Here is a 55,494-nt window from a genome sequence, read left to right as displayed (position 1 = left end):
CTGCGCGGACCAGATGCACGAGCAGCACGACGAGCCACACGGCGATAGCCGTCGCGAGCGCCGTCGATCGCGCCTCTGCGCCCATGTACGTCACCCGGGGAAGTACCGCGAAGACGAGGGCTGCGATCCAGGCGACCCTGGCCCCGGTCAGCATCCGGGCGAGGACGAACGTTCCCGCCGTTGCGACACCGATCGCAATCGCGCTCGGGAGCCTGGTGGAGAACTCGGACGCACCGAAGAGGTCGATCCAGAAGTGCAGCATCAGGTAATAGGTGCCATGAACGGCATCGATCGTGCCGAGCATCCGGAACAGGGAGGGCAACGAACGCTCCGCGGACATCACGCTCGCGGCTTCATCGCCCCAATAGGACGGGTTCCAGGCCGCCGCGGCGGAGATCAACAGGCCGAGAACACCGACGTACAGCGGGGCCAGCTGCCGGTGGGTGGGCCAGGATCGCCGCTGCGGGCGCAGCTCTGGATCATGGGTCGCGGGCAGATAAGTCACCCCATTACGTTATGCCACCCGGTCGGGGGTTTCCCGACGACCCGGTGTCGGGCGCCTGCGAAGGCTCTCAGTTTGGCGCTGTCGTCAGGCCCGCGGGCCCTGTCCGGTGCGGGTGCTTCGCGGCAGGCGGATGTCGATGGCCAGGCCCGTCCCCGTGTTGCGCAGGCTGATGGTTCCCTTCGCCCGCGTCACGATGGCGTGCACGATCGCGAGGCCGAGCCCCGACCCGATCGAGCCGCTCGCGCGGGACTGTTCCGGCCGGGAGAACCGGTCGAAGGCCACCGGGATGAACGATTCCGGCATGCCGGGCCCCGTGTCCACGACGCTCAGCATGGCACCCTCTGCGAGGCTGCGGAGCGTGACGGTCACGGCGCCGCGGCCGCCCATGGCGTTGATGGCGTTCGAGATGAGATTGTCGATGAGCTGCCCGACGTTGGTCACCGAGATCGCATAGCGGCCGGTCGGGTCCTCGCCCTCGATCTCGTAGTCGACGTCGAGATCCTCCCCGTTGCGAACCACCCTTGCGCGGTCGACCGAGGCCGAGATCTCGGCGATCAGGTTCTCCCAGCCGCACTCCGGCGGGGCCTGCTGGCTCTCGAGCTTGGACAGTTCCAGCAGGTTCGTCGCGAGCCGGGAGAGGCGGTCCACGGTGCGGGAGGCGTCGTCGATGTCCGCCTCGAGGGCCGGAGCGTCGCCGGAATTGAGATGCGCGAGCTCGAGCTGCGCCTTGAGCACGGCGAGGGGAGTGCGCAACTCGTGGCTCGCATCCGACACCACCTGCTTCTCCCTGTCGAGACTGCGGCGCAGCCGGGAGATGAAGTCATTGAGCGTGACCGCGAGGCGGCTGACCTCGTCCCTGCCCGCCGGGACGAGCAGTTGCGCGGACGACCCGGTCGTGCTCAGGCTCTCCGCCTCCTTGCGCAGCCGGTTCACCGGGCGGAGGGCCGCGCCGGTGAGCAGCCACGAGGCGAGGCCGAATCCCACGGTCAGCAGCACGGTGCCCATGATGAGCACCCGGCCCAGTTCGTCGAGCAGCAAGCCGAGTGCCTCCTCGTTCCGCGCCGTGATGACGACCCAGTTGCCCTGGTTGGTCACGGCCGTCGTCGCGGCGACAAGGTACCTGGCGTTGCCCGCGTCGATCGTCTGCGGCGTCTCGCCGATCGTCGCGAGCTCACTCACGCGTTTCCGCAGCGCCATCGGCAGCGAGGACTTGGAGATCTGGCCGTCCGGACCGACGATCGCGATGAGCTGGCCCTCGCTCGGGCCGTCGATGGGTTCGGTCGGGTTGCGGATCAGGTCCGTCACGATCGGGGCAGCGTCGCTGTGCAGCAGTGTCGTCGTCGTCTCGATCAGGATCGCCTGGACCTCGCCGCGGAAGAACACCGCTGCACCGCTGAACAGGACAGCGGCGATCACGAGACTGCCGACGGTGATGCGGGCCCGGATCGACAGCCCTGGCAACCTCATGGACGTGCTCCGCTCACTCGACGAGTTCCACGGCATACCCGGAGCCGCGTACGGTCACGATCCGCATCCCGGCCGCCGCAGAGTCGATCTTGCGCCGCAGGTAGCTGATGTACTGGTCGACGATGTTCGGGTCGATGTGTTCGGTGCCGTTCCAGATCTCTTCGAGGATCGTCGTGCGGTCGACGGTCGTCCCCGCCCGGCTGCACAGCAGGCGGAGCAGCGCGACTTCCTTGGGGCTCATCGAGACGGACCGGCCGGCCACGGTCACCTTGAGGTCCCGGGAATCGATGGCGAGGTTGCCGAGTTCGAGGCTCAGCGGTGTTGCCATCGACTGGCGTCTGAGCAGGGCGCGCACCCGGGCGGTGAGCTCGAGGAAGGCGAAGGGCTTGGTGAGGTAGTCGTCCGCGCCGCTGTCGAGCCCGAAGACCCGGTCGTCGACGGTGTCCCTGGCGGTCAGGAGCAGGACCGGCATGGTGTTGCCGGAGTCGCGGATGCGCCGACAGATCTCGAACCCGGTCATCTGCGGCAACATCACGTCGATGGCCGCAAGGTCGAATTCGTTGTTGTTGATCGCGATCAGGGCATCCATCCCGTTCCCGACCCTGACGATCTCGTAGCCCTCTGCCTCGAGTCCGCGTTCGATCAGCGCGCCCATTTGTTCGTCGTCTTCCACGACCAGGATCTTCGTCATGCCCGCCCCTTTTGCTCGTACGCCGCTACCTCTTCATGCTGGCACGTTCCCGGTGCGGAGCGTGACCAGTCTGAGGGTTCCGCTCCAATCGCGCCGCCCTCGTGGCTAGGCTGACGCCATGGTCGAAACCCCGCCTGCCACGCCAGCGCCCGCCCGGACGGTGCCTGTCGACCCGACGGCCGTCGGTGTCGCCGTCGCCCAGTTCGTCCCAGGGGCCGACCGGGAGGCGAACCTCGCCGAGGTCGCCCGCCTGGCCGGCATCGCGGTCGACCGCGGCGCGCAGCTCGTCGTGTTCCCCGAGTATTCCGCGTTCTTCGAGCCGACCCTCGGGCCCGCGTTCGTCGCGGCCGCCGAGCCGATCGACGGGCCGTTCGTGACGGCGCTCGCGGCGCTCGCCGAAGGCCTCGGCCTCGTCATCGTCGCGGGCATGCTCGAGGAGGCCGTCGGTGCCGGACGATTCTTCAACACCATCGTGAGCGTCGGGCCGACGGGCGAGCTCCTCGCCCGCTACCGCAAGCTGCACCTCTACGACGCATTCGGCGAGCGCGAATCCGACTGGGTGCTGCCCGGCGCGATCGAGCCGCCGCAGACCTTCTCGGTCGGAGGGCTGCGGGTGGGGTTGCAGACCTGTTACGACATCCGCTTTCCCGAGGTCACCCGGCGACTCGTCGACGCGGGTGCCGAGCTCGTGCTCGTGCCCGCCGAATGGGTGCGGGGCCCGCTCAAGGAGCAGCAGTGGCGCACCCTCCTGACCGCGCGCGCGATCGAGAACACTGTTTATGTCGCCGCCGCCGACCACGCCCCGCCGATCGGCGTCGGCACGAGCATGATCGTCGACCCGATGGGGGTCGAACTGGTCACGATCGGCGAGACGACGGATGTCGGCCTCGCCTGGCTCACCTCGGCTCGCCTCGGGCAGGTGCGTGCGGTCAACCCCGCACTCCGGCTCCGGCGCTTCGGGATCGTCGAGGTCTAGCCGCCGGGGAGCCTCAGCCCTCGGTCGCGATCGTGTCCTGGGAGGCCGCTGCCGCCCGGGAACGGAAACCGGGTTCCTTGCGCATCACGTGGTTTTGCTCGGACATCGCCCGCTCCTCTCCCGTGGCGACGAGTCCCTGGGAGCTGTTCGCCGAGCGGGTGAGCTGGGCGAGCCACAGCGGATTGATGGTCGGCGGCTGGCCGCCGGAGAACTTGAAGTACAGCGGGATGGCCGGGTGCAGCCAGGCGGAACTGCGACCGTCTCCTGCCTCTGCGGCGTTCCGCCAGGACAACAGGAAACTCTCGCCGCGGCGTAACTTCTGCACGATCACGATTTGCAGGTGCGCGAGGATCCGGTCGTCGAATTCGACGGTGACCCGGTCATACGTCAACGAACCCATGGGGCGCCGCTTTCAGTCGGTGAACTCTCGCGCGAACAGCAGACCGCCCTTGTGGGGCATCCGCTGGGTTCGCACTTTAAGTGTGGTCGTAATTCCCGGTCAATACAAGGGAATCGTCAGGCCTCGGCGGTCGCGGCCGGCACCTGCTCGACGATGCCGTGCAGCACGAGGTCGATCTCGGTGCGGAGCGAGTCCGGCAGGCTCTCCATCGGCTCCCGTCCCAGCCCGCATCGGATCAGGGCGAGGTGGAGCAGCGAGAAGATACTGCGTGCCGCAAGCGCCGGGTCCACCCCCCGCCGGAGCCGCTCCGATTCTCCGGGGGTCTCCGTCCCGTAGCCGCTGAGCACGGTCGCGATGGTGGCCTCGAGCCCGTCGACGAGCTCGAGGGCCTCGGCGCGGTAGGTCCCGGTGGGCTCGCCGCACAGGATCTCGCGCTGGTAATAGGCGGTGTTCTCCGGGTGGCGCGCGGCGGAGGTCAGCAGGGGGAGGAGGAGGGCCATGATCGCGTCCGTCGGGGCGAGGGATGCGTCCGCCTTCGTTGGATCGTGCCGGGTTCCGGTCAGGGCCCTGCGCCACTCGTTGTTGAAGACCATCAGGAGGAGCTCGGGCTTCGAGCTCGCGTACCGGAAGAGCGTCCCCGCCGCGACATCCGCGCGATCGGCGATGTCCTGGGTCGTGACGAGCGCGTAGCCGCGCTCGGCGAAGAGATCCTCGGCGGCCGCGAGGATGCGGCCCTGCTTGTCACGCTTGTTGCGTTCGCGGCGGCCAGGAGTGGCACTGGCGGCGTCGGCGTCGGCAACGGCGGCGGCACCGGCGGCCGGTGTCGTGCCTTCGTCTGGTCGGCGCACGGGGATCCTCACTCTGGGTCGGCTGCTTCCCGGGACGGTGCCACGGGGTTTTCTCAATCGTAGATTCAATCAGCTGATTCCAATATAACGGAGTACGCTCATTTTTGAGTAGAGTACAGATTCATTGAACCCGAAGAGAAAGGTGGCCATCATGGGTCGCGTTCAAGGCAAAGTGGCACTGATCAGTGGCGGTGCCCGCGGAATGGGAGCATCACACGCGCGTCGGCTGATCGCGGAGGGAGCGCAGGTGGTCATCGGAGACCTCCTCGACACCGAGGGCGAGGCCATGGCGACCGAACTCGGCCCGTCCGCACGCTACGTGCACCTCAACGTCACCGACGCAGACGACTGGTCTGCCGCTGTCCTGTTCGCCGTGGAAACCTTCGGCGGGCTGGACATCCTCGTCAACAACGCCGGAATCGCGAGCGCCGCGCCGATCGAGAGCTTCCCGATCGACGTCTGGACCCGCACCATCGAGATCAACCTCACCGGTACGTTCCTCGGCATGCGGGCCGCCATCCCTGCGCTCTCACGCCGCGGCGGCGGCTCGATCGTCAACGTCTCATCGGTCGAGGGCCTCCTCGGCAGCGCGGGCCTGCACGCCTACGTCGCGTCGAAGTTCGGCGTGCGCGGCATCACGAAGTCGGTCGCGCTCGACGTGGCGCCCCTCGGCATCCGCGTGAACTCGATCCACCCCGGCTTCATCGAGACGGCCATGACGAAGTCCCTCGACGTCGACATGGTTGAGATCCCGTTGCGCCGTGGCGCCAAGCCCGAGGAAGTATCGAGCCTGGTGCTGTACCTCGCGAGCGACGAGTCGAGCTACTCGACCGGAGCAGAGTTCGTCATCGACGGCGGCCTCACGATCGGCATCCCGCACAACTGATCGTTCACGTCCCCGCTCCGCCCGGCGGGCCCGCGAGAGTACACTTTCGGCCCTTAAACCATCGGTTTAGGGGCCGAAAGTGTACTCTCGCGGAGGCTGCTCAGGGCTTCGAGGGCGGCGAAGGGCTTCTCGATGTGGGCGAAGTGGCCCGTGCCCGCGATCGTTCGCGAAACGAACCCGGGAATGACGGCGGAGAGCCGGGCGCGGTCCGAATCGGCGACGAAGATGTCCGCGTCGCCCTGGATCGCGCGCACCGGGCAGGTGATGCGGGCCCAGGACCGTTCCGGGTCATGGGCTCCGGCGAGGGCGGATGCCTCGACGAAGGCCCGCGGACGGACTTCCGTCGCGAGCGCCGAGATCACGCTCGCCGGTACGGCGTCGACCCGGCTGAACAGCGGCGCGGTGAGCCCGCGCAGCACACCCACCCTGTTGAGCCAGCGCACGAGGCCGCGGCCGGGGGGCTCGGCGACCGCGAGGGCGCGCATGACGCCGAGCAGGGCCGTGTACCCGGGCAGCAGGGTGAACCTGGTGATCGGATGCCGCACGCTGTCCACCACCGAGAACGTCGTCGCAGAGACGAGGGAGACCGACACGGTTGCGGCAGGTTCGAGTGCGGCCAGTTCGAGGGCGAGGAAACCGCCGAGCGAGTGCCCGACGACGTGCCAGCGCTCGTAGCCGAGTGCACGGACGGTTTCGGCGATCGCGGCCGCGACGGTCGTGATGCCCGGGGCGGGCCGGGTGGAGTGCCGGCCGGAGGCATCCGCTGGTTCGCTGTCGCCCCAGCCGGGTAGGTCCGGAATGATCAGGTCGGTCAGGGCGAGTGCGCCGGATGGAACGCGTCCCGTCGAGCCCGCCGAGCCACCGTTCGTCGCCGCCGAGAGGAGCGGGGTCCAGGTCGTCCAGGAGCCGGCAGCCCCGTGCAGCAGGACCGTCGCCGTGTCGCTGCCCGTGCGGCGGCCGTGACGCACCGCAAGCGTGCCGGAGCCGAGGCGCATCGAACTCGTGGTGAGGCCGAAGGCGCGTGCGTCTGTCGAGAGTGGGAACGGGCAATACTCATCCCGCCGAGTTTCGGGCACGGACGTCACGGACGTCCTGGACGTCCCGGCCGGCACGAGAGACGTCACCGGGGCGGGCGCCGCCGTGCGGTCGGGAGTTCGTGTCACCAGGATGGTCATGCCTGGTATTCGTCGCCGCGGGGCGATCGGTTTGCCCGCGTCGGGACAGGCTGAGACCGCTCGCAGCCCGGCCCGGCCCGGCGTCGGCGTCCCGGCGGCGGACGACGGTGTGGACCGCGTGTGGAATAGGACCGGGCCCGGGCCCGTTGTCTGCAGCGCACCCTGCGTTTCCCTGCGCCGGCCCGTTCGGCCGCGCCCGGCGGAACTTCCGTACTACGAAAAGAGCGACTGTGACCCTGTTCTCCCCGCTGACCCTCGGCGACCTGCACCTGCCGAACCGACTCGTGATGGCGCCGCTGACCCGCACCAGGGCGGGCCTCGACGGCATCCCCGGACCGATGGTCATCGAGCACTATCGCCAGCGCGCATCCCTCGGCCTGATCGTGTCGGAGGGGGTCTACCCGAGCCACGCCGGACAGGGCTACACCGGCCAGCCCGGACTCGTCACCGCCGAGCAGGTCGACGGCTGGCGTTCCGTCGCGTCGGCCGTGCATGAGGCCGGCGGCCTCATCGTCGCCCAGGTCATGCACGCCGGCCGGGTCTCGCACGACCTCGTCAACGGCGGCTTCGACGTCGTCGCGCCGAGCGCGATCGCCATCGAGGGCGAGACGCACACCCCGGAGGGCAAGAAGCCATACCCCGTTCCGCACGCGCTGACCGAGGCCGAACTCCCCGGAATCGTCGCGGAATTCGTGCGCGCGTCGCAGAACGCCATCGCGGCAGGGCTCGACGGCGTCGAGATCCACAGTGCCAACGGCTACCTCCTGCACGAGTTCCTGTCACCGGCCTCGAACCAGCGCACGGATGCCCACGGCGGTTCGCCCGCGAACCGCGCCAGCTTCGTGATCGAGGTCGCGACTGCTGTTGCCGCCGCGATCGGCGCCGGCCGGGTCGGGATCCGCATCTCACCGGAGCACAACATCCAGGACGTGCTCGAGACGGATGCCGCAGAGACCCTCGCGACCTACACCGCCCTGGTCGACGGGCTGGCCCCGCTCGGCCTCGCCTACCTCAGCGTGCTGCACCAGGACCCGACCGGCGACCTGATCCAGGGACTGCGCACCCGCTTCGGCGGACCGCTCCTGATCAACACCGGCTTCGGCACCGTCACGACCCGGGCCGAGGCCATGGCCATCCTGGCCGATGACGTCGCAGACGCCGTCGTCGTGGGACGCGCCGTCATCGCCAACCCCGACCTCGTGCACCGCTGGCGCGACGACCTCCCGCTCAATGCCCTCGACCCGCAGACCCTCTACGGCAGCACGGCCGCCGGCTACACGGACTACCCGGCGCTCGCCGCCGCCGCCGCGGAGTAACACTCGCCCGAACCGATTCGACGGACTTTTTGAGTTTCTGGGCCGGTTTGCGGCCGCCCAGGTTACGAAAACCCGGCATCTCCGTCGAATCGGTTCGGGCGGCCTCGCGCTACCGGGCGGCCGGGCGCAGGGCGGCGAGCCGTGCGGCAGCCTGCTCCAACAGGTCCACCTTCTTGCAGAAGGCGAAGCGCACGAGCGAGGCATACTGCGGCCGGTGTTCCGGACTGCAGAACGCACCGATCGGCACGGCGACCACGCCGGCGAGGGCGGGAAGGTCGCGACAGAAGTCAGCGCCGTCCTCGTATCCGAGCGGCGCGGCATCCGCCACGATGAAATACGAACCGCTCGGGCGCGACACGGCGAAGCCCGCGGCGACCAGGCCGCGCTCGAGGACGTCACGCTTGCCCTGCAGCGAGGCCGCGATACCCGTGAAGTACGAGTCCGGGAGATCGAGCCCCCTCGCGATCGCCGGCTGGAACGGCGCACCGTTCACGTAGGTCAGGAACTGCTTGACCGCGAGGATCGCCGTCACGAGCGCGGCGGGTGCTGTCAGCCAGCCGATCTTCCATCCGGTCGTGTTGAAGGTCTTCCCGCCGGAGGAGATCGTCACGGTGCGCTCGAAAGCCCCCGGAAGCGTCGCGACGGGCAGGTGCTGCACACCGAAAGTGAGGTGTTCGTAGACCTCGTCGGTGACGATGATCGCGTTGTGCTGTTCGGCGAGCCGCACGATGAACTCGAGCGTCTCGCGGGAGAACACGGTCCCGGTCGGATTGTGCGGGTTGTTCACGAGTATGAGCCGGGTGCGATCGGTGATCACCGCACTGAGCTCGTCGAGATCCGGCTGGAAGTCCGGCGTGCGCAGGCGCACGGTGCGATGGATGCCGCCGCCGAGTGCGATGAGGCCGCCGTACGCGTCATAGAACGGTTCGAACGTCACGACTTCGTCGCCGGGCTCGATCAGGGCGAGGATCGTCGCAGCGAGCGCCTCTGTCGCCCCCGCGGTCACGAGGACCTCGGTCTCCTGGTCGACACTGAGGCCGTAGAAACGCTGCTGGTGGCGGGCGATCGCGTCGAGAAGCACGGGGAAGCCGCGGCCAGGCGGGTACTGGTTGACCCCGTCCGTGATGGCCTGTCTGGCGGCGTCGAGAACCTCGATGGGTCCGTCCTCATCCGGGAACCCCTGTCCGAGATTGATCGCGCCGGTGCGGACGGCGAGCGCGCTCATCTCGGCGAAGATGGTGGCGGCGATCGTGCCGTCGGCGCCCAGCAGGCCGGCACCACGGGCCGTCCGGCGCCAGGCGCCCGGAATGGCCGCGGTCGGAACTGTCTCGGGGGAGCCGTGCATGACTCCAAACTACGACATCCCCCGTGTCGGTGGCTCACGGGACCGGTTCGCAGGCGAGGATTGCTGCGCCGATCCGGCCGACCCCGGTCGCTGGGCTGCCACCCCAAGCAACATCACGGCTTCGTCATTGAATGCTCTCAGCTTGGGCGGAGGATTCGTTCAGGTTCGGGCGCGAAGCTGGCATCGCTTGGAAGGAGCACCTCATGACCGAACACCCTCAGGACCCAGACATTAATCGAGATCGTCCCGCTGCCGACGTTCCCTCCGACGCCGGCCAGGCCGCCGCGTCCGGACAGCCGGCCAACGCCGCCGTCCCCGCCGATACCACCGAGTACCCGGCCCCCTCCGCGAACGCGGACAACACGACCGAGGTCGTCGGCTTCCCGCAGGCCGCGCAGCCGGTTGCAGAGCAGCCGCAGGGCGTCGTCGCCCAGCAGGCGTCCGCCCCCGCAGACGTCCAGGCCGCCCAGGCTCCCCAGCAGCCCGTCGCGAACGCGTCGAACCAGATCACCCAGCCGACGCTTCCCTACGCGACGGATGCCTTCGGACGGCCCCTCGGCGGAGCCGACGGCTCTGTCCCGCCGCACTTCGCAGCATCGGCTGCACCCTTCTCCTACGCTCCCCAGGGTGGCGGCCCGAACGGACCGACCGGCCCGTCGTCGGCCCCCCATCCGAAGGACCCGGCCCGCCGCCGTGCCGGACTCAGCCTCGTTGCGGCGCTCGCGATCGGCGCCCTCATCGGCGGCGCATCCGGCGCCGGCGTGATGGCGCTCCTTTCCGGAGGCCAGGGCAACGGCACCCCCGTCAGTCAGGCCCAGGGGTCGAGCACCGTCGTCGTCAACAACACCGAGAGCGTCAACCAGATCACGGCAGCCACCGCGAAGGCCATGCCGAGCGTCGTCACCATCAACGCGACCAGCGGAACCTCCGGCGGCACCGGTTCCGGAGTCGTCCTCACCTCCGATGGCTATGTCCTGACCAACACCCACGTCGTGACACTCGACGGCGCGAGCGCAGACGCGACCCTCGAAGTCACGGCCAGTGACGGGAAGGTCTACAAGGCGACAATCGTCGGCACAGACCCGATCTCCGACCTCGCGGTCGTCAAACTGACCGACGCGAGCGGCCTCACCCCGATCAACTGGGCAGACTCGAGCAAGCTCAACGTCGGCGACACCACGATCGCCATCGGCGCACCGCTCGGCCTCTCCGGAACCGTCACCGACGGCATCGTGAGCGCCCTCAACCGGAGCATCTCGATCGCCTCATCGGCGGCGCCCACCACGGACACGCCGGACACCACGGCCCCGAGCACGGACAACCCGTACTTCTGGAACTTCGACCTCCCGAACAAGGACGGAAGCGCGCAGTCGACCACTCCGAGCACGACGAGCAGCATTTCGCTCTCCGTAATCCAGACGGATGCCGCGATCAACCCCGGCAACTCCGGCGGCGCCCTGCTCAACTCCAAGGGTGAACTGATCGGCATCAACGTCGCCATCGCCAACGCGGGCGGGTCCTCCTCATCGGGAACGGCTGCCGGAAGCATCGGCGTCGGCTTCTCGATCCCGTCGAACCTCGCCAAGCGCGTCTCCGACGAGCTCATCGCCAACGGCAAGGCCACCCACGGGCTGCTCGGTGCGAGCATCACGAGCGCGACGAGTGACACGAGCAGCACGGTCGGCGCCCTCGTCAGCGAGGTCAGCTCCGGTGGCGCAGCCGAGAAGGCGGGCCTGAAGAAGGGCGACGTCGTCACGAAGTTCAACGGAGTGCCGATCACCGACGCGAAGGATCTCACCGCCCAGGTGCGGGTACTCGCCGCCGGCGCCACCGCCGACCTCGTCTACGTCCGCGACGGCAAGTCGTACACCGTGACCGTCACGGTCGGGGAACTGTCCAGCTAGCAGCTCCCGTCCTCCTTCCACGCCCTGCGCCGCCGGTCATCGACCGGCGGCGCAGTCGTGTTTCCGCTCCGGTGCGCCAGCCGTCAGGAGGCCCCCAAAGGGGTGGGCTGGTAGTCTGGACAGTCCGCAACGGAATGGACACCCGATCGAACAGGCAGCACACACCGGCGAAGCGCCCCTGATCGGTGTCTCCTACGTGATGCCCGTGCTCAACGATGTGCTGCACGTCCGGGCCGCGGTGACGAGCCTCCTGGGCCAGGATTACACCGGTCCGTTCGACGTCACGCTGGCCCTTGCACCGAGCATCGACGGCACGGAGGAACTCGTCGCGGAACTCGCCGAACTCGACCCGCGCATCCGTGTCGTGCCCAACGAGATCGGATCGACCCCTGCCGGCCTCAACGCCGCGATCCGTGCATCCGCCTACCCCGTCGTGATCCGGGTCGACGCCCACTCGGTGCTGCCGAGCGACTATGCGCGCGTCGCCGTCGATACCCTCGAGCGCACCGGGGCGGACAACGTCGGCGGAGTCATGGACGCGCGGGGCACCGCTCCGTTCCAGCGCGCCGTCGCCCGGGCTTACGGCACCCGGATCGGCCTCGGCGGAACGCCCCTCCACGTCGGTGGGCCGGAGGGCGCCGCAGAGACGGTCTACCTCGGCTGCTTCCGCCGCGACAGCCTCCTGCGTGCCGGGCTCTTCGACGAGACCATCAAGCGCGGCCAGGACTGGGAGCTCAATCGGCGCCTCCGCGAGCAGGGCGGCACGGTCTGGTTCACACCGAGGCTGCGCGTCGTCTACCGGCCGCGACCGAGCCTGTCCAGACTCGCCCGCCAGATGCTGTCCACCGGAATGTGGCGCGGGGAACTCGCGCGGCGCTTCCCCGCAGACAACGGCATCCGCTATTTCGTGCCTCCCGTGATGGTGCTCCTCGTCACCGCCGGAGTGGTACTGGGCTTCGCCGGCGTCGTCGTACCGTGGCTGCTGCTGGGCTGGATCGCCCCGGTCGGATACCTGCTCGTCGTCCTCCTGGCCACCGTGGTCGTGACTCGCCCTGATGGCGGGCGCTCCGGCGCCTGGTTCCTTCTAGTCTTGCCCTGTATCCACTTCTGCTGGGGTTTCGGCTTCCTGCTCGGATACCTGAAACTCACCAGCAATATCGCGGCACGGACCGGGAGACACCTATGACATCCCACTCACATTCCACCGGTCGGGTGCGCCAGCCCCGGCCGACGTCGATCGCCGAGTTGCGGGCCGTCGCGCAGCCGCCCGAGGTACGCCTGCGGGCGAACGCCGAGCACTGGACGGCCTCGCTCTACCTGCGCGACGTGTCGCCGTATCTCACCTGGCTGCTGCTGAAGACGAGCGTGACCGCGAACGGTGTCACGGCGCTGATGATCCTCGTCGGCTGGTCGACCGCTGCGGCGCTGCTCATCCCCGGTGTCTGGGGGGCCCTGCTCGCGCTGATCCTCGGGCAGCTGCAGATGCTCGTCGACTGCTGCGACGGCGAAGTCGCGCGCTGGCGAGGCGAATCGTCGCCAGCCGGGGTCTTCCTCGACAAGGTCGGTCACTACTCGACGGAGGCGCTCATTCCGATCGCGTTCGGCATTCGCGCGGCGGCCTACCCGTTCGAATCGCCGGAGGATTTCCTCTGGACGACTCTCGCGTTGCTGCTCGCCCTCGTGATCGTGCTCAACAAGGCGCTCAACGACATGGTGCACGTCGCCAGGGCGAACGCGGGGCTCACCAAGCTCGCCGACACGCGCGGTGAGCAGACCCCGACTCCCGGCAGGATCGCCCAGCTGCGCAGGCTCGCCCGGTTCCTGCCGTTCCACCGCCTGTACCACTCCGTCGAACTCACGATCCTGATCTTCGCCTCCGCGGTGATCGGCCGTTTCGTCGGCGAGCCTCTCATGGACCGGATCGTGCTCATCGCTCTCGTGCCCCTGTCGATCCTCGCTCTTTTCGGCCATTTCGTCGCAATCATGGCGTCGCGCCGCGTCCGGTCCTGAGCGGTGAGCGACACCGTGCTGCCGAGGGTCGGTGTCGTCGTGCTCACCCAGGGCACCCGGCCGGATGACCTCGCCAGCGGCATCCGCTCGGTGCTCGCCCAGCAGGAGGTCGTCCTCGACGTGGTCTGCGTGGGCAACGGCTGGGTACCGACCGGGTTACCGGGTGCCGTCCAGGCGCTGGCCCTGACGGAGAACCTGGGCATCCCCGCCGGTCGCAATCGCGGCGTCCCCCTTGTGACGGGCGAGTACCTCTTCTTCCTCGACGACGACGCGAGCATCCCGGACCCCCGGTTCCTCAGTCGCGCGGTCGCGCAGCTCCGCGCGGACCCGTCGATCGGCCTGCTGCAACCCCGGGTGACCGATCCCACGGGCGCGGCGGCGCCGACCCGCTGGATTCCGCGCATCCGTAAGGGAGCCGCGACCGAGTCCGGCGCCGTCTTCTCGGTCTGGGAAGGTGCCGTGGTGATGCCCCGTGCGGTCTTCCTGGCCACCGGAGGCTGGGCCGAACCGTTCTTCTACGCGCACGAGGGCATCGAACTGGCGTGGCGGGTCTGGGACCAGGGGCTGCGCACCTGGTACGCGGGAAACCTCGAAGCAAATCATCCCGTCATCCAGCCCACCCGGCACGCCGACTACTACCGGCTGAACGCGCGCAACCGGGTCTGGCTCGCCCGGCGCAACCTGCCTGCCGTGCTGGTCCCGGTCTACGCCGGTTCCTGGCTCGCGATCCAGCTGCTGCGATTCCGCAGCGACCGGCCGGCACTGCGGGCCTGGCTCGCCGGATTCCGGGAGGGCTGGCGCAGCAACCCGGGGGAGCGGCGGCCGATCAGCGCTCGCACGATCTGGCGGATGTCCCTGGCCGGCCGTCCCCCCATCGTCTGACCCGGTGCTCGGTACTCTGGAGGGATGACCATTCGAAAAGACATCGGCCTGGCCGTCAAGCTGGTCAAGGATGTCGCCGCGTCGCGCCGGGCACAGAAACTGCTCGCCGGCCGGCTCCTCGGGGACGGTCCGCTTCCGCTCGGCCGTTTCAAGATCGCGGTCTACTTCGCCGACGGCGCCGTCAACCTGTATCAGATGCGGCAGTGGTACCGGCCGCTCGCCGTGCTCGCCGAGACCTGGCCCGTCATCGTGTTGAGCCGCACCGGGACCGGGGCGCTGCCGATGTCCGAGGAGTGCCCGGTGCCGGTGACCTACGTGCGCAAGGTCGCCGACCTCGAGCGGGTCGTCGCGGAACAGGACATCCGCATCGTGTTCTACGTCAACCAGAACGCCCGGAACTTCCAGATGATGCGCTACCCGCGGTGCTGGCACGTGTTCATCAACCATGGCGAGAGCGACAAGATGTACATGGTCACGAACCAGATCAAGGCGTACGACTACGCCTTCGTCGCCGGTGACGCCGCCCTCGCCCGTCTCGACCGGGTGCTCTGGGACTACGACTTCGACAAGCGGGCGATCACCATCGGCCGCCCGCAGGCTGACCACTACAGCGGCGTGCTTCCGTACGTTCCCGACGACCGGCAGGTCGTGCTCTACGCGCCGACCTGGGAAGGAGACCGGCCCACCGCGGCATACGGCTCGATCGCGAGCCACGGCGTCGCACTCGCCACTGCGCTCCTCGCCTCGTCGCGGCATCGCCTGATCTACCGGCCGCACCCGCGCAGCGGGGTCACCGACGAGGCATACGGCGCAGCCAACCGCAGGATCATCGCCCTGATCAAGGCGGCGAACGCCCGCGATCCCGCCGCTCACCACATGTACGACACCGGTGCGGAGCTCGGCTGGCAGCTCGCGGCGGCGGACGTTGCCATCGTCGACATCTCAGCCATGGTCTACGACCGGCTCGCCGCAGGCAAGGCCCTTCTCGTCACCCGCCCCGCCGATCCCGCTGCCGAGATCGACACCGGCGGGTACCTCGCGGCGTGCGAATGGCTCGACGCGTCCGCCGCCTCCTCGATCGTGGGCACGGTGGATGCGCTCGCGCACGACCCGGAGGCCGAGGCCCGGTTGGGTGTGTGGGTCGAACGCTACTTCGGCGACGCGGCACCCGGTGCGGCCACCGCTCGCTTCCACGCGGCCGTGCAGCACCTGATGGACGAGTGGGAGCGGTTCGACGCCGTTCGGCCCTGAGCGGCCTGCTACGGTCGCGGAGAGGAGGCCGGTTCGCGGGGAGACACGTCCTGCCCGGCGGCCGCGTGATCCGAATCCGCGTGAGCCGAATCCGGGTGATCCGCCGTTGCGGTGCCTGGAACCCCTGACTCCAGCGGTCGGCCACGGCGCAGCAGCCGCGGGACCATGCGGGGGAGCACGGTGAGGGTGCCGTGCCCGAGCTGCCCGAGCTGGGTGATGCGGTGGCCGGCGGCGACCCGCAGCGCGCCGGCACGGCCGACTCCCTCGAGGCCGCCGCCCTCGCGCACGATCGCCTCGCGTATGCGCGGGTCGAGTTCGGGACGGAAGTCCGCAGGCGGCTGGCCGAAGGCGAGCCGGGACGAGGTCAGCACCCGCTTGCCCAGAATATGGTTGCCGGCGCCGCCGACGACGGCGCCGACGCCGAAGGGGAGCGCCTTGCCGACGAAACTCGCGGAGCCGCGGGTCGCGAACTGGCGGATGAACGAGCTCTTCAGGCGATCGGTGAGCGGACCCATGATGGCGCGCGGAATGCTCGCGGTGACGAGTTCGCCCCAATAGGCCGTTCGGACCGCACCCGTTCCGCTGAACTGGCCGGCAAGCTGGCGGACGAGGTCGGAGCCCTCCCTGCCGAGCATCATCGTCATGACGAGGGCGCGGGCGCGCTCCGGGTCGTCGACGGCAATACCGTGCACCTCGCTCACCGACTGGGCGAACAAGGCTGTCGCTTCGAGGAACCCGGCGGTCTCGACGCCGGACAGTGCGAGGGTCACCCCGGTGCCGACGCCGGGAATGACGGCCGTCGCCCCGACGGCCGCGCCGCCGGTCGTGACCATGGCGAGGTAGCGGCGTTCGAGGATCCTGATGATCTGTGCGGGGTCCGAGTCCGGTGAGCGCCGGCGGATGCCGCGGATGTGGGCGAGCACAGCCGGGCGGTGGATGGCCATGACCCGGTCGAATCCCCGGATGATGCCGGTCGGAAGCTGGCCGCCCTGCGGCAGACCCCCGGTCGTCGAGACGAGGGGTTTCACTCTTCGTGCCATGTCGATGCCGTCCTTCCGATTTCCGTCGAGTTTACGTTGCCGGTCTGACAGGGGAAGGTATTCACATCTTTTCCCCGGCCACTGGCGGTTTTCCCACTTCAAGCCTATAGATGGAGGATGCCGGAGCCGAAGTCAGAAGCGAGCCGCCTGCTGGGACTGCGCCTGCGGCAGCGCCGAACGGAACTCGAGCTCAACCAGGAGTCTGTCGCGCACCGGGCCGGACTCAACGTGTCCAATTACGCCAGGATCGACCGCGGCACTGGGAATCCGACCTTCCACACCCTGATCCGGCTCGCGGACGTGCTGAGCCTCGAGGTCGGGGACCTCCTCACCGGCCTGACCAAGGAACAGCTGCCGCCCGATCGCGACAGCCTCGCCATCGTCGATCCTTGAGCCGGCTCAGGCGGGCCGCACGCCGTAATCGGCGTCGTACCGGGCGAGGACCTCGTCGAGTGGACCGTCGAGGACGAGCGCGCCCTTGTCGAGGTAGAGGCCCCTGGCGCAGAAGCGACGCAGGTCACGTTCGTTGTGCGAGACGAAGAACAGGGTGCGGCCGCCGGCGAGCAGTTCCTCGATCCGGCGATAGCACTTCTCCCGGAAGGCCTTGTCGCCGACGGCGAGCACCTCATCGACGAGGATGATCGGCTCCTCGAGCCGGGAGATGACCGCGAAGGCGATGCGCACCTTCATACCGCTCGAGAGATGCTTGTACGGGGTGTCGACGAAGTCTCCAATCTCGGCGAAGTCGAGAATCTCGTCAAAACGCTCGCCGATCTGTTTCTTCGTCATGCCGTGCAGGCCCGCCGTGAGATAGACGTTGTCGCGCACGGTGAGGTCATCGACGAAACCGCCGGTGATCTCGATCAGTGGTGCGACGCCCTCCGTCACCCGCACAGTGCCCTCATCGGGCAGGACGACCCCGGTCACGAGCTTGAGCAGGGTCGACTTTCCCTGGCCGTTGCGACCGACAACGCCGATGGCCTCTCCGCGCTGCACCGTGAAGGATACGGCGCGCAAGGCCCAGAATTCGCCGGGTCTGGTGCGCCGGGCCCCGCTCGCGAACAGGTCCTTGAAGCTGCGCCTGCCGCGTCGGTTACGGCGAAAACGGATGCCGACCCCGGCCAGGGCGATCACAGGCGCCCCGGTCACGGCCGATCCCGGCGTCCGGACTGTTCCCGTCATCACAGCTCCTTCAGGACCGCGCGCTCGGTGCGCGTGAAGACCAGCAGCCCGAGCCCGAGGAAGGCGACGGACATGGCCGCGCTGACGCCGACGGTGAACCAGTCGAGGTTGCCGGGGAAGAAGGCCGCCCGGTAGAGGCTGAAGATGCCGCTGAGGGGATTGAACGCCGCCCAGAAGTGCAGCTGGTGCGGCAGGTCCTGGGTGCTGTAGATGATCGGGGATGCGTAGAACAGGAAGCGCAGGATGAGTTTGACGGCGCGTTCCAGATCGCGGAAGAACACGACGAGCGGCGCGACGATGAGGCCGACCCCCGCCGTGAGGATCGCCTGGATCACGATGGCGAGCGGGAAGAACACGATTTCGACGCTCGGCCGGGCGCCGGCGAACACGGCGAACAGCACGAGCACCGGGATCGAGGCGAGGAATTCGATGCCCTTGGAGAGCACGAGCCGGTTCACCCAGATGGTGCGGGGGATCCGGGTCGACCGGATCAGCTTCGCCTCGCGCAGGAACGCGCGCGTGCAATCGGAGACGGTTCCGTTGAACCACATCCAGGGCAGCAGCGCGCTGAGCAGGAAGATGATGTACGGCTCGTGCCCGACGCCCCGGTGGAACACCTGGGTGAACACGAACCAGTAGATCCCGGCCATCACGAGCGGGTCGAGGATCGACCAGAAATAGCCGAGGAACGAGGTGGAGTAGCGGACCCGCAGGTCGCGCTGGGTCAGGAGCCACAGTGAGTGGCGGTAGCGGGAGAGAGCGGTGAGCTGTTCAGGGCGCACTTCTGCGTAGCTACTCACAGACTCCACTCTAGATGTTCACAAAATCAGGGTGAATGCGAATCAGACGAACAGGTTCGCGCGCTCGAGGTCTTCGGCGAAATCGACCTCGACAGCGTAGAAGTCGGAGATGTCGAGGGGTTCGATCAGCAGGCCGTTCTTCTCGATCGCGAGTTCGATGCCGCGCTCGAAGTAGTCCTGGTCGTTCACCCTGGCGAGATGGCGCACCAGGATCGCCTTGTGCGCACTGGAGATGAAGTTGATGCCAACGGCCTCTCCGAGTCCACCGGTCACGGTCTTGGAGAGTTCCCTGATGTATCCCTCGTCGTCGGTCGTGTACTTGACCTCTTCTTCGGACACCTGTGAGGTGTTGACCGTCACGAAAGACTGGTCGCGTTCGACCATGGCGTGCGCCCGATCGAGGACGGCGGGATCGAAGACGACGTCGCCGTTCATCCAGAGCACCCCGCCCGCGCCGGAGGCCTGCAGGGCGCGCAGGAGGCTCTTGGACGTGTTGGTCTGGTCATATTCCTCGTTGTAGACGAAGGATGCCTGGGGGAACGCCTCGATGATGTGCTCGAGCTTGTAACCGACGACGATGGTGACGCGGGCCAGGGATCCGAATGCGTGCTCGATGTTGTCGAACTGCTGACGCATGATCGACCGGCCGTCGCTGAGTTCCGTGAGCGGCTTGGGCAGTGAACGACCCAGTCTGCTGCCCATTCCCGCTGCCAAAATGACTACCTGGGTGGCCATATTTGTCTCCTTAACAGTGTCGGGCTACCTGCGCCCGGTTCGAAAAATGTCGAGCCAGTTTGCCTGTGGTTCACCTCGTCTTTTCCGTTCAGACACACCAACATGAAAGGGTCAGTCTACCCGAAGTGCCCCTTTCGGGTGCCGCCGCGTGGAATCGGCCCCGGTGAACGGGCCGGGTCGAGCGCGTTTTCGGCGGGATTCGCGCCCGCCATCCAGTCTTGTCGGAGGGTCGTTGGTAGGGTTGGCGAGGTGACTCACGTGCCTCCCAACTCCGAGCCCAACGAGCCGACCACAACTGTGCCCGCGTCCGATTCGGCCCCGTCGAACGACGCAGCCATTCCGGCGCGTCCGGCCAAGACGACGCCCGACCGCGCAACCTCGGCGCGCACCGCTTCACCCCGAACTCCGGCAGCCCGAACCCCCGTCGCCCGAACCCAGAAGCCCCGCGCCAGCCCGGTTCGCAAGGTTGCCGCGGCTCCCCAGAAACCCGCTGATCCGGCCGAGCCGTCCCCGACCCATGTCGCCCCTGCGGCAGGAGCCGCGGCCAAGACCCGCACGACCGCAGAAAAGGCCGAGACGGCCGCTCGTCAACGCGCCGCGAGGGCGAGCGCGGCGAAGTCGCGTGCCGCGAAGGCTGCCGTCGTCCGTGCGGAGGCCCTTGCCGCCGCGGAAGCCCTCGCCCAGGCGCAGGCCGAGGCGGAGGCGGAGGCTCGTGCCCGTGCCGAAGCCGAAGAGTACGCAGCTGCCCAGGCTCGCGAGTACGAGGCGGCCGAGGCGCGCGCCCAGGCGGATGCCGCCGCACGCGCGAAGGCGCAGGCCGATGCCCTGGCTCTGGCCGCGATCAAACCGCGTCCCGACCCGGAGGCGCTTGCCCGCGCCCAGGCGCAGGCCCGCACCGAGGCCCTCGCCAAGCGTTCACTCGGCCCCATGCCGCCGGACGCGCCCGCACGCGGCGGCTGGCTTCCCGTACCCGGCGTCGTGCCGATCGTCGTGCCATCCGTTGTCTCAGCGCCTCCCGCCGTTCCCAAGCCCCCACGCATCCGCCCGGGAGTCGGGACCTCCAGAGACTGGGTCGCCACGGCCGTCCTCGGCCTGCACCTGCCCCCCGTCGAGAACAAGTCCACCACGCCGGCAGCCACGCAGCCGAAGGACGACGAGGTGTCGACGGTCCGTCCGGACCCGACACCTCCGCCCGCGACCAAGGTCATGCCGGTACCGGCACCGGTTCGTGCTGGTGAGCCGATTGCCCCATCCGTTCCGGAACCGGGACTCGTCGCTGTCCCTGAGCCGATCGACGCTCCGGAGCCCGACCCCGGGCCCGTCGTCGCCGCAGCACCCGTGCCGATCGTCGCGAAGGCGGCAGGGTCCTCGACTCTCGACGAGCCGGCGACCGTCACCGAGCCCGCAACCGAGCCTGACGCGGAGCCCGTCACCGATCTCCCCAGTGAGCCCGAAACTGAGCCCGTCACCGAGTCGGAAACCGAACTCGTGCCCGAGACAGAAACCGAGCCCGAAACCGTGCACTCGGTGGAGCCGCAGGCCCCGCCCGTGCCGGAGCTCGTGTCCGAACCGGAACCGGAACCGGAACCAGAACCCGAGCCGGAACCCGAACCGGAACCGGAGCCAGAGCCAGAGGTCGAGCCTGCCGAGCCGGCTGCCGCGAACCTCGCCATCGCTCCCGGTGCCCGTACCGCACCCGCCCCTGTCGTCCTCTCTGTCACGGCCCTGCGTAAGTCCTTCGGAAGCACGCTCGCCGTCTCCGGAATCAACCTCGAGGTCCGCACCGGCTCCTTCTACGGCATCGTCGGCCCGAACGGTGCGGGCAAGACCACGACCCTCTCCATGGTCACCGGCCTCCTCCGTCCGGACGACGGTTCGATCGAGGTCCACGGCATCGACGTCTGGAGCGACCCGATCGCCGCGAAGCGCGTCATCGGGGTGCTGCCGGACCGACTGCGTCTCTTCGACCGCCTGACCGGCGCCCAGCTGCTCTACTACGCCGGCGTGCTCCGCGGGCTCGACGGGGCGACCGTCCGGAAACGATCCGCCGACCTCGCCGTTGCGTTCGGACTCGAGGACGCACTCAACCGACTGGTCGCCGATTACTCGGCGGGCATGACCAAGAAGATCGCCCTGGCCTGCGCGATGATCCACTCGCCGCGCCTGCTCGTTCTCGACGAACCGTTCGAATCCGTCGACCCGGTCTCGGCGGTCAACGTGACCGAGATCCTGCAGAAGTACGTTGCAAGTGGCGGCACCGTCGTCCTCTCGAGCCACAGCATGGACCTGATCCAGCGGGTCTGCGATCACGTCGCGATCATCGTCAACGGCAAGGTCCTCGCGGCCGGCACTGTCGACGAGGTGCGTGGCGGGCAGACCCTCGAAGAACGGTTCATCGAACTCGCCGGAGGGCGAAAAGTGGCGGAGGGGATGGAATGGTTGCACAGTTTCTCGGACTGAAGCTCCGGCTCTTCGGCAATCTCTTCCGGCGGAGCCCCTGGCAGGTCGTCGGCATCGTGATCGGACTGCTCTATGGGCTCGCGGTCGCGGCCGGGATCTTCGCCCTGCTTGTCGGCCTGCGCTTCGTCGACGACGGCGTCGGTTCGATCCGTGACGGCATCGTGGTCGCCGGCTCGCTCGTCGTGCTCGGCTTCCTGCTGATTCCGCTCATGACGGGCATCGACGACAGCATGGACCCCCGCAAGTTCGCGGTCATGGGCATCCCCAACCGGCAACTGTCGCTGGGGCTTGCCGTGTCCGCACTGATCGGCGTCCCCGCAATCGTGCTCACGATCGTGCTGCTCGGCACCATCGTGACCTGGTCGCGCGGACCCGGTGAGACCGTGTTCGCCGTCCTGTCCGCGGCGCTCCTCCTTGCCACCTGCATGCTCGGCTCCCGGGTCAGTACGTCCATTGCTTCGTTCCTGCTGGCCACTCGCCGCGCGCGGGAGATCGCCGGAATCGTCGGCGTTCTCCTGCTCGTCATGTTCGCTCCCGTCACCGTGCTCGTGGTCAACCTCGACTGGAGTCTCTACGGCACGGGCTTCATCGGCGGCCTCAGCAGTATCCTCGGCTGGACTCCGCTCGGGGCGGCCTGGTCGGCGCCCGGCGACGCGGCAGGTGGGGACTGGGGTGCTGCACTCCTCAAGCTGCTCGAGGCCGCGGCATTCCTGCTCGTCCTCTGGGTCGCCTGGCAAGCGCTCGTGAGCCGGATGCTCGTCTCACCCGGCAGGGAAGCCGTCGCCAAGGAGTACGGCGGCCTCGGCTGGTTCGACCGCCTGCCGAACAATGCCGCGGGCGCCATCGCCGCACGAAGCCTGACCTACTGGCGCAGGGACCCCCGCTACGGCATGTCCCTCGTGATGATCCCGGTGATCCCGGTGCTCGTCGTTCTCCCGCTCGCGTTCGCCGGGGTTCCGGTCCAGGCCCTCGCGCTCCTGCCGGTGCCGCTGATGTGCATCTTCCTCGGCTGGGCGCTTCACAACGACGTCGCGTTCGACCACACCGCGATCTGGCTGCACGTCGTCTCCGGCACCCGGGGCATGGCCGACCGGATGGGCCGTCTCGTTCCCGCGTTCCTGGTCGGAATCCCACTGATCGGCATCGGCTCGTGCATCAGCGTCGCCGTGTACGGCGACTGGGGCGCGTTCCCCGCCGTGCTCGGCGTGAGCACCTGCATCCTGCTGACCGGACTCGGTTTCTCGAGCTACAGCTCGGCGCGCTTCCCCTACCCGGCATCCAAGCCAGGCGACAGCCCGTTCACGCAGCCGCAAGCCTCCGACACCGCGGCAGCGCTGATCCAGTCCGTGACCCTCGTCGGATCGGTCATCCTCTCGCTCCCGGCGATCGGGTTCGCGGTCCTCGGCCTCTTCGTCGATCCGGTCTGGCTGCTGCCGTCCCTCGCGAGTGGTGTCGTCGTCGGCCTGCTCACCCTCTGGGGCGGCATCTGGCTCGGGGGCCGCACGTTCGACGCCCGCGGACCCGAGATGCTCGCCTCGGCGCTGCGCGCCTGACCCGTCGGTGAGCGCCGCCTGCGAGTTCGTCGATACCACCCTGCGCAACGAGGGGGACGAATACCGGGCCCAGGCGGAGAAGACCAGACTCGGAAGCGACCTGGACTTCTACGGGGCGACGATCGGGGCGATCCGGGGCACGATCCGGGACGCTGCCCGGCGGTACCCGGGGCTGACGCATGACGAGGTCACGGCGCTCAGCACAGAGCTGTGGGACGTTCCCGTCTTCGAGCGCCGGTTCGCCGCCGTCGTCCTGCTGCAGTCGAACGTCGCACTGCTGACCAACACCGATCTCACCCGGATCGAAGGCTTCCTCCGCGACGCCCGGCTGGCCGCGCTCGCGGATCCGCTCGCCCGCGATGTCACCCGCCCCCTCGTCGGACGGCTCTCCGGACTCCCTCGCACCAGGGCGGATGCCGCCATCGAGCGCTGGGCGCGCGACCAGGACCCGTGGCTCCGCCGCACCGCCGCCCTCGTGAGGGAAGCCTGACGCTGCCTAGACTAGGACCCATGATCAGAATCATTCGCGCCAGTATCGCCGAACCGGGCAACCCCGGCCAGCCGGGCGGCGGTACGTCCACGCTCGACCGCGAGCTCGAGGAACTGCTCAACACCGAGCAGATCGAACCGGGCGACCACGAGCGGTTCTCCCACTACGTACCCAAAGACAAGATCCTCGAGAGCGCCATCTCCGGCAAGCCGGTCAAGGCACTGTGCGGGAAGATGTGGATTCCCGGTCGCGACCCGGAGAAGTTCCCGATCTGCCCGACCTGTAAAGAGATCTACGACACGATGAAGAAGTAGCGGTTCCGCAGACCCCTTCCGGTCTACCCGTACCTGTCTACCCCTGCTCGTAGATCGTCGGGATGACGGGCTCCCCGCGGCCGAGGCGGAAAGCCTCGATCGGCAGCTCACGCATCACAGAGGCATGGTGCAGTCTCGCGCGTTCCGTGCCGGCCGCCCCGAGGTGGCTTTCGTCGATCACGCCGTCTGTGACGAGCGGGACGAGCAGTACCCGGTCCCGCCCGGATTCCTCCGCGGGCTCCGTCGTGTCTGCGGGGTCGCCGCCGAGCAGGACGACCTCGGCGCGGGCCGTTCCGCTCGCGTCGAGACGTCGAACGGCCCGCTTGAGGCCCCCGACCGAGACCTTGGCCGCGGATGTCTTCGCGACAGACACCCACTCGCCGGCGTCGTTCCGGTGCGCGACGAGCTTGTAGACCATCCCGGCGGCGGGGGCACCAGAACCCGTGACGAGGGAGGTGCCGACGCCGAACGCGTCGACGGGAGACGCCGACAGTGCGGCGATCGAATACTCGTCGAGGTCGCTTGTCACCGTGATGTGGGTGTTGACCGCGCCGAGCGAGTCGAGCTGGGCGCGCGCGCCGGCGACGACGGTCGGGAGGTCCCCTGAGTCGATCCGGATCGAACCGAGCCCTGTCCCGGCGACCGCGACGGCCCTGTCGATTCCGGCCTGGATGTTGTAGGTGTCGACGAGTAGGGTCGTCGAGGAGCCGAACGCCGCCACCTGGGCTTCGAAGGCATCCGCTTCGCTGTCGTGCAGGAGCGTGAAGGAATGGGCCGCCGTACCCATCGTGGGGATGCCCCAGCTGCGCCCGGCCTCGAGATTGCTCGTGGACGCGAACCCGGCGATGTACGCCGCGCGGGCGGCGGCGACGGCGGCGTACTCGCTCGTGCGGCGCGAGCCCATCTCGGCGATCGGCCGGCCGAGGCTCACCGAGACCATGCGCGCGGCCGCGCTAGCGACGGCGCTGTCGTAGTTGAGCACGCTCAACACCAGGGTTTCGAGCACGACGGCGTCGGCGAAGCTGCCCTCGACGGAGAACAGGGGAGAGCCGGGGAAGTACGCCTCGCCCTCCTGGTAGCCCCAGATATTGCCGCGGAAGGCGTAGTCGGCGAGCCAGTCGAGGGTGGGCGTGCGCACGACGTGGTTGTCGCGCAGCCAGGTGAGCTCGGCATCCGTGAATCGGAAGTCCCGGATGAGCTCGAGCAGGCGCCCCGTGCCCGCGACGATGCCGTAGCGGCGCCCATCCGGCAGCCGCCGGGCGAACGCCTCGAAGAGGCACTCCCGGTCTGCGGTGCCGCTCTGGATGGCGGCGTCCACCATGGTGAGCTCGTATCGGTCGGTGCGGAACGCGGAGGATTCAGTCACCCGGCCAGCCTATTCCTCCGGCGGGGTTGCCCCAGCGGACGGGCCGCGGCCGGCGTTCCCAGCCTGCCCCGGCCGCGCCTGGTCATACTTTCCCTACAGCGCGCCGAACGCGACGATGCAGTTCTGGCCGCCGAAGCCGAAGGCGTTCGCGAGGGCGTAGCGCACGGGCCGCTCACGGGCCACGAGCGGCACGTAGTCGAGCGTGCAGTCGGGGTCCGGCGTCGTGTAGTTGATCGTCGGGGGGATGATGCCCGTCTTGATGCTCAGCGCACAGAGCAGTCCGGACAGCGCCCCGGCCGCACCGATCATGTGTCCGGTCATCGACTTGGGCGCCGTGACGGCGATGCGGTCGGCGGCGTGCCCGAGCGCCCGCCGGATCGCGGAGGTCTCGGCGCGGTCGTTGGCCTGCGTCGAGGTGCCGTGCGCGCAGATCACGTCGATGTCGCTCGGGTTGAGCTTCGCCTTCGTGAGCGCCTTCGTCATCGCGGCGCTCGCGTACTGTCCGGTGGGGTCAGGGGCGACGATGCTGAAGCCGTCGCTCGTGAGCGCCCCGCCGAGCACCTCGGCGTAGACCTTCGCTCCGCGTGCCCTGGCGTGGGAGAGGAGTTCCATCACGAAGATGACGGCGCCCTCGCCGAAGACGAGTCCGCTCCGGTCGGCGTCGAAGGGGCGGCTTGCCTCGGCGGGCGAGTCGTTGTGGGTGGATGCCGCGTGCATCGCATTGAGGCCGGCGAACATCACCGGGGTGATCGCCGCTTCGACGCCACCGGCGATGACGACGTCCGCGTCGCCCATCATCAGCATCGTGCGTGCCTCGAGGAGGGCGTATGCGCCGCTCGCACAGGCGAGCGCGCTCGCGTTGACCGGGCCGTGCACGCCGAGGTCGATCGCGACCTCGCATGCGGCCATGTTGAGCAGGGAGGAGGGTACGAAGCGCGGCGGGATCCGGCGTGAGCCGCCCGAGTTGACGAGTTCCGTCGCCTCCTGGATCTCTGCATATCCCGAGACGGCGCTGTTGACGACGACGGCGGTGTCGATGCCTTCCATGGATTCGCCGAACCCGGCGTCCTGGACGGCTTCGCGTGCCGCGGCGATGGCGAGTTGTGATGCGCGTGTGGCGCGCTTGGCCTGCTTGAACGGCATCCGCTCTGAGGCGATGAAGTTCTTGACCTCGCCCGCGATGCGGGTGGGCAATCCGGAGGGGTCGAACTGGGTGATGCGTGCGACGCCGCTGCGACCGTTCGTGAGGCCGGACCAGGTCTCCCGCCAGGTGTTACCCAGGGGCGTGAGAGCGCCCAACCCGGTGATTACGACTCGGTCAATCATGACGATCATCTCCTCGGCGGCGAATCTGACGCCGTCCTGCGCGGCGACCGTCGGTTGGCGGGAACCCTCTTTCGAGTGTAGTTACGGCCATATTCCCGGCGTGGTACACGCGGGCGCCCGCACGGCCTCGGAGCCTCGGTCAGCCGGGCCGACTAAGCTCGATTGTCGTGACGGATGCACCCATAGGAATTTTCGATTCTGGCGTCGGCGGTTTGACCGTCGCTCGGGCGATCAAGGACCAGCTGCCCAACGAGTCGATTCTGTACATCGGAGACACGGCCAATTCGCCGTACGGGCCGAAGAAGATCGCCGACGTCCGCGGCTTCGCACTCAAGGTTCTCGACGACCTCGTGGCCCAGGACGTGAAGATGCTGGTAATTGCCTGCAACACCGCGTCGGCCGCTGTGCTCCGAGATGCGCGGGAGCGTTACAGCGTCCCGGTGGTCGAGGTCATCCAGCCCGCCGTGCGACGCGCGGTCGGCACGACCCGCAACAACAGGGTCGGTGTGATCGGCACGATCGGCACCGTGAATTCACGGGCATACGAGGACGCCTTCGCGGCAGCGACGAACATCAGGCTTTTCACCAGGGCCTGCCCCCGATTCGTCGAATTCGTCGAAGCCGGGGTCACGACCGGCGACGAGGTGCTCGCCGTCGCCGAGGAATACCTCGCCCCCCTGCGCGCTGCGGACATCGACACCCTCGTGCTGGGCTGCACGCACTACCCGTTCCTGCGCGGCGCGATCTCGTACGTGATGGGCGACGCCGTGTCGATCGTCTCGAGCGACACCGAAACCGCCAACGACGTCTACCGGATCCTCGTCGGGCAGGGCCTCGCCCGCACCGAGAAGGCACCTCCGAGTTACCGCTACGAGGCGACGGGCAACAGCGCCGATGACTTCCTCGACCTCGCCCATCGCCTGGCCGGCCCGGAGGTCTCGACCGTCGACCTGGTCGAGACCGGTGTCTTCAGTCTCAGCGAGCTCGTCGAGTTCGCAGCAACCCACCCTAATTCCGAGCACAACCACGCAGCGTCCCTCCTCCACCCGAGGGATGCCCGGCACACCAAGGAGACCTCATGACCGACATCGTGCGCGCAGACGGACGGGCCATCGACGAACTAAGGCCGGTCACGATCGAACGCGGCTGGAGCGACCAGGCCGAAGGGTCCGCGCTCATCTCCTGCGGACGCACGAAGGTGCTCTGCACCGCGTCGTTCACCAACGGTGTCCCGCGCTGGATGAGCGGCAAGGGCAAGGGCTGGGTCACCGCGGAATACGCGATGCTCCCGCGTTCCACGAACGAGCGGATGGCCCGCGAGGCGGTCAAGGGCAAGATCGGCGGCCGAACGCACGAGATCAGCCGTCTTGTCGGCCGCAGCCTCCGAGCGGTCGTCGATATGAAGGCGCTCGGCGAGAACACCATCGTGATCGACTGCGATGTGCTTCAGGCCGACGGCGGCACCCGTACCGCCGCGATCACCGGAGCCTACGTCGCACTCTTCGACGCGCTCGAGTGGGGTCGGCAGCAGAAGTTCATCGGCCAGAAGGCGCAGCCCCTCACCGACAGCGTCGCCGCGATTTCCGTCGGCATCATCAAAGGCGTTCCCATGCTCGACCTCGCATATACCGAGGACTCGAGTGCCGAGACAGACATGAACGTCGTCGTCACCGGCCGGGGCTCCTTCGTCGAGGTGCAGGGCACGGCGGAGGGCGCCCCCTTCGATCGTGCGGAGCTGAACTCACTGCTCGACCTCGCCCTCGCAGGGACCGTCACCCTGACCGAACTGCAGAACGCCGCCCTCGGGCGCTGACGGATGGGCGCTGACACCATGCGGCTCGTACTGGCCACCCACAACGCGCACAAGGTCGACGAGTTGCGCCGCATTCTCGCGCCGCAGCTCCCGGGGGTCGACGTGCTCGCGTACGACGGCCCTGAACCCGTCGAAGACGGAACGACCTTCGCCGAGAACGCCCTCATCAAGGCTCGTGCAGCCGCGGCACACACCGGCCTGCCCGCCATCGCGGACGACTCGGGTATCTGCGTCGACATCCTCGGCGGCGCGCCGGGCATCTTCTCCGCACGCTGGTCGGGCCCGGCCAGAGATTCCGGCGAGAACCTGCGCCTGCTGCTCTGGCAGCTCGGGGACGTGCCGGAGGAACACCGCACCGCGCATTTCACCTGCGTCGCTGCCCTGGCGCTGCCGGACGGCACCGAACGGGTCGTGACGGGGGAGTGGCCCGGCCGGATCCTGACCGAGGCCGCGGGGGCCGGCGGCTTCGGGTACGACCCGATCTTTCTCCCGGACGGTTATGCGATCTCGGCGGCGGAGCTGACGGCATCCGTCAAGAATCGCGACAGCCACCGGGCGCGCGCCTTCGACGGGCTCGTCCCCGTACTGCGGGAGCTGCTCGGCTGATCCGGCACCGGCACCGGCACCGGTCTCGATACCGGCGGAGGCGCCGCTCAAGCCCTGATAACGGCTCTCATTCCCAACTGGGCGCTGAACTGGCGACGCGCCCCGGCACCGCCTAGCGTGGAGGCATGGGCCACGATCACGCGCACGGGCACGGGCAGGCATCCGCCACCAATCGCACCCGGTTGTCCTTCGCGATCGGGATCGTCGCCCTCGTGCTCCTCGTCGAGGTCGCGGGGGCCTGGCTGACCGGGTCGCTTGCCCTGCTCGCGGATGCCGGGCACATGTTCTCGGACCTTGCCGGCCTGATCATCGCCCTCATCGCCACCGTCGTGGCCGCCCGGCCGGCGACGGACCGGCAGACGTTCGGCTACCAGCGCGCCGAAGTGTTCGGCGCGCTCATCAATGGGCTGATCCTGCTCGGCGTCGCCGTGTCCGTCGTGATCGGCGCGGTTTCCCGGCTGCTCGGGCCGGGCGAGGGCCACGTTCAGGCCGGACCGATGCTCTGGGTCGCCGTGATCGGCCTCGTCGCGAACATCGGCGCGCTGCTCCTGCTGCGCCCTGCTGCCGGCTCCTCGATCAACATGCGTGGCGCCTACCTCGAGGTACTCGGAGACACTCTCGGCTCCGTCGCGGTCATCGTCGCGGCCGGGGTCATCCTCACCACCGGTTTCGAGCAGGCGGACTCGATTGCGTCCCTGCTGATCGCGGCCATGATCGTGCCCCGCAGCTTCACCCTGCTCAGAGACGTCGTACGGGTGCTCAGCGAATCGGTGCCCGTCGACACCGACGTCGCAGAGATCCGCAGGCACCTCATCGAAACGCCGGGGGTCGCAGCGGTGCACGACGTGCACGTCTGGGCGATCACGTCCGGCGCGCACGTGTTCAGTGCGCACGTCGTCGTCGAACCCGCCGTACTGCAGTCCGGCGGCTCAGGGGCGCTGCTCGACGCCCTCTCGGAGTGCCTCAGCACCCACTTCGATGTCGAGCACTCCACGTTCCAGCTCGAGCCGGCCGAGCATGCCGATCACGAGGACTTCCCGCACCGCTGACCCCGACCTCCCGCTTCCACTCCCCGCGCGCGCCTCAATGACGTCCGCGCCTGTTCCGAATTCAGGAGTTGAGGCCCGGAACCGGGATCAACGCACTCCTGAAGCGGTTCAGCCGGGCTCAGCTCCTGAATTCGGAACGCAGCGCGCGCTGGAGTCCGCGATGGGGAGTGTTAGTCGTCGTGCTTGGGGTGGCCGGTGAAGACATCCGCGTCGAGGACGAGGCTGCCGGTGTCGGTCGTCGCCGGCGCGGCCGCGGCGAGCGCCTTGGCCTTCTTCGCCTTGCGCGAGGACTGCACGTAGTGGAACGCGGTGGGGATGAGCGTGCCGAGCACGGCCGCGATCAGGATCAGGTCGATGTAGTGCGTGACGAAGTCGGCGACCGGCGGGATGTACCCCAGGAAGTACCCCCCGAAGGTGAGGCCGGCGCCCCAGATCATGGCGCCGACGAGGTTGTACAGGGAATACTTGCGGTAATTCATGTGGCCGACGCCCGCGGCGACGGGTGCGAACGTGCGCACGATCGGCACGAAGCGTGCGATGATCACGGCGAAGCCGCCGAAGCGTTCGAAGAAACCGTTGGTGCGCTGCACGTTCTCGACGCTGAACAGTCCGGATTCCTTGCGTTCGAAGACGCGCGGGCCGAGCTTGTGACCGATCAGGTAGCCGACCTCGCCGCCGAGGAACGCCGCGAAGCCGATGGCGAGGGCGACCCACCAGATGTTGATGTGGATGACGCCCGCGAAGGTGAGGAGGCCGGTGATGACGAGGAGGGTGTCGCCGGGCAGCAGGAAGCCGACGAGAAGGCCGGTTTCGGCGAAGATGATCGCGCACACTCCGAGCAGGGCCCATGGACCGAACCCGTCGATGATGTTTACCGGGTCAAGCCACGGGATGAGTCCGGCGTGGTTGAGAGCAGTGTTGAGCACGAAGATGACTCCAGTCGGTGGTGGCCATGGCGACCGCACGGTGATGAGCAGGATGGTCTGTTACAGGCTAGCGCTAAAGGGAGGGTGGAACCCGTGAATTACCCGGCCGCGGGGTCGTCGGCCGGGGTATCGGCCGGGCCGTCTGGTCGGCCGCCGCCGGCCGCGTCCCGGCGGTTCTCGGCGCGGTCGGCGAGCCAGGTGCGGCCTCCGAAGAAGATGGATGCCGCGATGAAGACCCCGGCGATGGCGTACGCGGCGCTCTTCACGCCGGGCAGGCTCGCCGCGAAGTATCCCGTCAGGGTGAGCCCGACGCCCCAGGCGAGTGCGCCGACGAGGTTACTGGAGAGGAACCGGTAGTAGTTCATCCGGCCGACCCCTGCGATGACGGGCACGAAGACGCGCGCCCAGGGCATGAACCGGGCGATCACGACCGACCACCAGCCGTACTTGCGGTAGAAGGCCTCGGTCTTCACGATGGCAGCGCGGGTGCGACGGCCACCGCGGCGATCGAGGTAGCCGCGGCCGAAATGCCTCCCGAGCAGGAATCCGACCTGGTCGCCGAGGAATGCGGCGATTCCGGTTCCGATCATCAGCACGACGATGTCCACGTTCGCCGCCGATGCCGCGACGAGCCCGGACCCGAACAGGAGCGAATCCCCGGTGATGAACGGGATGAAGACTCCGAGGAATACCGCGGTCCCGGCGAAGACGAGGGCCCAGACGAGCAGGTAGAACACGATGACGCCCGTGTTCGCGAGCACATCGGTCAGTTGGCCGTCGAGGGCCGATGTGCTCATCATGTGCGGGAGAGGGGACTTGAACCCCCACGCTCGAAAGCACAGGAACCTAAATCCTGCGTGTCTGCCAATTTCACCACTCCCGCTTGTGCCGTTCCAGTGTAGCCAGATCGTCTGGTCAGCCTGCCCCTCCGCGGCCCTGCAGGGCGTGGGTGAACGCCGCGGTTCGGGCACGGAGGGCGTCGACGACGGCGGCGACGGCGGGCTGGTGCAGGGACTCGGCGCGGAGCACCATCCAGTACGGCAGTTCCTCGTTGAACTTGTCCGGCAGGAGGCGCACGAGGTCCGGGTGCTGGTCGGCCATGAAACACGGCAGGAAACCGATCCCTGCTCCCGCCCTGGTCGCTTCGACGTGCACGAACACGTTGGTCGAACTCAGCGAGGGGCGCATCGACGGCACCTGCCGCCTGGGGGCATCGAGGTCGTCGACGAGCAGCATCGAATCGACGAAGTAGACGAGCGGATGCTCGGTGAGCTCTGCAACGCTCACGGGCGTGCCGTTCTCGGCCAGGTAGTCCCGCGACGCATACATGCCCAGGACATAGTGCCCGAGCAGGATCGCGTCGGCCCGGTGCACCTGAGGCTCTCCGACGACGACCTCGATATCGAGTCCCGACCGGTGCTGGAGCGCGCGCCGCGTCACCGTGACGATCTCGACCCGCAGGCCGGGATGCCGGCGCTGCAGCGCGGCGACCGCCGGCGTTGCGATGTACGCGCTGAAGCCATCCGTCGCCGAGAGCCGCACGACGCCGGAGAGCTGAGCGGCCTGCCCGGGAGGGCCGCCGAGCAGGGAGACGGCGGCCTCGACGTTTTCCGCGGCGTTGACCGCGCGGGAGCCGAGTTCCGTGAGCTCCCAGCCGCCGACCGTGCGGGACAGCACCCGGCCGTCGAGTGCCTTCTCGAGGGCTGCAATGCGGCGCGAGACCGTGGTGTGATTGAGGCCGAGACTTTCCGCCGCGGTCACGAAACGGCCGCTGCGTGCGACCGCGAGCAGCACGAGGAGGTCGTCGGCGTTCGGCGGCAGGGTGGGGCGGGGTCCGGTCATATCTGCAATTATGCACACACGGAGTTCGGAAGTGGTCATGGCCGCAGAGCCGACGGGCGGCAATACTCGGTGGAGCCAGGGCGGCGACCCGCCCCCGGCATCCAGCGACAGTGTCAGCGAAGACACCGAAGGAGACAGACATGAGCGTCAACGAACGCATCACTGCCGACAGCCCCGGAGGCGCGGGATCCCGCGACGACCGGGAAGAGACCTCCGGCCTCAGGAAGATCGTGGCCGCCTCGATGGTCGGCACGGTCGTCGAATGGTACGAATTCTTCCTCTATGCGACTGCGGCGAGCCTCGTCTTCGGTAAGTTCTTCTTCCCGAACGCGGGCAGCGAACTCGACGGGATCATCGCCGCGTTCCTCACCTACGCGGTGGGCTTCATCGCCCGGCCGCTCGGAGGCATCGTCTTCGGCCAGATCGGCGATCGCCTGGGCCGCAAGCACACCCTGCAGGTCACGATCATCCTCGTCGGGGCCGCGACCTTCCTGATGGGCTGCCTGCCCGGCTACAACACGATCGGATACTGGGCGCCCGCGCTGCTCGTTGCACTCCGCTTCATCCAGGGCTTCGCCGTCGGCGGGGAATGGGGCGGCGCCGTGCTGCTCGTCGCGGAGCACAGCCCGGACAAGTCCCGCGGCTTCTGGGCGAGCTGGCCGCAGGCCGCCGTCCCGGTCGGCAACCTGCTCGCGACCCTCGTGCTGCTCACCATGTCGTGGATCCTGCCTGCGGAGCAATTCCTCGGCTGGGGCTGGCGGGTGGCCTTCTGGCTGTCCGCGATCATTGTGGTGATCGGCTACTACATCCGCACCCATGTCAGCGAAGCGCCGATCTTCCTCGAGGCCCGCGCCCAGGTCGAGGCCGAGAAGGCCATCAGCTACGGCGTGATGGAGGTCGTCCGCAAGTACCCGCGCGGCATCCTCGGCGCGATGGGGCTGCGGTTCGCCGAGAACATCCTCTACTACACGATCGTGAGCTTCTCGATCGTGTACCTCGTCACGGTGCACAAGTACAACACCAGCCAGCTGCTCCTGGCCCTGCTGATCGCCCACGTCGTGCACTTCCTCGTGATCCCGCAGGTCGGCAGGCTCTCCGACCGCTTCGGCCGCAAACCGATCTACCTCACCGGCGCGATTCTCGGGGCCAGCTGGGCGTTCTTCGCCTTCCCGATGTTCGACACCCTCAACCCGGTCGTCATCGTCGCCGCGATCACGATCGGGCTGTGCTTCCACGCCTTCATGTACGCCGGGCAGCCGGCGATCATGGCCGAGATGTTCCCGACCCGGATGCGCTACTCCGGCGTCTCCCTCGGCTACCAGGTCACGTCGATCCTCGCCGGCTCGCTCGCGCCCATCATCGCGACGGCGCTGCTCCAGCAGTACAAGTCCTGGCTGCCGGTCGCGTTCTACCTCGTGATCGCGTGTGCGATCACGGTCGTCGCCGTTGTGACACTCAAGGAGACCAACGGCATCTCGCTCCGCGACGTTGACGCAGCGGATGCCGCCAGGCACGGCCTCGAACCGGCCCCGGCGCTGCGTTGACCGTGGAACAGTCCCTCGCAGGGAGGCGCGCCCTCGTCACCGGGGGAGCGAGCGGCATCGGCGAGGCCGTCGTGCGCTCCCTCGCTGCCCGCGGAGCCCACGTCACGGTCGCCGACATCGACGCGGCGAGTGCTTCGGTGCTCGCCGCGGAGGTTCACGGTTCGACGTGGGACGTCAACCTCGCCGACACTCCGGCCCTGACGGACGCCCGGCTCGCGGACGTGCTCGGCGACGTGGACATCCTCGTGAACAACGCTGGGATCCAGCGCATCAACCCGATCCCCGACTTCGACCCCGCCGACTTCCGGCTGATCCTCGCCCTCATGCTCGAGGCCCCGTTCCTGCTGATCCGGGCGGCGCTCCCTGGGATGTACAAACGCGGTTTCGGACGGGTGGTCAATGTCACCTCGGTGCACGGCATCCGTGCGTCGCCGTTCAAGGCCGCATACGTCTCGGCGAAGCACGGGCTCGAGGGGCTCTCGAAGGTGACCGCCCTCGAGGGCGGTGACCACGGTGTCACGAGCAACTGTGTCAGCCCCGGCTATGTGCGCACGCCGATGGTCGAGAAGCAGATCGCCGACCAGGCCGTCGTGCACGGGATCCCGGAGGCGGAGGTGCTCAGCCGGATCATGCTCACCGAGAGCGCGGTCAAGCGCCTCGTCGAGCCGGCGGAGGTCGGTTCGCTCGTGGCCTGGCTCGCCTCGACGGACGCGGCGATGGTCACCGGCTCGAGCTATGGCATGGACGGCGGCTGGTCGGCCCGCTGATCCGACGGGAGCATTGCGGAGTGCGGCCCGGGCGGCGGATGCCTGTGGATAACTTCAACGGGGATCCGGCCGTCCGGGCACACTGTGCGCATGAGCGAGGCCGTCCGCATCATCACCGAGCAGGTGCGCTCCCGGGTGCGCCGTGACGGCGTCGACCTCGCCTCCGACGAGAACCTCGCCGAACGGTATGTGCGCGCCGAGCTCCAGCGCTACAGCGAGCGGGCCCTCGGCGGGGCGCACCCGCTCATCTCCGACGAGCATCAGGCGGCCAGGGAAGTCGTCGCCTCCCTGACCGGGTTCGGGGCGCTCCAGCCGCTCCTCGACGATCCGGAGATCGAGGAGATCTGGATCAATGGACCGTCCCTGGTGTTCGTCGCTCGGGACGGCGTACCCGAACTCACCGACATGGTCCTCACCGCACGGGAGGTGCGCGACCTCGTCGAACGGATGCTGCAGGCCTCCGGCCGTCGTGTCGACCTGAGTTCACCGTTCGTCGACGCCTCCCTGCCGGATGGTTCGCGGCTTCACGTCGTGATTCCCGACATCACGCGGGAGTGGTCGGTCAACATCCGGAAGTTTACCCGGCGCATCCGCGACCTGAACCAGCTCGTCGGACTCGGCTCGCTCACCCAGCAGGCCTCGGAGTTCCTGCGGATGTGCGTGCTCGCCGGACAGAACATCCTCGTGTCGGGAGCCACCCAGACCGGGAAGACCACGATGCTGAACGCCCTGCTGTCGGCGACCCGGCGCAACGAACGGATCGTGACGGTCGAGGAGACCTTCGAACTCGACCTGTCCGCCCGCGACGTCGTGTCGATGCAGTGCCGGCAGCCGAGCCTCGAGGGTCGTGGCGAGATCACCTTGCGGCGACTGATCAAGGAGTCATTGCGGATGCGCCCCGACCGCCTCGTCGTCGGCGAGGTTCGCGAGGCCGAGAGCCTCGACCTCCTGATCGCCCTCAACAGCGGCCTTCCGGGGATGTGCTCCATCCACGCGAACAGTGCGAGGGACGCCCTCGCCAAGCTCTGCACGCTGCCGTTGCTCGCGGGGCGCAACATCGATTCCGCGTTCGTGCTGCCGACCGTCGCCGGGTGCATCGACATCGTCGTGCAGTGCGAGATCGACCGGCACGGGCGCCGGCGGGTGACGGAGATCCTCGCGGTCAGCGGACGGCTCGCCGGCACCGTGATCGAGGCGAGCCCGATCTTCCTCGCCGACCGGGGCGGGCTCACGCCGACGGGCGGCCACCCCGGCAAGCTGGCCAAGTTCCGGGCGGTGGGGCTCGACCCCGCGATCGTGTTGCGGGCGGACCGCGCATGAGGCTCGCGCTGGGCTGCCTCCTCGGCGCCGGCCTGCTGCTCATGGCCGCGCCGTTCCTCTGGCCGCGGCGCCGGGTGGCGGCGGGCGCACAGGATTCACCCCCGAGCCCGGCTGACGGCGCAAGCGGACGGCCCCAGCCGCGCGGCCCTGCGACCTTGCGCGGGTCCCTCGCCCTTGCCGGCCTCGGCTCGCTGCCGCTCCCGGCGTTCACGGCGATTTCGCTCCTGTTGGGCCTGGCCTGCGCTGCCCTCGCCCAGGCGCTGATCGGAGTCAGGGTGCTCGCCCTTGTCGCCGGCGTTGTCGGCACCCTGGTGCCGATGACGATCGTGCTCTGGCGGGCCCGCGAGCGGCGGCGCTCGCACCGTACGGTCTGGCCGGACGTCGTCGACCACCTGGTTTCGGGCGTGCGCTCCGGCCTCGCCCTGCCCGACAGCATCAGCACGCTCGCCGAATCCGGGCCGGTGCCGACGAGGGCCGCCTTCGCCGACTTCGCCCGCGACTACCGCGCGACCGGGAGTTTCGGTTACTCCGTCGACCGGCTCAAGGCCGGCCTTGCCGATCCGGTGGCCGACCGCATTCTGGAGACCCTGCGGATGGCCAGGGAGGTCGGGGGAAGTGACCTCACCCTCGTGCTCCGTGACCTCGCGGCCTGGCTGCGGCAGGATGCCGCGATTCGGGCGGAGGTGGAAGCCCGGCAGTCGTGGGTCGTCAACGCCGCAAGGCTCGGCGTCGCCGCACCCTGGATCGTGCTCCTGTTGTTGTCCTCCCGGCCGGAGGGAGCGGTCGCATACAACACCGGCAGCGGAGTTGCCGTGATCGTCTCCGGACTTGTGGTGTCGGTGATCGCGTACCGCCTGATGGTCTTCATCGGCCGCCTGCCCGAGGAACGCCGGTGGTTCCGGTGAGCGCCCCGCTCGCGTGGGGTGTGTTCTTCGGCGCGGTGCTCGGTATCGGGCTCTGGTCGCTCGTGAGCGTCTTCCCCCGGCTCAGCCGGCCCCGGCTGGCCGACCGGTTGGCCCCGTACATCCTGGACGTGTCGCCGGAGGCCCGCGCGTTCGTCGGGCGCACCACCGTCGATCCGATCCCGGTGCTCGGCACCCTGTTCGTGCCGGTCTTCGGCCGGCTTCGACGCGGACTCGCGGCTCTCCTCGGCGGTTCCGACACCGTCGAACGGCGTCTCCGGCAATCGGGGTCCCGGCGCAGCCTCGACGAGTTCCGCTCCCAGCAGCTCGTCTGCGCACTCCTGTCCCTTGCCGCCGGCCTCGTCGCGGTCGTGTTCGTCCCCGCCCTGCACGCCCTCCCGGTGCTGGCGGCTGCCGCGATCCCCGTGCTCGTCGGGCTCGGCGGTGCCTTGCTCTGGGATGGGGTCCTGCGCCGAGCCGCATACGGCCGACTCACGAGGATGCGTGCCGAGCTGCCGACCATTCTCGAGTTCCTCACCCTGTCCCTGTCGGCCGGGGAAGGCATCCTCGATGCATTGGCCAGGGTGTCCCGCACGAGCGCGGGGGAGCTGTCCCGCGAATTCGCCGGCGTCGTCGCCGAGGTGCACTCCGGGATCCCGCTCGTCGAGGCCCTCCAGTCACTCGCCAGGTCCCTGCAACTGACGGCGCTGACCCGCTTCGTCGACCAGGTCGGCGGTGCACTCGACCGCGGCACCCCGCTCGCCGAGGTGCTGCGCGCCCAGGCGCAGGACGCCCGCGAGGAGACCAAGCGCGAGCTCCTCGAGGTCGCGGGGAAGAAGGAGGTCGCGATGCTCGTTCCGCTCGTATTCCTGATCCTCCCCATGACGATCCTGTTCGCGATCTTCCCCGGCCTTTTCATCCTGCAGGCCGGTTTCTGACCGTGCCGGCCTCGACCGCATATATGGACCGCACCCTGGCACCCTCACCACCTGCACGACAAGCACCGACACGACGACCACCGAGAAGAGGAGACGAACATGCATACCCTGACGCGGCGCATCCGCAGGCAGTGGACGGCGAGGCACGACGACACCGGGGACGTGCCCGGCTGGGTCCTGATCACGCTGATGACCGCCGGGCTGGTGATCGTGATCTGGGGTCTCGCCGGGCCGGCGCTGAGCGGCATCTTCCAACAGGCGATCAACCGGGTGAGCGGACTCTGACGGGTTCGGCCCGCCCGGCGCACGGCGTCGCGCCGCAGACCGGCGGTCGGCGAGGGATGCTGCGCCTCGATTTCGGTGCCGACCGCGGCTCCTCGCCGGCCGAGTTCGTGCTCGTCGCGGCACTGCTGACGGTGCTGACCCTGACCGTGCTTCAACTCGCACTCGCGCTGCACGTGCGCAACACCGTGCTCGATGCCGCCGCCGAGGGCGCACGTTACGGTTCGCTCGCCGACACCGGCCTCGATGCCGGCACCGCGCGCACCCGGGACCTGATCGTGGCCGCGCTCGGTCCCGCCTTCGCGACCGACGTGACCGCGACCTACGCGAGTGACAGAGGCTTCCCAACCGTGCGGATGCGGGTGGTCGCCCCGCTTCCGCTGCTCGGGTTGCTCGGCCCCGATCGGAGCCTGGAGGTGATCGGGCGTGCCGTCGTCGAAGGCTCGGACTGAGGCAGACGCCACCCGTCATTCAGCCCCCGCCGGTTTTGTGAAACGAATCTCCCGCCGACTGCGCTCTGACCACGGGTCAGCGTCCCTCGAATTCATCACGACGGGCATGATTCTCCTTGTGCCGCTCGTCTACCTCGTGCTCGCCATGTCCGTGCTTCAGGGCGGCGCGCTCGCCGTGGAGGGCGCCGCCCGGCAGGCCGCCCGGGTCTATGTGCGCGCGCCGAGCGAGGCAGTCGCGGCGGAGCGCGCTCAGCGCGCGGTCGACTTCGCCCTCGCCGACTACGGCCTTCCGGCCGGGGACGCGCAGGTGTCGATCGACTGCGCGGCCGCGGCCGGCGGATGCCTGAAACGCCGCACCGCAGTGACGGTCACCGTGCGCCTGCGGGTGTCCCTGCCCCTTGTACCGGACGTGCTTGGGCTGGCCGGGACGGCGAGCGTGCCCCTCGAGTCGAACGCGACCCAGACCGTGTCCCGATTCTGGCAGCCGGGGACCGGACCATGACCGTGCGACCACGACGCCGGGCGCCCGAGGTGCGAGCCGCCGACAGGCCGGACGACCTGTCGGACGACACCGGTTCCACCCTCCTGCTCACCATCTTCTACGGCTTTCTCGCGCTCGTCGTGATCCTCCTGGTCGTGGCCGCATCGTCCCTCTACCTCGAGCGGAAACGCCTGCTCACCCTCGCGGACGGTGCCGCGCTCGCCGCTGCTGAGGCGTACACCCTGGACGCGGTCACCATCGCTCCGGATGGTTCGGCGGTCCCGCTGCGCACCGAACTCGATTCCGGTGCGGTACGCACGGCAGCGGATGCCTACCTCGCGGCGGCCCCGCACCCCACCCTCGAGGAACTGGTCGTGAGCCGGGCGGCATCCGCAGACGGTCAGAGTGCGACGGTGTCCCTGAGTGCGTACTGGCGCCCGCCCATCCTCACCCTCGTGCTGCCGGCGGGTGTTCCCCTCGAGGTGTCGGCCGTCGCCCGCTCGGTCTTCCGGTAGAGGCGCACGCGGGGCTACTCTCCACAGCGAACCGGGAGAGTCCGGGAGGAACCGGGAGGAACCGGGAGGCCCCATGTTCACCGATCGCCGCGACGCCGGCCGCTTGCTCGCCGAGCTCGTCGCCGAGCTGGACCTCACCGACCCCGTCGTCTATGCGCTGCCACGCGGCGGAGTGCCGGTCGCCCTCGAGGTCGCCCGGCGCCTGCACGCTCCCCTCGACCTGATCCTCGTGCGCAAGCTCGGTGCACCCGGATTCCCCGAGGTCGCGATGGGCGCCGTCGTGGACGGGGCAGACGCCCAGATGATCGTCAACGAGGACGTCTTCGTCGAGACCGGGGCCGACGCCGCGGGACTCGGCCGGGCCAGGCGCCGGGAGCTCACCGAGATCGAGCGGCGGCGCGCCGCCTATCTCGGAGACCGTCCCCGGGTGAACCCAGACGGACGGGTCGTCGTGGTCGTGGACGACGGGCTGGCCACGGGAGCGACGGCCAAGGCGGCCCTCGCCGCAGTGAAGCGCCAGGGCGCCGCCCGTATCGTCCTTGCGGTGCCCGTCGCCCCGGCCGATGTCGTCGAGGAGATGCGCGGGCTCGCGGACGACGTCGTCGTGGTGCAGACCCCCGAGCAGTTCTGGGCGATCGGCCAGTTCTACGTCGACTTCCACCAGCTCTCCGATGACGAAACGGTCACACTCCTGGCCGAGGCGTGGGCCGGGCCTTGAACCGTCCCGTCACCCGCTAGCCTCGAATTCGAGCGCGATCCGCGCGGCACGACATCGTGAACGAGACAGGGGCGCCCGGCGTGACGGCGAAATCCAAACGGCTGGCGGGGGCCGGTGCCCAGCTCGTCACCGAGGTCAGCATCAACTACGGCTCCTCGCTCGCCGGACTCGCGATCCCGATCGTCGGTTCCCCCGTCGTCGTCGCGGCCAGGCAGATCGTGATGGCCTGCGCGGTCCTGCCGTTCTACCGACCGAAGCTGTCGACCCTGACGTGGCGGCTGCTCTGGCCCGCGCTCCTTCTCGGACTTGACCTCGCCGTGATGAACCTCGCCTTCTACGAGGCGGTGCACCTGCTCGGGCTCGGCATCGCTGCGACGATCGAATTCCTGGGCCCGTTCTCCCTCGCCCTCTTCACCTCGCGGCGACCGCTCGACTTCATCTGCGCGACCACGGCGGCCGGGGGAGTCTTCCTGCTGACCTGGTCCTCCGGAGAGATCAACCTGCTCGGCCTGTTCTACGCCCTCGTCGCGGCGGCGGCGTGGGCCGGGTACATCCTGCTGACCCGACGGGTCGCCGTGACCTTCCCCGGCCTCGAGGGCATCTCGGTCGCGAGCGTCGTCAGTCTCACCCTGCTCGTGCCGTTTGCGCTCCTCACCGTCGACTACACCCGGCTCGACTGGGGTGTGCTCGGGCTGCTGCTCGCGATCGGGGTGCTCTCCTCTGCATTCCCGTACGTGCTCGACACGTACATCCTGCGCCGGATCACCCCGCGCCTCTACGCGATCATCACGAGCTTCGGACCGGTCATCGCGGCGATATTCGGTGTGCTCGTGCTCGGGGAGACTCTGCTGCTCCAGCAGCAGATCGCGATCGTCGTGGTCTGCGTGGCCGCGGGCGCCGCGATCGCGACCCAGCGCGACCGCCCGATCTCCGACCTGGAGGCGACAGCGGGCGCCATCCCGTAGTCCAGGACCGGCGCTTATATGAGCTTGACGGTTATATAAGCCGAAGGCATACTAAAGCAATGCAGACCATGGGCAGTTCGCCGAAAGATACCCATGCCGGGGGTATGCAAACCGCGTTCGATGTCCTTGTCGACCCGAATCGTCGATTGATCCTTGCCGAGCTGCGGCTCGGCGTGCGCAGCACCGGACAGCTCGCGGCGCACCTGGGCCTCAGCCAGCCCGGAACCTCCCGGCATCTGCGCACCCTGCGCGAGGCGGGCTTCGTCACCGTGGAGCCCCGCGCCCAGCAACGCATCTACTCGCTCGCATCCACCGCGTTCGACGAGCTCGACGCCTGGCTGCAGGGGTATCGCCGGGCTGCGACAGGGGAGAGCGATCCGCTCGCCGATTCGGTGTTGACGACGGTTGCAGCGGGTGCCGACCCGAGCGACGCGCAGGCCGCATCCCGGCCCTCTGGGGTCCCGTCCGCTTCTCCTCGACGAGCGAAGTCCCCGAAGTCCCCGAAGCCGCACAAGAAGTCCGCAAAGTCGAAGGCCGGGAAACTCCGGAAGCGGGCAAAATCGGGCGGTGCGCGGAAGCCCTGAGCCCGCACCGGACCGGCGAGACGTTGCGCGTAGGGGCAGTAACGCGCCGCGACGCCGCTACTCGACGCCGCTACTCGACGCCGCTACTCGACGATGATGCCCAGGTGATCCGCCATGATCGGGGCGAGGAGGCTCAGCTGGGGGTCGTCGATCGTGGCTCCGCGGAGACCCTCGAGACCACGGATCACGCTGAAATCGCTTCCGCGCAGGTCGACGTCCTTGAGCGTGGCCCTCGTCACGTCGAGAGTGCCGATCCGGCAGCCCCGGAGCTCGAGGCGCTGCACCGTCGCGCTGCCGAGGTCGAGCTCCTCGATGATGCAATTGCTCAGCAGGACATCGTGCAGCTGGGCATTGCGCAGATTGACGAAGTCGAGCTTGCTGCCGTCGAACTGCACGGACCGGAGGCTCGACTCGTAGAGTTCGACCGAGCCGAGGCGGGAGTGCTCGACGCGCACGTCGCGCCAGACCGAGCGGGGTGCGCTGAAGATGGCCGCGTGCAGTTCGCCCGCGACGCACTCCGAGAGGGTCGCGCCGCGCAGTTTCGCATCGTTCAGCGACACCGTGTGGAATTCGCATTCGCGGAAGGCGACCCCGGTGAGGTCCCGTCCGTCGAAGTCGCAGTCGCTGAAACGCTGCGCCTCGACGTCGGCGCCAGAGACGAGTTCTGAGCCATCGGCGTCCGTGAGGTCGTCGAGGCGGATCGGGTCGAGAAGGGGAGGTCTGGTGCCGGAGCGGGCGCGCGCCACGCTCAGCCCTGCGCCGTGGGTACGGTGGGGCTCTGAACGGCGGAGACGGGCTCTGTGGTGAGGGGCTCGAGTACGAAGACGGGGATGATCCGTTCGGTCTTGACCTGGTAGTCGGCATAGTCGGGATACGCCGCGACGGCGCGCTCCCACCACGCGGCGCGTTCGTCGCCGGTGACCTCACGGGCGACCATGTCCCATTTCCGGGTGCCGTCCTGCAGCTCGACCTCGGGGTGGGCGACGACGTTGGCGTACCAGACCGGGTTCCGTGGTGCGCCGCCGAGCGAGGCGATGGCCGCGTAGCTGCCGTCGTGCTCGACGCGCATCAGCGGGGCCTTGCGGATCTTGCCGGACTTCGCACCGAGCGTGGTCAGGACGATGACGGGCATGCCGCGCATCGTGGTGCCCTGCTCGCCGCCGGAGCTCTCGTAGAGGGCGACCTGGTCGCGGACCCACTGCTGTGGGCTGGGTTCATATTCTCCGATGAGAGGCATGACACCATTAAACGTCACTGCACTGGGGAACATTCCACATCGGTCATTCCCGGCCGGGCAGCGTTCCGGGGGTCCCCGACGCTGGTCCGGGCTTGGTTCCGGGCCGGGGGCGGCGGGGCACGTAGCGCGGAATGTACCGGCCGAGCAACACGGCGCCGATCAGCCCGAAGGCGCCCATCACGCCGCTCGCGAGGGAGATCGACACGATCGTGAGCCCGGCGACCGCGACGGGGGCGACGGCGCTGCCGAAGTCGCCGGTGAACCGCCACGCCCCGAGGAACGGTGCCGGGTTGTCCTTGGGGGCCAGGTCGGCGCCGAGAGTCATCAGGATTCCGCTGCCGATCCCGTTCGCGACCGACAGGAACATCGCGACACCGATGAGCCACTGCACGTTGGTGGACAGGTCATGCGTGAACGCGAGGACGAGGAGGCCGAGGCCGAGGCCGATCATCGAGGGGAGCGCGCTCCACATGCGACCGTAACGGTCCATGATCTGGCCGCTCGCGTAGAACAGGGCGAAGTCGATGCCGCCGGCGATGCCGATGATGAGCGCGATGTCCGGCTCGCTGATGCCGATGCTGACGGCCCAGAGCGGGATGAGGACGGCGCGCGCGGACCGCATCGCGCCGACGAGGCCCGCGCCGGTGCCGAGCCGGATGAGGACGCCGCGGAAGCTCCAGATGGTCTGGAACAGGCCCTGGCTCTCCTCCTCCGCGAGTTCCTGGCCGGCCGGGCGCACGGTTCCATCCGGCGACGTCGCGAGTTCGGGAGTGCCGAAGGTGCTCGCGGGGTCCGGCAGCAGCAGGAGCACGAGGGCCGCGCCGAGGCACGCGACGACGAACACCCAGAACACGGCCTGGGTGCCCCCGGTGAAGCGGATGACGGCGGTCGCGATGAAGGGGCCGACGAACCAGCCGCCGCGGAAGATCCCGCCGAGGGTCGACAGCGCACGCGCCCGGTAGGCGACCGGCACGTAGCTCGTCATGAAGGCGTGCCTGGCGAGGGAGAAGATCGCCGTCGCGAGGCCGACGATGAAGATCCCGACGCCCAGCACGAGCGGGTTCGGGGCGACCAGGCAGACGAGGATCGCGATGATCGCGAGGAACGATGCCCAGATCATCGCGTTGCGCTCGCCGATCCGGGAGACGACCCAGCCGCTCGGGATGTCGCCGATGAGCTCGCCGACCATGATCATCGCGGCGATGAACCCGGCCATGGCGAGTGACGCCCCGAGGTTGTTGGCCACGATCGGGATCAGCGGGATGATCGCACCCTCACCGACGGAGAAGAGGAACGTCGGCAGGAAGGCGGCAAGGGCCACCGAGCGCAGGCTGAAGGGGCGTTCGGTGCTTGTCATGACTCCTCGATGCTACCCGGGTGCGCAGCCGCGCCCGGGCGGGCACCAGCCCGGGACCTGCGACGCCGGGTAGGCTGGGCAGCAAATGATTGAGCTGGACATTTCGGAGCAGATCGCCGCATTGCGGGCCACCTTCGGCGACATTCGGGCCGTGATCGACATCGATCAACTGCGCACCGACATCGCCGACCTGAACGACCAGGCCGGCGCCCCCGACCTGTGGGACGACTCGGAGCACGCCCAGAAGGTCACGAGCGACCTCAGCCACCGCCAGTCGGAGCTCGCGCGCATCGAGAGCATCGAGTCCCGGCTCGACGACCTCGAAGTCCTCGTGGAGATGGCCAACGACGGCGAGGGCGACGAGGAGTCGGCCGAGGAAGCCACCGCAGAGCTCGCGAGCCTGCAGAAGGTGCTCGGCGAACTCGAAGTGCACACCCTTCTCAACGGCGAATTCGACGAACGACCCGCCGTGATGACCATCCGCTCGGGCGCCGGTGGCGTCGACGCCGCCGACTTCGCCGAGATGCTGATGCGGATGTACCTGCGCTGGGCCGAACAGCACGACTACCCGGTGACGGTGCTGGACGTCGGATACGCGGAAGAGGCCGGCATCAAGTCCGCGACCCTGCAGATCGATTCGCCGTATGCCTTCGGCACGCTGAGCGTCGAGGCCGGCACCCACCGGCTCGTGCGGATGAGCCCGTTCAACTCCGCGGGCAAGCGCCAGACCTCTTTCGCCGCCGTCGAGGTCGTGCCGCTCATCGAGCAGACCGAGTTGATCGAGATCCCGGACACCGACATCCGCGTGGACGTGTTCCGGTCGAGCGGACCCGGCGGCCAGTCCGTCAACACGACGGACTCCGCCGTCCGGATCACCCACCTCCCGACCGGCACGGTGGTGAGCTGCCAGAACGAGAAGAGCCAGATCCAGAACCGCGCGGCCGCCATGCGGGTGCTGCAGTCCCGGCTGTTGCTGATCCAGCGCGAGCAGGAAGCCGCGACCAAGAAGGAATTCGCCGGCGTCATCACGGCGAGCTGGGGCGACCAGATGCGCAGCTACGTGCTCGCCCCGTACCAAATGGTCAAGGACCTCCGCACCAACTATGAGGTCAACAATCCCACCCAGGTCTTCGACGGCGACCTCGACGGTTTCATCGCCGCCGGCATCCGCTGGCGGAAGCAGGCACCGCAGGATTGAGCCCAATTCGGCGGTTCCTGCCTGTGAGGAAAAGCTTGCCGGTATGTCGAACTGGCAAAACACAGGATGCCTGCCTAGGCTCAAGGGGCCATGATCCGTTTTGACAGCATCACTAAGAAATATCCGGGAACGACCCGACCGGCTCTCGACGACATCAACGTCGAGGTTCTGCGCGGCGAGTTCGTCTTCCTCGTCGGTGCATCCGGTTCGGGTAAGTCAACCTGCCTGCGGCTGATCCTCAAGGAGGATAAGCCCACGAGCGGGCGCATCCACGTGCTCGGACAGGACCTGCGGTCGATCTCGAACCGCAAAGTCCCGTACTTCCGGCGCAACCTAGGAGTCGTCTTCCAGGACTTCCGGCTGTTGCCGAACAAGAGCGTGTTCGAGAACGTCGCCTTCAGCCTGCAGGTGATCGGCAAGTCGCGCGGCTTCATCCAGGAGGCCGTTCCTGACACGCTCAAGATGGTCGGACTCGCCGAGAAGGCGCTCCGGCTGCCCCACGAACTCTCCGGCGGTGAGCAGCAGCGGGTCGCGATCGCGCGAGCCATCGTCAACAAGCCCCAGGTGCTTCTCGCCGACGAGCCGACCGGAAACCTCGACCCCACCACGAGCGCGGGCATCATGGCCCTGCTCGAGCGCATCAACGCGGGCGGCACGACCGTGGTCATGGCCACGCACGAGGCCGGCATCGTCGACCAGATGCAGCGCCGGGTCATCGAGCTCTCCGGCGGCAAGATCGTGCGCGACGAACGCCAGGGTGGTTACGCGACCGCAGGCATCCCGATCATTCCGCTCGGAGCTGGCCTGCACCGGAAGCCGGCCATCGACCCGCAGCACACCGTGTCAGCACTTGCGCCGAGCGCACTGCCGTCGGTGTTCGCCCCGGCGAACCCGGCGAACCAGGCAAACCAGGCGAACCCGATGGCCCCGGCCACTCCTGCCCTCACCCACCCCTCCGCACCCGTGCCCGCGCCGCTCGTGCCAGCAGCCGTTCCCGTTCCTGCTGCACCCATCACGCCGGTCGTCATCGTCCCCGACGCCCCGGCTCGTGCGGGCGCCCTCGCCGAGACGGGCGCAGACGCTGCGGCCCCGGCCACGCCGCCCGCCGCCATTCCGCAGCCGTTCGGCGAGCAGGCCATGGCTATTGCCTCAGATTCCGGTATGCCCCTCCCGCTGACCTCGGCGATCTTCCTGCCCGGCCGCGAGCCGCAGGCGGATGCCGCGACGACGCCAACCGGGACCGGTGCAGACGATTCCCCGTCAGATGCGGGTGCTGCCGAGCAACCGAAGTACATGTCGCGTCCGATGGCACCTACCCAGGACGACGTTCTCGACCAGCTCACCCTGGCCGAGAGGCTGGGGCTTCGTGCTCCCGGCGAAAAACCAGACCAGACCGGCGAACAGAATGTGGGACCCACCCGATGAGACTCGGACTGGTGCTCTCCGAAGCCGCCAACGGCCTGCGTCGCAATGCCTCGATGGTTGTCTCTGTCGTGCTCGTGACCTTCATCTCGCTGACCTTCGTCGGCGCTGCGATCCTGATGCAGATGCAGATCGGCCAGATGAAGAACTTCTGGTACGACCGCGCCCAGGTCGGAATCTACATGTGCACCGCGATCTCACCGGGGGAGACCTGCACCGGGGGAGAGGCGAGCCAGGGTCAGATCGACGCCGTCAAGGCCCAGCTCGAGTCGCCGACGCTCTCGCCGTTCGTGGACAAGTACTATTTCGAGACGCATGAACAGGCCTTCGAGAACTTCAAGAAGCAGTTCGCAGGCAACCCGGTCGCCGACTATGTGACTCCGGAGCAACTGAACCAGACCTTCTGGGTGAACCTCAAGGACCCGTCCCAATCGGACGTGCTCGTGGAGAGCCTGTCCGGCGTGGCCGGGGTCGAGAACGTCGCGGACCAGCGCAAGTACCTCGACCAGATCTTCTCCGTGCTCAATGCGGCGAGCTACACGGCGATCGGCATCGCCTCGCTCATGCTCGTGGCTGCAGCGTTGCTGATCGCCACCACCATCCGGCTGTCGGCCTTCTCGAGGCGGCGTGAGCTCGGCATCATGAGACTCGTCGGTGCATCGAACCGGTTCATCCAGACGCCGTTCATCCTCGAGGGCGTCTTTGCGGCGCTGCTGGGATCCCTTCTGGCAGGTGGTGCGGTCCTTGCCCTCGTGCAATGGTTCGTCCAGGGCTTCCTCGGTTCCCGGCTGACAGGCTTCTCGCTTGTGGGCATGCAGGATGCGCTCCTCGTCGTGCCGATCCTGCTGGTGGTCGGCGCGGTACTCGCGGCCTTCTCCGCCAACTTCGCCATCACCCGCTACCTGAAGGTCTAGCCGTTCGTCCGAACGGCTCGAGGCCGAGAGCTAGACTGGTGGGCTGGCCGGTACCGGTCTGCCCACCCACCGACGTTGAGGAGTAACCCGTGCCCAGGGAAATCGGCGAAAAGGTCGTCTCGACCAATCGCAAGGCACGCCACGACTACCTCATCGAGGAGACGTACGAGGCCGGAATGGTGCTCACCGGGACCGAGGTGAAATCCCTGCGCGCCGGCCGCGCCTCGCTCGTCGACGGCTATGCCTTCATCGAGGGCGGCGAAGCCTGGCTCGACGCCGTGCACATCCAGGAATACATGGCCGGTACCTGGACGAACCACCCGCCGCGGCGCAAACGCAAACTGCTGCTGCACAAGCAGGAGATCATCAAGATCAGCCACAAGACCAAGGAGGGCGGCTACACGCTCGTTCCCCTGCGGATCTACTTCAGCAACGGCAAGGCCAAGGTCGAGATCGCCGTCGCCAAGGGCAAGAAGGAATACGACAAGCGCCAGACGCTCCGTGAGCGCCAGGACAAGCGCGAGTCCGACCGCGCGATGTCCGCGCGCAAGCACCTCGGCGACTGACACCCGGTTGAATCGCCCGCCCGTCGGACGAGCGGGCGACGGCATCCGCACGCGTCGATGCGGCGGATGCGGGGCGTTACGATGAAGGCAATGAGTACAGCGGACGCGGAATACAACGCCTTCGGCCCCTGGGTGGACGCGGTGCGGACACTGGATGAGGTCCCGCGGCTGTTTCGCGACTTCGGGTGCGATCCCACGTCGGAGCGGCTCGTGCTCAAGGTGCCGCGGAACATCCCGCGCCGGGACGCGGATCCGACCATGGACCTCTATGACCACCTGATCATCGCGGGGAGCGACGCCCTCACCGTGCTGAGCAGGACAGGTTCGGCATACGCCGGCTCGACTCTGCCCTACGACGCCGTCGTTGCCATCGAGGACAGCGTCGACCTCACCGACGGGCGCCTTCGGGTGTGCTCCCGGGACGGCAGCGTGCTCCAGGTCGGCTACAACGGCTCCTCGCGCGAGGTCGTCAGCGGATTCGTCGACATGCTCCGTGACGTGTCGCTGGGCTCGGGAGTGACGTTGGGCTCACACGACGCCGCAACGGCCGCTGCTTCGATGCTGACTTTCCCGGTCGGCCCCGCCATCGACCGGCGGCCCAATGCCGTCCTCAACTCTGCCGTATTCCGGGCAACCGACGCGGACCTGATGGCGGACTGGACGAATCTGCGGGATCGCGAGCCGGAACTCCACCTCTACGCCGCGCATCCGCGTGAGCGGGTTCGGGCGACCGGCGGCTTCATGGCGCGGGTGTTGAACCTGTTCCGTCCGACTGTGCTGCACGGCGCCATCGTCTGCGGGACCGACGCGGAGGTTCAAGTGCTGTCCCGTCGCGACTGGTTCGGTCTGGCCGATCGGTCCGAATTGTCGAGCTCCCGGCTGATCGTGTTCCTGGCGCGGTTGGAGTCGGTCACCGTGCAGCGGCATCCGCGTTACGCCGAGGCGAGTATCGTCACGGTCCGGTCTGGTGCTGCGCGCATCGATGTGATCGTTCCCGGCGACTCCGAGGCCGAGCGCGTCCTGCTGGCCGTCGCCCCGCATTCCGGCAGAAGTGTTGTAGACTGAAGGGCTGCACGATCAGTTCGAAAAGAACGAGTGCAGTATTGACAACTCAACAGCGTGTGACAGGACCCACTCATTCCGCCGTACGTCGGTGGCGCCGAACAATGGCGACGAGTGCTCATGGGGATGATCGGTTTCGACATTGCCTGCGCAATTGTGAGAAGCGGGTCGAGGATGCAGGGTTAACTCGTTAACGCTCCCTGCAAAACAATAAGTGCCAAAACAAACCGCACTGACTCTGCTTCTGCTTACGCCCTCGCGGCCTAAGTAAAGCAACTAGAGAGTCCGTCAGGCCGGGAATGCTCTCTACCCGGACCCTGACGTCATTTAGAGAGATTGCTCCTACTCTGAGCCGCGGGGTGTAGGGGGACTTAAACGAGGGCTGGGCTCGTCGGATTAGCTGACAGTGGCAAATTCCGGAGCCGAGTAGAACGACTTCACTGGATACACCCGTAGAAGGCATATGACCACAGCAGTGGACGGGGGTTCAATTCCCCCCATCTCCACCATCGGTTCCTATCACACGCTCTTGAGTCCTCGAGTCTCGGACCGTCGGTCGTGAGCTCGTGACCCCTTGAGCCCGTGGGTCGAATCACCATAGTGTGATTCCCTACGACCACGACTCCAGGAGATGACATGTCCCTCGTCCGCGTGCACAACTTCTCGGTCTCCCTCGACGGCTTCGGCACCGGAGAAGGCCAGAAACTCGACGCTCCCTTCGGACACGCAGGCTCCCGGCTCCTGGAATGGGCGATCGCGACACGCACCTTCCGCGAGATGGGCCTTCACGGGGAGTCTGCGGCATCCTTCGGCGTCGACGATGCGTTCGCCAGCGCCTGGGGTCCCGGGATCGGCGTGGAGATCATGGGCCGCAACAAGTTCGGCCCGGTGCGTGGTCCCTGGGAGGACGAAGAGTGGAAGGGATGGTGGGGCGACAACCCGGTGTTCCACACCCCCGTGGTCGTGCTGACGCACCATCCCCGGCCGATGCTCGTGATGGACGGCGGAACAACCTTCCATTTCGTTGATTCCGACCCCGTCTCGGCGCTCGAACAGGCTCGCGCCCTGGCCGGCGACCGCGACGTCCGGGTCGGTGGCGGCGTCAGCACGGTTCGACAGTTCCTCGAGGCCGACCTGATCGATCACATGCACATCGTCCTCGTACCGATCGTCCTGGGCCGGGGCGAACGACTGTGGGACGGACTCGAAGGGCTCGAGCAACGCTTTGACATCGAGGCGACCCCTTCTCCGTCCGGAGTCGTCCATCTGGTCTTCACCCGTCGCACGGCTCGGTAGTCCGCCGCGCGCTTTCGGGGCATGATGACCTCGGACGAGGAGTCTCATGGCCGACACCGGACTGCGGAAATGGGCGCCAGGCGTCGCTACAGCGCTGGGCTATCGGCGCATCTGGCTGCTGCCCGATCTGCGCGCAGGGGCGATCCTGACCGCCCTGCTCATCCCGGTCGGCATCGGCTATGCCGAGGTCGCCGGCCTTCCGCCCGAGTCCGGCCTGTTCGCCACGATCGTTCCTCTTCTCGTCTACGCCGTCGTCGGGCCGTCCCGGATCCTGGTGCTCGCTCCCGACTCGGCTCTCGCGCCGATCATCGCCGCGGCCATCCTGCCGCTCGCCGCCGGGGACAGCGCCCGTGCCGTTGCCCTCGCCGGACTCCTGGGAATCATGGTCGGCGCGGTACTCATCCTGGGCGGATTGCTGCGCCTGGGGTTCGTGACCGACCTGCTTTCCAAGCCGCTCCGGGTCGGCTACCTCAACGCACTCGCGGTGATCGTCATTCTGTCGCAGATCCCGCCGCTCCTCGGATTCTCTCTCTCGTCGGCATCGCCGCTGCGAGATGCGATCGCCATCGTCACCGGCATCGTCGGCGGCCAGGTGAACCCGACCGCGATGCTGTTCGGGATCGGCTCACTGGGTGTCATCGTCGTCCTGGTCTGGACGAAGAGCCGGATCCCTGGGATCCTCGTCGCGGTCGTGGCCTCGATGGTGCTGACGTTCGCCCTCGGCCTCCACGACGGCCTCCCCGTCGTCGGCGCTCTCCCCGCCGGCCTTCCGGCACCCGCCCTCGCCGGCCTGCAGGGGGCGGATGTCGTCGGCCTGGCCCTTCCCGCGCTCGGGATGGCGCTCATCGCCTTCGCGGACACCGCGGTGCTCTCCCGCACCTTCGCCGCGCGCCGCGGGGACAACGTCGACGGCAGCCAGGAGATGGTGGCGGTCGGCGCTTCGAATCTGCTCGCCGGCCTGTTCGGCGGGTTCCCCATCTCGGCGTCGTCGTCGCGTACTGCCGCCGCTGAGAGCGCCGGGGCGCGCTCTCAACTCGCCGGAGTGGCCGGGGCTGTCCTCCTCGTTCTGTTCATGCTGCTCGCACCCGGCCTCACGGACTTCCTGCCATCCGCCACGATCGCGGCCGTCGTGATGGTCGCGGCGTCGGGGCTCGTCGACATCACGGGATTCGTCGCCCTCGTGCGGATGAGCAGGACCGATGCCTTCTTGTCCGTCGCTGCCTTCTTCGGCGTGCTCGTCGTCGGAGTGATCGAAGGGATCATCGTCGCGGTCGTCTTGTCGCTCGGCGAATTCGTCGGCCACGCCTGGCGGCCGTATCGTGCGGAGCTGGGTCGCATTCATGGCCTCCGGGGCTACCACGACCTGTCCCGGCACCCGGAAGGCGAGCGCCTGCCCGGAATCGTCATCGTGCGTTTCGACGCGCCGCTCTTCTTCGCCAATGGCGGGATCTTCGACGACTACGTCCGGGCGACCGTCAGCGCGGCCGGCGCCGACGTGCGCACCGTGATCCTGGCAGCGGAACCCATCACCGATATCGACACCACCGCCGTCGACGAACTGCTCGAACTGGATGAATTCCTGCAGAAGCGCGGCGCCACCCTCGTTTTCGCGGAGATGAAGGGTCCCGTGAAAGACGTCCTGCGTCGATACGGCCTCGGCAAACGGTTCCCTCCCGAGCGATTCGCCGACACCGTCGGCGCCGCCGTCGACGCGGCGACCGGCACGCTGCGGGGCGACCTCGACGGCACGCAGTGGGACCGTGACGCCTGACCTCGTGATGTCAGGGCATCAACGGCGGGCCTGGGCGAGGGTTCCGGTCACGGGGCCGGCGGGGTCGTCGATCAGGCACGAGACCAGGTGGCTGCCGGAGATCGTCCAGCCGTCCTCCGGCGGAACGAAGTAGTTGTAATCGAGCTGGGAGCCGTCATAGGCGCTGCCGGTGAAGGCCTCGAACCGGGTTCCGCAGCCGTCTTCGGCCGACGCGACGACAGCGTCTTCGCCGGGATACGACTCCATCGGCAGGTCGAAGCCCGCGTAGACCTCGAAGGCGTGCACTTCGGCACACGGCACCAGCGTGACGGTGACAGCGGATGCCACATCGGCGTCCCCGACGTTGTCGAGGCAGTCCCCGACTACGACCTTTGACACCTCGATCGGCACGGCCGTGGCTGATGCGGCAAGCGAGGCGGCCCCGTCACTGGCCGAGGGGGCGAGACGGGCGACGGAGGCGCATCCGCTCACCGCAAGCGACAGGCCGAGGGCGAGTGCTGCTGTGGCCGCGGCTCGCGCGATGACGGCGCGCCGGGCAGAGAGGGGGGCAACCCGGACCGGCCCGGGGCGCGAGGGTGGCATCAGCCGTGACGGGCCGTGCCGGCGGTGCCGGCAGCGGACGCACGGAGGACCTCGAGGGTCGCGGCGTGCAGCAGCCCGTTGGTGGCGAGGGAGCTGCCGTGCCAGGGTCCCTCGAGCCCGTCGGCCGAGGTGAAGGTGCCGCCGGCCTCCTGGACGATCGGGGCGAGCGCGGACATGTCGTATGGCTTGAGGTCGAATTCGGCCACGATATCGAGCACGCCTTCGGCCAGGAGCATGTACGACCACATGTCGCCGTATGCCCGGGTGCGCCACACCGACCGGGAGAGGACGACAAGCTCCTCGAGGTGGCCGGTCTGGTCCCACTGCTGGATGCTGTTGTAGCTGAGGGACGCGTCGGCGAGGGTCGGGACGCCGGAGACCTGGAGCCGGCGCGGGGCTGCGTCGGGGGTGCGCTCGTCGCTGGACCAGGCGCCGGCGCCGGCTCGCGCCCACCAGCGCTTGCCGAGGGCGGGGGAGCTCACCACTCCGACGACGGGGATACCGTCGACAGCAAGGGAGATCAGAGTTCCCCAGATCTGCACGCCGCGCAGGAAACCGGCGGTGCCGTCGATCGGGTCGATGATCCACTGGCGCACGGTCGAGCCGGCGGTGCCGTATTCCTCGCCGAGAATGCCGTCGTTCGGACGTCGTTCCGCGAGGAGGGCGCGGATGGCTCGTTCGACGGCCTGGTCGGCGTCCGTCACGGGGGTGCGGTCCGGCTTGGTCGTGACGACGAGGTCCATCGCGGTGAAGCGGTCGCGGGAGATGGCATCCGCGGCATCGGCGAGTTCGATGGCGAGGGCCAGGTCATCGTCGAGGCTGTAGGTCGAGGCCTCGTCGGAGGCACTGTTTCGGGGAGGAATTGTCGCGTCGGTCACACTCCCAAGGATAGTAATTTCCGCGCGACTCACCGGTGCGCGGCCTCGATTGGCGCCGGGGACGTTTCCGGTGTTATTCTCTAGAGTCGCTTCGGGTCGTCCCGGAGAAACAAATACGCACCTCTAGCTCAATTGGCAGAGCAACTGACTCTTAATCAGTGGGTTCCGGGTTCAAGTCCCGGGGGGTGCACCAGTAAAGCCAGATCAGCGAAGGGTTCCGTTCTCACGAACGGGGCCCTTTTTTGTTGCATCGAGATTCAGCCATGTCTGCGACATGTGCAGGTCCGCCAGATTCGACCATGACTTTGAGGCTCACGACCGCACGCCACGAGCAATACTTCCTGCCGGGCAACGCCCTGCGTTCTAGAACGGTGTCGGGTCGTCGGGGTCGTCGGGTGTGGGGTCGAGGTTCCAGACGTCCACGATCGGGACCGGTGGTTTCGGTTCGGGTTTGGGTTTCCGGGGTGGTCTCATATCGGCGGAGGGTTCGACGATGTAGCTGTACCCGGCGGGTGAGGTCCATTCGATGCGGCCGTCGCCGAGGTGTTTCGGCGACCACCGTGTGTAGCTCTTCACCGCGTGGTG

At 68.3% G+C, this 55,494-nt stretch carries 57 protein-coding genes, 2 tRNA genes, 1 other RNA gene and 1 pseudogene (1 of these 61 only partly in view); 38 read left to right on the top strand and 23 right to left on the bottom strand.

The features are described from left to right. From E3O46_RS11740 to E3O46_RS11730, 3 genes are all read right to left on the bottom strand, one after another. Positions 1-505: the beginning of a glycosyltransferase family 39 protein gene (locus tag E3O46_RS11740; RefSeq protein WP_134559473.1), read on the bottom strand. The gene continues 1,034 nt to the left of window position 1, outside the view; only the first 505 of its 1,539 coding nucleotides appear in the window; the start codon lies at positions 503-505; the stop codon falls past the left edge of the window. Between the two features lie 84 nt (positions 506-589). Then, positions 590-1,972: a sensor histidine kinase gene (locus tag E3O46_RS11735; RefSeq protein ID WP_166791067.1), complete on the bottom strand. Its 1,383-nt coding sequence runs from the start codon at positions 1,970-1,972 to the stop codon at positions 590-592. 13 nt (positions 1,973-1,985) lie between these two features. Beyond that, complete coding sequence (locus E3O46_RS11730; RefSeq protein WP_134445835.1) at positions 1,986-2,663, bottom strand: response regulator transcription factor; 678 nt, start codon at positions 2,661-2,663, stop codon at positions 1,986-1,988. 118 nt (positions 2,664-2,781) lie between these two features. Here E3O46_RS11730 and E3O46_RS11725 point away from each other — a divergent pair, with 118 nt between their 5' ends. Further along, positions 2,782-3,639, top strand: a complete 858-nt coding sequence (locus E3O46_RS11725) for a carbon-nitrogen hydrolase family protein (RefSeq protein ID WP_134559469.1) — start codon at positions 2,782-2,784, stop codon at positions 3,637-3,639. A 13-nt stretch (positions 3,640-3,652) separates the two neighbouring features. Here E3O46_RS11725 and E3O46_RS11720 read toward each other — a convergent pair whose 3' ends face one another. Continuing rightward, a complete protein-coding gene (locus tag E3O46_RS11720; RefSeq protein WP_241987401.1) occupies positions 3,653-4,039 on the bottom strand; it encodes a DUF7882 family protein in 387 nt (128 codons plus the stop codon). A gap of 116 nt (positions 4,040-4,155) precedes the next feature. Next, complete coding sequence (locus tag E3O46_RS11715; protein WP_166790664.1) at positions 4,156-4,887, bottom strand: TetR/AcrR family transcriptional regulator; 732 nt, start codon at positions 4,885-4,887, stop codon at positions 4,156-4,158. A 151-nt stretch (positions 4,888-5,038) separates the two neighbouring features. Between E3O46_RS11715 and E3O46_RS11710 the strand changes: the two genes are divergently transcribed. Next, positions 5,039-5,773: a glucose 1-dehydrogenase gene (locus E3O46_RS11710; RefSeq protein ID WP_134445832.1), complete on the top strand. Its 735-nt coding sequence runs from the start codon at positions 5,039-5,041 to the stop codon at positions 5,771-5,773. 53 nt (positions 5,774-5,826) lie between these two features. Here the strand turns inward: E3O46_RS11710 and E3O46_RS11705 are convergent, their stop codons facing one another. Next, complete coding sequence (locus tag E3O46_RS11705) at positions 5,827-6,948, bottom strand: alpha/beta fold hydrolase (protein ID WP_134559465.1); 1,122 nt, start codon at positions 6,946-6,948, stop codon at positions 5,827-5,829. A gap of 230 nt (positions 6,949-7,178) precedes the next feature. Between E3O46_RS11705 and E3O46_RS11700 the strand changes: the two genes are divergently transcribed. After that, positions 7,179-8,264, top strand: coding sequence for an alkene reductase (locus E3O46_RS11700; protein ID WP_134559463.1), 1,086 nt, complete (start codon positions 7,179-7,181; stop codon positions 8,262-8,264). Positions 8,265-8,373: 109 nt separating this feature from the next. Here E3O46_RS11700 and E3O46_RS11695 read toward each other — a convergent pair whose 3' ends face one another. Beyond that, positions 8,374-9,609: an aminotransferase class I/II-fold pyridoxal phosphate-dependent enzyme gene (locus E3O46_RS11695; protein ID WP_134445829.1), complete on the bottom strand. Its 1,236-nt coding sequence runs from the start codon at positions 9,607-9,609 to the stop codon at positions 8,374-8,376. Between the two features lie 203 nt (positions 9,610-9,812). Here E3O46_RS11695 and E3O46_RS11690 point away from each other — a divergent pair, with 203 nt between their 5' ends. From E3O46_RS11690 to E3O46_RS11670, 5 genes are all read left to right on the top strand, one after another. After that, complete coding sequence (locus E3O46_RS11690; protein ID WP_134445828.1) at positions 9,813-11,513, top strand: S1C family serine protease; 1,701 nt, start codon at positions 9,813-9,815, stop codon at positions 11,511-11,513. Positions 11,514-11,712: 199 nt separating this feature from the next. Beyond that, positions 11,713-12,699, top strand: coding sequence for a glycosyltransferase family 2 protein (locus E3O46_RS11685; RefSeq protein WP_134445827.1), 987 nt, complete (start codon positions 11,713-11,715; stop codon positions 12,697-12,699). Beyond that, a complete protein-coding gene (locus E3O46_RS11680; RefSeq protein ID WP_134445826.1) occupies positions 12,696-13,523 on the top strand; it encodes a CDP-alcohol phosphatidyltransferase family protein in 828 nt (275 codons plus the stop codon). The genes E3O46_RS11685 and E3O46_RS11680 overlap by 4 nt, the downstream gene beginning before the upstream one ends. A 3-nt stretch (positions 13,524-13,526) precedes the next feature. Further along, the gene (locus E3O46_RS11675; RefSeq protein ID WP_134561744.1) at positions 13,527-14,405 is read left to right on the top strand and encodes a glycosyltransferase family 2 protein; all 879 of its coding nucleotides are present in this window, start codon (positions 13,527-13,529) and stop codon (positions 14,403-14,405) included. 24 nt (positions 14,406-14,429) lie between these two features. Continuing rightward, positions 14,430-15,656: a hypothetical protein gene (locus tag E3O46_RS11670; RefSeq protein ID WP_134445824.1), complete on the top strand. Its 1,227-nt coding sequence runs from the start codon at positions 14,430-14,432 to the stop codon at positions 15,654-15,656. An 8-nt stretch (positions 15,657-15,664) separates the two neighbouring features. Here E3O46_RS11670 and E3O46_RS18750 read toward each other — a convergent pair whose 3' ends face one another. Continuing rightward, positions 15,665-16,696 carry a hypothetical protein gene (locus E3O46_RS18750; protein WP_241987400.1) on the bottom strand — a complete coding sequence of 344 codons (1,032 nt, stop codon included), beginning with the start codon at positions 16,694-16,696 and terminating at the stop codon, positions 15,665-15,667. A gap of 117 nt (positions 16,697-16,813) precedes the next feature. On the opposite strand from E3O46_RS18750, the gene E3O46_RS11660 reads away from it, so the two are divergent. Further along, positions 16,814-17,089 (top strand): helix-turn-helix domain-containing protein, encoded by a 276-nt coding sequence (locus E3O46_RS11660; RefSeq protein WP_134445823.1) that lies wholly within the window; start codon positions 16,814-16,816, stop codon positions 17,087-17,089. 6 nt (positions 17,090-17,095) lie between these two features. Here the strand turns inward: E3O46_RS11660 and E3O46_RS11655 are convergent, their stop codons facing one another. From E3O46_RS11655 to E3O46_RS11645, 3 genes are read right to left on the bottom strand one after another with little or no spacing between them, the layout of a single operon-like run. Next, the gene (locus E3O46_RS11655) at positions 17,096-17,878 is read right to left on the bottom strand and encodes an ABC transporter ATP-binding protein (RefSeq protein ID WP_134445822.1); all 783 of its coding nucleotides are present in this window, start codon (positions 17,876-17,878) and stop codon (positions 17,096-17,098) included. Next, positions 17,878-18,678: an ABC transporter permease gene (locus tag E3O46_RS11650; protein WP_241975384.1), complete on the bottom strand. Its 801-nt coding sequence runs from the start codon at positions 18,676-18,678 to the stop codon at positions 17,878-17,880. Before E3O46_RS11650 ends, E3O46_RS11655 begins: the two co-directional genes overlap by 1 nt. A 42-nt stretch (positions 18,679-18,720) precedes the next feature. Next, positions 18,721-19,413, bottom strand: a complete 693-nt coding sequence (locus tag E3O46_RS11645; RefSeq protein WP_134445821.1) for a phosphocholine cytidylyltransferase family protein — start codon at positions 19,411-19,413, stop codon at positions 18,721-18,723. 258 nt (positions 19,414-19,671) lie between these two features. On the opposite strand from E3O46_RS11645, the gene E3O46_RS19020 reads away from it, so the two are divergent. From E3O46_RS19020 to E3O46_RS11625, 4 genes are read left to right on the top strand one after another with little or no spacing between them, the layout of a single operon-like run. Further along, positions 19,672-21,873: an ABC transporter ATP-binding protein gene (locus E3O46_RS19020; protein WP_420897734.1), complete on the top strand. Its 2,202-nt coding sequence runs from the start codon at positions 19,672-19,674 to the stop codon at positions 21,871-21,873. Next, positions 21,849-23,426, top strand: coding sequence for a hypothetical protein (locus tag E3O46_RS11635; protein ID WP_134561743.1), 1,578 nt, complete (start codon positions 21,849-21,851; stop codon positions 23,424-23,426). The genes E3O46_RS19020 and E3O46_RS11635 overlap by 25 nt, the downstream gene beginning before the upstream one ends. A 7-nt stretch (positions 23,427-23,433) precedes the next feature. Then, positions 23,434-23,916, top strand: coding sequence for a DNA alkylation repair protein (locus tag E3O46_RS11630; RefSeq protein ID WP_134445819.1), 483 nt, complete (start codon positions 23,434-23,436; stop codon positions 23,914-23,916). 20 nt (positions 23,917-23,936) lie between these two features. Then, positions 23,937-24,230, top strand: a complete 294-nt coding sequence (locus E3O46_RS11625) for a DUF3039 domain-containing protein (RefSeq protein ID WP_134445818.1) — start codon at positions 23,937-23,939, stop codon at positions 24,228-24,230. 37 nt (positions 24,231-24,267) lie between these two features. Here the strand turns inward: E3O46_RS11625 and E3O46_RS11620 are convergent, their stop codons facing one another. Further along, the gene (locus tag E3O46_RS11620) at positions 24,268-25,596 is read right to left on the bottom strand and encodes a nicotinate phosphoribosyltransferase (protein WP_134445817.1); all 1,329 of its coding nucleotides are present in this window, start codon (positions 25,594-25,596) and stop codon (positions 24,268-24,270) included. Between the two features lie 93 nt (positions 25,597-25,689). Beyond that, a complete protein-coding gene (locus E3O46_RS11615; protein WP_134445816.1) occupies positions 25,690-26,922 on the bottom strand; it encodes a beta-ketoacyl-[acyl-carrier-protein] synthase family protein in 1,233 nt (410 codons plus the stop codon). 167 nt (positions 26,923-27,089) lie between these two features. Here E3O46_RS11615 and murI point away from each other — a divergent pair, with 167 nt between their 5' ends. From murI to E3O46_RS11595, 4 genes are all read left to right on the top strand, one after another. Continuing rightward, a complete protein-coding gene (gene murI, locus E3O46_RS11610; protein WP_134445815.1) occupies positions 27,090-28,004 on the top strand; it encodes a glutamate racemase in 915 nt (304 codons plus the stop codon). Further along, positions 28,001-28,735 (top strand): ribonuclease PH, encoded by a 735-nt coding sequence (gene rph / locus E3O46_RS11605; RefSeq protein WP_134445814.1) that lies wholly within the window; start codon positions 28,001-28,003, stop codon positions 28,733-28,735. Before murI ends, rph begins: the two co-directional genes overlap by 4 nt. 3 nt (positions 28,736-28,738) lie before the next feature. Further along, entirely contained in the window at positions 28,739-29,341 is a 603-nt protein-coding gene (gene rdgB, locus E3O46_RS11600) for an RdgB/HAM1 family non-canonical purine NTP pyrophosphatase (protein ID WP_134445813.1), read from the top strand. A gap of 125 nt (positions 29,342-29,466) precedes the next feature. Continuing rightward, a complete protein-coding gene (locus tag E3O46_RS11595) occupies positions 29,467-30,390 on the top strand; it encodes a cation diffusion facilitator family transporter (protein WP_134445812.1) in 924 nt (307 codons plus the stop codon). 170 nt (positions 30,391-30,560) lie between these two features. Here the strand turns inward: E3O46_RS11595 and E3O46_RS11590 are convergent, their stop codons facing one another. From E3O46_RS11590 to E3O46_RS11575, 4 genes are all read right to left on the bottom strand, one after another. Then, on the bottom strand, positions 30,561-31,316 hold the full coding sequence (locus tag E3O46_RS11590) for a DedA family protein (protein ID WP_166791066.1): 756 nt from the start codon (positions 31,314-31,316) through the stop codon (positions 30,561-30,563). Positions 31,317-31,414: 98 nt separating this feature from the next. Next, positions 31,415-32,116: a DedA family protein gene (locus tag E3O46_RS11585; protein WP_134561742.1), complete on the bottom strand. Its 702-nt coding sequence runs from the start codon at positions 32,114-32,116 to the stop codon at positions 31,415-31,417. A 1-nt stretch (position 32,117) separates the two neighbouring features. Continuing rightward, positions 32,118-32,199: transfer RNA gene (locus E3O46_RS11580), tRNA-Leu, on the bottom strand. Between the two features lie 32 nt (positions 32,200-32,231). Further along, positions 32,232-33,197, bottom strand: a complete 966-nt coding sequence (locus tag E3O46_RS11575) for a LysR family transcriptional regulator (RefSeq protein WP_134445810.1) — start codon at positions 33,195-33,197, stop codon at positions 32,232-32,234. Positions 33,198-33,298: 101 nt separating this feature from the next. On the opposite strand from E3O46_RS11575, the gene E3O46_RS11570 reads away from it, so the two are divergent. From E3O46_RS11570 to E3O46_RS11515, 12 genes are all read left to right on the top strand, one after another. Then, the gene (locus tag E3O46_RS11570) at positions 33,299-34,702 is read left to right on the top strand and encodes an MFS transporter (RefSeq protein ID WP_134561741.1); all 1,404 of its coding nucleotides are present in this window, start codon (positions 33,299-33,301) and stop codon (positions 34,700-34,702) included. A gap of 2 nt (positions 34,703-34,704) precedes the next feature. Continuing rightward, the gene (locus E3O46_RS11565; protein ID WP_134561753.1) at positions 34,705-35,469 is read left to right on the top strand and encodes a 3-hydroxybutyrate dehydrogenase; all 765 of its coding nucleotides are present in this window, start codon (positions 34,705-34,707) and stop codon (positions 35,467-35,469) included. 90 nt (positions 35,470-35,559) lie between these two features. After that, a complete protein-coding gene (locus tag E3O46_RS11560) occupies positions 35,560-36,789 on the top strand; it encodes a TadA family conjugal transfer-associated ATPase (RefSeq protein ID WP_134561740.1) in 1,230 nt (409 codons plus the stop codon). Then, positions 36,786-37,694 (top strand): type II secretion system F family protein, encoded by a 909-nt coding sequence (locus E3O46_RS11555; protein WP_134559450.1) that lies wholly within the window; start codon positions 36,786-36,788, stop codon positions 37,692-37,694. Before E3O46_RS11560 ends, E3O46_RS11555 begins: the two co-directional genes overlap by 4 nt. Further along, entirely contained in the window at positions 37,682-38,629 is a 948-nt protein-coding gene (locus E3O46_RS11550) for a type II secretion system F family protein (RefSeq protein ID WP_241987399.1), read from the top strand. Before E3O46_RS11555 ends, E3O46_RS11550 begins: the two co-directional genes overlap by 13 nt. A gap of 99 nt (positions 38,630-38,728) precedes the next feature. Further along, complete coding sequence (locus tag E3O46_RS11545) at positions 38,729-38,914, top strand: hypothetical protein (protein WP_134447281.1); 186 nt, start codon at positions 38,729-38,731, stop codon at positions 38,912-38,914. Positions 38,915-38,970: 56 nt separating this feature from the next. Continuing rightward, entirely contained in the window at positions 38,971-39,363 is a 393-nt protein-coding gene (locus E3O46_RS11540; RefSeq protein ID WP_134559449.1) for a TadE/TadG family type IV pilus assembly protein, read from the top strand. A 106-nt stretch (positions 39,364-39,469) separates the two neighbouring features. Further along, positions 39,470-39,865 (top strand): hypothetical protein, encoded by a 396-nt coding sequence (locus E3O46_RS11535; protein ID WP_241975381.1) that lies wholly within the window; start codon positions 39,470-39,472, stop codon positions 39,863-39,865. Then, a complete protein-coding gene (locus E3O46_RS11530) occupies positions 39,862-40,359 on the top strand; it encodes a pilus assembly protein TadG-related protein (protein ID WP_134561739.1) in 498 nt (165 codons plus the stop codon). The genes E3O46_RS11535 and E3O46_RS11530 overlap by 4 nt, the downstream gene beginning before the upstream one ends. A gap of 73 nt (positions 40,360-40,432) precedes the next feature. Further along, the gene (locus tag E3O46_RS11525; RefSeq protein ID WP_134559447.1) at positions 40,433-41,077 is read left to right on the top strand and encodes a phosphoribosyltransferase; all 645 of its coding nucleotides are present in this window, start codon (positions 40,433-40,435) and stop codon (positions 41,075-41,077) included. A gap of 80 nt (positions 41,078-41,157) precedes the next feature. Beyond that, complete coding sequence (locus E3O46_RS11520) at positions 41,158-42,042, top strand: EamA family transporter (RefSeq protein ID WP_134559445.1); 885 nt, start codon at positions 41,158-41,160, stop codon at positions 42,040-42,042. Positions 42,043-42,146: 104 nt separating this feature from the next. Further along, positions 42,147-42,626: an ArsR/SmtB family transcription factor gene (locus tag E3O46_RS11515; RefSeq protein WP_134561738.1), complete on the top strand. Its 480-nt coding sequence runs from the start codon at positions 42,147-42,149 to the stop codon at positions 42,624-42,626. An 83-nt stretch (positions 42,627-42,709) separates the two neighbouring features. Here the strand turns inward: E3O46_RS11515 and E3O46_RS11510 are convergent, their stop codons facing one another. Genes E3O46_RS11510 through E3O46_RS11500 form a run of 3 tightly spaced genes read right to left on the bottom strand, consistent with a single transcriptional unit; the run spans position 42,710 to position 45,220 of the window. Then, positions 42,710-43,372, bottom strand: a complete 663-nt coding sequence (locus tag E3O46_RS11510) for a pentapeptide repeat-containing protein (protein ID WP_134561737.1) — start codon at positions 43,370-43,372, stop codon at positions 42,710-42,712. Between the two features lie 2 nt (positions 43,373-43,374). Then, positions 43,375-43,863: a nitroreductase family deazaflavin-dependent oxidoreductase gene (locus tag E3O46_RS11505; RefSeq protein ID WP_134561736.1), complete on the bottom strand. Its 489-nt coding sequence runs from the start codon at positions 43,861-43,863 to the stop codon at positions 43,375-43,377. Positions 43,864-43,906: 43 nt separating this feature from the next. Then, positions 43,907-45,220 (bottom strand): MFS transporter, encoded by a 1,314-nt coding sequence (locus E3O46_RS11500; RefSeq protein ID WP_134561735.1) that lies wholly within the window; start codon positions 45,218-45,220, stop codon positions 43,907-43,909. Between the two features lie 85 nt (positions 45,221-45,305). On the opposite strand from E3O46_RS11500, the gene prfB reads away from it, so the two are divergent. From prfB to E3O46_RS11460, 8 genes are all read left to right on the top strand, one after another. Continuing rightward, positions 45,306-46,418 carry a peptide chain release factor 2 gene (gene prfB, locus E3O46_RS11495; RefSeq protein WP_134561734.1) on the top strand — a complete coding sequence of 371 codons (1,113 nt, stop codon included), beginning with the start codon at positions 45,306-45,308 and terminating at the stop codon, positions 46,416-46,418. A 90-nt stretch (positions 46,419-46,508) separates the two neighbouring features. Then, on the top strand, positions 46,509-47,843 hold the full coding sequence (gene ftsE / locus E3O46_RS11490) for a cell division ATP-binding protein FtsE (RefSeq protein WP_134561733.1): 1,335 nt from the start codon (positions 46,509-46,511) through the stop codon (positions 47,841-47,843). Further along, positions 47,840-48,754 (top strand): permease-like cell division protein FtsX, encoded by a 915-nt coding sequence (gene ftsX, locus E3O46_RS11485; protein WP_134447301.1) that lies wholly within the window; start codon positions 47,840-47,842, stop codon positions 48,752-48,754. Before ftsE ends, ftsX begins: the two co-directional genes overlap by 4 nt. Before the next feature lie 89 nt (positions 48,755-48,843). Next, positions 48,844-49,320 (top strand): SsrA-binding protein SmpB, encoded by a 477-nt coding sequence (gene smpB / locus E3O46_RS11480; RefSeq protein ID WP_134447303.1) that lies wholly within the window; start codon positions 48,844-48,846, stop codon positions 49,318-49,320. A gap of 90 nt (positions 49,321-49,410) precedes the next feature. Further along, entirely contained in the window at positions 49,411-50,385 is a 975-nt protein-coding gene (locus E3O46_RS11475; protein WP_134561732.1) for a hypothetical protein, read from the top strand. Between the two features lie 119 nt (positions 50,386-50,504). Continuing rightward, positions 50,505-50,891: a transfer-messenger RNA gene (gene ssrA, locus E3O46_RS11470) on the top strand. 127 nt (positions 50,892-51,018) lie between these two features. After that, a complete protein-coding gene (locus E3O46_RS11465) occupies positions 51,019-51,678 on the top strand; it encodes a dihydrofolate reductase family protein (protein WP_134447306.1) in 660 nt (219 codons plus the stop codon). 46 nt (positions 51,679-51,724) lie between these two features. Beyond that, entirely contained in the window at positions 51,725-53,449 is a 1,725-nt protein-coding gene (locus E3O46_RS11460) for a SulP family inorganic anion transporter (RefSeq protein WP_134561731.1), read from the top strand. Between the two features lie 18 nt (positions 53,450-53,467). On the opposite strand, the gene E3O46_RS11455 is transcribed toward E3O46_RS11460, so the two are convergent. Together E3O46_RS11455 and E3O46_RS11450 are read right to left on the bottom strand one after the other, a co-directional pair. After that, entirely contained in the window at positions 53,468-54,031 is a 564-nt protein-coding gene (locus E3O46_RS11455; RefSeq protein WP_134561730.1) for a septum formation family protein, read from the bottom strand. Then, positions 54,031-54,909, bottom strand: coding sequence for an inositol monophosphatase family protein (locus tag E3O46_RS11450; RefSeq protein ID WP_241987398.1), 879 nt, complete (start codon positions 54,907-54,909; stop codon positions 54,031-54,033). Before E3O46_RS11450 ends, E3O46_RS11455 begins: the two co-directional genes overlap by 1 nt. A 117-nt stretch (positions 54,910-55,026) precedes the next feature. On the opposite strand from E3O46_RS11450, the gene E3O46_RS11445 reads away from it, so the two are divergent. Beyond that, positions 55,027-55,102, top strand: a tRNA-Lys gene (locus tag E3O46_RS11445). Between the two features lie 170 nt (positions 55,103-55,272). Here E3O46_RS11445 and E3O46_RS18290 read toward each other — a convergent pair. Further along, positions 55,273-55,494: pseudogene (locus tag E3O46_RS18290) on the bottom strand (hypothetical protein); the annotation flags it as partial.

Source organism: Cryobacterium glucosi (assembly GCF_004402235.1).
In the GTDB taxonomy this organism is placed as follows: Bacteria; Actinomycetota; Actinomycetes; order Actinomycetales; family Microbacteriaceae; genus Cryobacterium; species Cryobacterium glucosi.
Note: the sequence above shows the minus strand (reverse complement) of the source record. Positions and strands in the feature narration are given on the sequence as shown.

Excerpts from the sequence above, each read along its gene's own strand:
- E3O46_RS11735 (WP_166791067.1), bottom strand. The coding sequence starts at position 1,972 with ATGAGGTTGCCAGGGCTGTCGATCCGGGCCCGCATCACCGTCGGCAGT.
- E3O46_RS11730 (WP_134445835.1), bottom strand. The coding sequence starts at position 2,663 with ATGACGAAGATCCTGGTCGTGGAAGACGACGAACAAATGGGCGCGCTG.
- E3O46_RS11725 (WP_134559469.1), top strand. The coding sequence starts at position 2,782 with ATGGTCGAAACCCCGCCTGCCACGCCAGCGCCCGCCCGGACGGTGCCT.
- E3O46_RS11720 (WP_241987401.1), bottom strand. The coding sequence starts at position 4,039 with ATGGGTTCGTTGACGTATGACCGGGTCACCGTCGAATTCGACGACCGG.
- E3O46_RS11710 (WP_134445832.1), top strand. The coding sequence starts at position 5,039 with ATGGGTCGCGTTCAAGGCAAAGTGGCACTGATCAGTGGCGGTGCCCGC.
- E3O46_RS11705 (WP_134559465.1), bottom strand. The coding sequence starts at position 6,948 with ATGACCATCCTGGTGACACGAACTCCCGACCGCACGGCGGCGCCCGCC.
- E3O46_RS11695 (WP_134445829.1), bottom strand. The coding sequence starts at position 9,609 with ATGCACGGCTCCCCCGAGACAGTTCCGACCGCGGCCATTCCGGGCGCC.
- E3O46_RS11690 (WP_134445828.1), top strand. The coding sequence starts at position 9,813 with ATGACCGAACACCCTCAGGACCCAGACATTAATCGAGATCGTCCCGCT.
- E3O46_RS11685 (WP_134445827.1), top strand. The coding sequence starts at position 11,713 with ATGCCCGTGCTCAACGATGTGCTGCACGTCCGGGCCGCGGTGACGAGC.
- E3O46_RS11680 (WP_134445826.1), top strand. The coding sequence starts at position 12,696 with ATGACATCCCACTCACATTCCACCGGTCGGGTGCGCCAGCCCCGGCCG.
- E3O46_RS11670 (WP_134445824.1), top strand. The coding sequence starts at position 14,430 with ATGACCATTCGAAAAGACATCGGCCTGGCCGTCAAGCTGGTCAAGGAT.
- E3O46_RS18750 (WP_241987400.1), bottom strand. The coding sequence starts at position 16,696 with ATGGCACGAAGAGTGAAACCCCTCGTCTCGACGACCGGGGGTCTGCCG.
- E3O46_RS11660 (WP_134445823.1), top strand. The coding sequence starts at position 16,814 with ATGCCGGAGCCGAAGTCAGAAGCGAGCCGCCTGCTGGGACTGCGCCTG.
- E3O46_RS11655 (WP_134445822.1), bottom strand. The coding sequence starts at position 17,878 with ATGACGGGAACAGTCCGGACGCCGGGATCGGCCGTGACCGGGGCGCCT.
- E3O46_RS11645 (WP_134445821.1), bottom strand. The coding sequence starts at position 19,413 with ATGGCCACCCAGGTAGTCATTTTGGCAGCGGGAATGGGCAGCAGACTG.
- E3O46_RS11635 (WP_134561743.1), top strand. The coding sequence starts at position 21,849 with ATGGTTGCACAGTTTCTCGGACTGAAGCTCCGGCTCTTCGGCAATCTC.
- E3O46_RS11625 (WP_134445818.1), top strand. The coding sequence starts at position 23,937 with ATGATCAGAATCATTCGCGCCAGTATCGCCGAACCGGGCAACCCCGGC.
- E3O46_RS11615 (WP_134445816.1), bottom strand. The coding sequence starts at position 26,922 with ATGATTGACCGAGTCGTAATCACCGGGTTGGGCGCTCTCACGCCCCTG.
- rph (WP_134445814.1), top strand. The coding sequence starts at position 28,001 with ATGACCGACATCGTGCGCGCAGACGGACGGGCCATCGACGAACTAAGG.
- rdgB (WP_134445813.1), top strand. The coding sequence starts at position 28,739 with ATGGGCGCTGACACCATGCGGCTCGTACTGGCCACCCACAACGCGCAC.
- E3O46_RS11595 (WP_134445812.1), top strand. The coding sequence starts at position 29,467 with ATGGGCCACGATCACGCGCACGGGCACGGGCAGGCATCCGCCACCAAT.
- E3O46_RS11585 (WP_134561742.1), bottom strand. The coding sequence starts at position 32,116 with ATGATGAGCACATCGGCCCTCGACGGCCAACTGACCGATGTGCTCGCG.
- E3O46_RS11575 (WP_134445810.1), bottom strand. The coding sequence starts at position 33,197 with ATGACCACTTCCGAACTCCGTGTGTGCATAATTGCAGATATGACCGGA.
- E3O46_RS11570 (WP_134561741.1), top strand. The coding sequence starts at position 33,299 with ATGAGCGTCAACGAACGCATCACTGCCGACAGCCCCGGAGGCGCGGGA.
- E3O46_RS11560 (WP_134561740.1), top strand. The coding sequence starts at position 35,560 with ATGAGCGAGGCCGTCCGCATCATCACCGAGCAGGTGCGCTCCCGGGTG.
- E3O46_RS11555 (WP_134559450.1), top strand. The coding sequence starts at position 36,786 with ATGAGGCTCGCGCTGGGCTGCCTCCTCGGCGCCGGCCTGCTGCTCATG.
- E3O46_RS11545 (WP_134447281.1), top strand. The coding sequence starts at position 38,729 with ATGCATACCCTGACGCGGCGCATCCGCAGGCAGTGGACGGCGAGGCAC.
- E3O46_RS11540 (WP_134559449.1), top strand. The coding sequence starts at position 38,971 with ATGCTGCGCCTCGATTTCGGTGCCGACCGCGGCTCCTCGCCGGCCGAG.
- E3O46_RS11535 (WP_241975381.1), top strand. The coding sequence starts at position 39,470 with ATGATTCTCCTTGTGCCGCTCGTCTACCTCGTGCTCGCCATGTCCGTG.
- E3O46_RS11530 (WP_134561739.1), top strand. The coding sequence starts at position 39,862 with ATGACCGTGCGACCACGACGCCGGGCGCCCGAGGTGCGAGCCGCCGAC.
- E3O46_RS11525 (WP_134559447.1), top strand. The coding sequence starts at position 40,433 with ATGTTCACCGATCGCCGCGACGCCGGCCGCTTGCTCGCCGAGCTCGTC.
- E3O46_RS11515 (WP_134561738.1), top strand. The coding sequence starts at position 42,147 with ATGCAAACCGCGTTCGATGTCCTTGTCGACCCGAATCGTCGATTGATC.
- E3O46_RS11505 (WP_134561736.1), bottom strand. The coding sequence starts at position 43,863 with ATGCCTCTCATCGGAGAATATGAACCCAGCCCACAGCAGTGGGTCCGC.
- E3O46_RS11500 (WP_134561735.1), bottom strand. The coding sequence starts at position 45,220 with ATGACAAGCACCGAACGCCCCTTCAGCCTGCGCTCGGTGGCCCTTGCC.
- prfB (WP_134561734.1), top strand. The coding sequence starts at position 45,306 with ATGATTGAGCTGGACATTTCGGAGCAGATCGCCGCATTGCGGGCCACC.
- ftsE (WP_134561733.1), top strand. The coding sequence starts at position 46,509 with ATGATCCGTTTTGACAGCATCACTAAGAAATATCCGGGAACGACCCGA.
- ftsX (WP_134447301.1), top strand. The coding sequence starts at position 47,840 with ATGAGACTCGGACTGGTGCTCTCCGAAGCCGCCAACGGCCTGCGTCGC.
- E3O46_RS11475 (WP_134561732.1), top strand. The coding sequence starts at position 49,411 with ATGAGTACAGCGGACGCGGAATACAACGCCTTCGGCCCCTGGGTGGAC.
- E3O46_RS11465 (WP_134447306.1), top strand. The coding sequence starts at position 51,019 with ATGTCCCTCGTCCGCGTGCACAACTTCTCGGTCTCCCTCGACGGCTTC.
- E3O46_RS11460 (WP_134561731.1), top strand. The coding sequence starts at position 51,725 with ATGGCCGACACCGGACTGCGGAAATGGGCGCCAGGCGTCGCTACAGCG.
- E3O46_RS11455 (WP_134561730.1), bottom strand. The coding sequence starts at position 54,031 with ATGCCACCCTCGCGCCCCGGGCCGGTCCGGGTTGCCCCCCTCTCTGCC.